The sequence below is a fragment of the Pelagivirga sediminicola genome (genome assembly GCF_003072125.1).
Lineage (GTDB): Bacteria > Pseudomonadota > Alphaproteobacteria > Rhodobacterales > Rhodobacteraceae > Roseovarius > Roseovarius sediminicola.
The window spans coordinates 679,568-735,572 of the sequence record NZ_QCYH01000001.1 but is presented as its reverse complement, the minus strand read 5'-3'; the positions used below and the strand labels follow the sequence as shown (position 1 = coordinate 735,572).

At 66.5% G+C, this 56,005-nt stretch carries 56 protein-coding genes and 1 tRNA gene (2 of these 57 cut by a window edge); 44 read left to right on the top strand and 13 right to left on the bottom strand.

Going from position 1 to position 56,005, the window contains the following annotated elements:
* The 4 genes from DC366_RS03465 to DC366_RS03450 all read left to right on the top strand — a co-directional run.
* Positions 1-1,012: the 3' portion of an NAD(P)/FAD-dependent oxidoreductase gene (locus DC366_RS03465; protein WP_108690735.1), read on the top strand. Its footprint begins 299 nt before the window's first position; only the last 1,012 of its 1,311 coding nucleotides appear in the window; the start codon falls outside the window, past its left edge; the stop codon is at positions 1,010-1,012.
* Positions 1,013-1,196: 184 nt separating this feature from the next.
* Entirely contained in the window at positions 1,197-1,613 is a 417-nt protein-coding gene (locus DC366_RS03460) for a ribbon-helix-helix domain-containing protein (RefSeq protein ID WP_108690734.1), read from the top strand.
* Between the two features lie 111 nt (positions 1,614-1,724).
* Positions 1,725-2,792 carry an extracellular catalytic domain type 1 short-chain-length polyhydroxyalkanoate depolymerase gene (locus DC366_RS03455; protein WP_108690733.1) on the top strand — a complete coding sequence of 356 codons (1,068 nt, stop codon included), beginning with the start codon at positions 1,725-1,727 and terminating at the stop codon, positions 2,790-2,792.
* Position 2,793: 1 nt separating this feature from the next.
* The gene (locus tag DC366_RS03450) at positions 2,794-4,002 is read left to right on the top strand and encodes a C45 family autoproteolytic acyltransferase/hydrolase (protein WP_108690732.1); all 1,209 of its coding nucleotides are present in this window, start codon (positions 2,794-2,796) and stop codon (positions 4,000-4,002) included.
* A 45-nt stretch (positions 4,003-4,047) separates the two neighbouring features.
* On the opposite strand, the gene DC366_RS03445 is transcribed toward DC366_RS03450, so the two are convergent.
* From DC366_RS03445 to DC366_RS03435, 3 genes are read right to left on the bottom strand one after another with little or no spacing between them, the layout of a single operon-like run.
* Positions 4,048-5,022, bottom strand: a complete 975-nt coding sequence (locus DC366_RS03445; RefSeq protein ID WP_108690731.1) for an OmpA family protein — start codon at positions 5,020-5,022, stop codon at positions 4,048-4,050.
* A complete protein-coding gene (locus tag DC366_RS03440; protein ID WP_108690730.1) occupies positions 5,019-5,759 on the bottom strand; it encodes a GNAT family N-acetyltransferase in 741 nt (246 codons plus the stop codon). Before DC366_RS03440 ends, DC366_RS03445 begins: the two co-directional genes overlap by 4 nt.
* Positions 5,756-6,475, bottom strand: coding sequence for a competence/damage-inducible protein A (locus DC366_RS03435; protein ID WP_108690729.1), 720 nt, complete (start codon positions 6,473-6,475; stop codon positions 5,756-5,758). Before DC366_RS03435 ends, DC366_RS03440 begins: the two co-directional genes overlap by 4 nt.
* Positions 6,476-6,521: 46 nt before the next feature.
* On the opposite strand from DC366_RS03435, the gene sfsA reads away from it, so the two are divergent.
* Positions 6,522-7,223 carry a DNA/RNA nuclease SfsA gene (gene sfsA / locus DC366_RS03430; RefSeq protein ID WP_108690728.1) on the top strand — a complete coding sequence of 234 codons (702 nt, stop codon included), beginning with the start codon at positions 6,522-6,524 and terminating at the stop codon, positions 7,221-7,223.
* Between the two features lie 129 nt (positions 7,224-7,352).
* Positions 7,353-8,207, top strand: a complete 855-nt coding sequence (gene map / locus DC366_RS03425) for a type I methionyl aminopeptidase (protein WP_108690727.1) — start codon at positions 7,353-7,355, stop codon at positions 8,205-8,207.
* An 80-nt stretch (positions 8,208-8,287) separates the two neighbouring features.
* On the opposite strand, the gene DC366_RS03420 is transcribed toward map, so the two are convergent.
* The gene (locus tag DC366_RS03420; protein ID WP_108690860.1) at positions 8,288-9,487 is read right to left on the bottom strand and encodes a BaiN/RdsA family NAD(P)/FAD-dependent oxidoreductase; all 1,200 of its coding nucleotides are present in this window, start codon (positions 9,485-9,487) and stop codon (positions 8,288-8,290) included.
* 145 nt (positions 9,488-9,632) lie between these two features.
* Between DC366_RS03420 and ftsW the strand changes: the two genes are divergently transcribed.
* The 14 genes from ftsW to DC366_RS03350 all read left to right on the top strand — a co-directional run bounded on the left by ftsW (position 9,633) and on the right by DC366_RS03350 (position 24,174).
* Entirely contained in the window at positions 9,633-10,799 is a 1,167-nt protein-coding gene (gene ftsW / locus DC366_RS03415) for a putative lipid II flippase FtsW (RefSeq protein ID WP_108690726.1), read from the top strand.
* A complete protein-coding gene (murG, locus tag DC366_RS03410) occupies positions 10,796-11,911 on the top strand; it encodes an undecaprenyldiphospho-muramoylpentapeptide beta-N-acetylglucosaminyltransferase (RefSeq protein ID WP_108690725.1) in 1,116 nt (371 codons plus the stop codon). Before ftsW ends, murG begins: the two co-directional genes overlap by 4 nt.
* Positions 11,912-13,330, top strand: coding sequence for a UDP-N-acetylmuramate--L-alanine ligase (murC, locus tag DC366_RS03405; protein WP_108690724.1), 1,419 nt, complete (start codon positions 11,912-11,914; stop codon positions 13,328-13,330).
* Positions 13,331-13,333: 3 nt separating this feature from the next.
* Positions 13,334-13,594: a DUF2484 family protein gene (locus DC366_RS03400; RefSeq protein WP_108690723.1), complete on the top strand. Its 261-nt coding sequence runs from the start codon at positions 13,334-13,336 to the stop codon at positions 13,592-13,594.
* 10 nt (positions 13,595-13,604) lie between these two features.
* Positions 13,605-13,883 (top strand): hypothetical protein, encoded by a 279-nt coding sequence (locus DC366_RS03395; protein ID WP_108690722.1) that lies wholly within the window; start codon positions 13,605-13,607, stop codon positions 13,881-13,883.
* A complete protein-coding gene (gene murB, locus DC366_RS03390) occupies positions 13,880-14,845 on the top strand; it encodes a UDP-N-acetylmuramate dehydrogenase (RefSeq protein ID WP_108690721.1) in 966 nt (321 codons plus the stop codon). The genes DC366_RS03395 and murB overlap by 4 nt, the downstream gene beginning before the upstream one ends.
* A gap of 40 nt (positions 14,846-14,885) precedes the next feature.
* Positions 14,886-15,806: a D-alanine--D-alanine ligase gene (locus DC366_RS03385; RefSeq protein WP_108690720.1), complete on the top strand. Its 921-nt coding sequence runs from the start codon at positions 14,886-14,888 to the stop codon at positions 15,804-15,806.
* Complete coding sequence (locus DC366_RS03380; protein WP_108690719.1) at positions 15,794-16,669, top strand: cell division protein FtsQ/DivIB; 876 nt, start codon at positions 15,794-15,796, stop codon at positions 16,667-16,669. The genes DC366_RS03385 and DC366_RS03380 overlap by 13 nt, the downstream gene beginning before the upstream one ends.
* Complete coding sequence (ftsA, locus tag DC366_RS03375) at positions 16,666-18,000, top strand: cell division protein FtsA (RefSeq protein ID WP_108690718.1); 1,335 nt, start codon at positions 16,666-16,668, stop codon at positions 17,998-18,000. The genes DC366_RS03380 and ftsA overlap by 4 nt, the downstream gene beginning before the upstream one ends.
* Positions 18,001-18,173: 173 nt before the next feature.
* Positions 18,174-19,877 (top strand): cell division protein FtsZ, encoded by a 1,704-nt coding sequence (ftsZ, locus tag DC366_RS03370; protein WP_108690717.1) that lies wholly within the window; start codon positions 18,174-18,176, stop codon positions 19,875-19,877.
* A 286-nt stretch (positions 19,878-20,163) separates the two neighbouring features.
* On the top strand, positions 20,164-21,084 hold the full coding sequence (gene lpxC, locus DC366_RS03365) for a UDP-3-O-acyl-N-acetylglucosamine deacetylase (protein ID WP_108690716.1): 921 nt from the start codon (positions 20,164-20,166) through the stop codon (positions 21,082-21,084).
* A 154-nt stretch (positions 21,085-21,238) separates the two neighbouring features.
* Positions 21,239-22,123 (top strand): outer membrane protein assembly factor BamD, encoded by an 885-nt coding sequence (locus tag DC366_RS03360; RefSeq protein ID WP_108690859.1) that lies wholly within the window; start codon positions 21,239-21,241, stop codon positions 22,121-22,123.
* A gap of 45 nt (positions 22,124-22,168) precedes the next feature.
* Positions 22,169-23,818 (top strand): DNA repair protein RecN, encoded by a 1,650-nt coding sequence (gene recN / locus DC366_RS03355; protein ID WP_108690715.1) that lies wholly within the window; start codon positions 22,169-22,171, stop codon positions 23,816-23,818.
* A gap of 59 nt (positions 23,819-23,877) precedes the next feature.
* A complete protein-coding gene (locus tag DC366_RS03350; protein ID WP_108690714.1) occupies positions 23,878-24,174 on the top strand; it encodes an SH3 domain-containing protein in 297 nt (98 codons plus the stop codon).
* A gap of 97 nt (positions 24,175-24,271) precedes the next feature.
* On the opposite strand, the gene pyrG is transcribed toward DC366_RS03350, so the two are convergent.
* Together pyrG and secG are read right to left on the bottom strand one after the other, a co-directional pair.
* A complete protein-coding gene (gene pyrG, locus DC366_RS03345; RefSeq protein WP_108690713.1) occupies positions 24,272-25,915 on the bottom strand; it encodes a CTP synthase in 1,644 nt (547 codons plus the stop codon).
* A 179-nt stretch (positions 25,916-26,094) separates the two neighbouring features.
* Complete coding sequence (gene secG, locus DC366_RS03340) at positions 26,095-26,466, bottom strand: preprotein translocase subunit SecG (protein ID WP_108690712.1); 372 nt, start codon at positions 26,464-26,466, stop codon at positions 26,095-26,097.
* A gap of 233 nt (positions 26,467-26,699) precedes the next feature.
* Between secG and DC366_RS03335 the strand changes: the two genes are divergently transcribed.
* The 17 genes from DC366_RS03335 (at position 26,700) to DC366_RS03255 (ending at position 42,836) form a co-directional block, all read left to right on the top strand.
* Positions 26,700-27,995 carry an adenylosuccinate synthase gene (locus tag DC366_RS03335; protein ID WP_108690711.1) on the top strand — a complete coding sequence of 432 codons (1,296 nt, stop codon included), beginning with the start codon at positions 26,700-26,702 and terminating at the stop codon, positions 27,993-27,995.
* A gap of 43 nt (positions 27,996-28,038) precedes the next feature.
* Positions 28,039-28,281: a DUF2842 domain-containing protein gene (locus DC366_RS03330; protein ID WP_108690710.1), complete on the top strand. Its 243-nt coding sequence runs from the start codon at positions 28,039-28,041 to the stop codon at positions 28,279-28,281.
* A gap of 160 nt (positions 28,282-28,441) precedes the next feature.
* Complete coding sequence (locus DC366_RS03325; protein WP_243405020.1) at positions 28,442-28,951, top strand: DinB family protein; 510 nt, start codon at positions 28,442-28,444, stop codon at positions 28,949-28,951.
* A 666-nt stretch (positions 28,952-29,617) separates the two neighbouring features.
* Positions 29,618-30,121, top strand: a complete 504-nt coding sequence (gene mraZ / locus DC366_RS03320; protein WP_108690708.1) for a division/cell wall cluster transcriptional repressor MraZ — start codon at positions 29,618-29,620, stop codon at positions 30,119-30,121.
* 3 nt (positions 30,122-30,124) lie between these two features.
* Entirely contained in the window at positions 30,125-31,114 is a 990-nt protein-coding gene (gene rsmH, locus DC366_RS03315; protein WP_108690707.1) for a 16S rRNA (cytosine(1402)-N(4))-methyltransferase RsmH, read from the top strand.
* On the top strand, positions 31,114-31,470 hold the full coding sequence (ftsL, locus tag DC366_RS03310) for a cell division protein FtsL (RefSeq protein WP_108690706.1): 357 nt from the start codon (positions 31,114-31,116) through the stop codon (positions 31,468-31,470). The genes rsmH and ftsL overlap by 1 nt, the downstream gene beginning before the upstream one ends.
* Entirely contained in the window at positions 31,467-33,266 is a 1,800-nt protein-coding gene (locus DC366_RS03305) for a peptidoglycan D,D-transpeptidase FtsI family protein (protein WP_108690705.1), read from the top strand. Before ftsL ends, DC366_RS03305 begins: the two co-directional genes overlap by 4 nt.
* Before the next feature lie 12 nt (positions 33,267-33,278).
* Positions 33,279-34,778 (top strand): UDP-N-acetylmuramoyl-L-alanyl-D-glutamate--2,6-diaminopimelate ligase, encoded by a 1,500-nt coding sequence (locus DC366_RS03300; protein ID WP_108690704.1) that lies wholly within the window; start codon positions 33,279-33,281, stop codon positions 34,776-34,778.
* Positions 34,775-36,214, top strand: coding sequence for a UDP-N-acetylmuramoyl-tripeptide--D-alanyl-D-alanine ligase (locus DC366_RS03295; RefSeq protein ID WP_108690703.1), 1,440 nt, complete (start codon positions 34,775-34,777; stop codon positions 36,212-36,214). Before DC366_RS03300 ends, DC366_RS03295 begins: the two co-directional genes overlap by 4 nt.
* Entirely contained in the window at positions 36,215-37,297 is a 1,083-nt protein-coding gene (gene mraY, locus DC366_RS03290) for a phospho-N-acetylmuramoyl-pentapeptide-transferase (RefSeq protein WP_108690702.1), read from the top strand.
* Positions 37,298-37,416: 119 nt separating this feature from the next.
* Positions 37,417-37,914 (top strand): DUF2165 family protein, encoded by a 498-nt coding sequence (locus DC366_RS03285; RefSeq protein WP_243405019.1) that lies wholly within the window; start codon positions 37,417-37,419, stop codon positions 37,912-37,914.
* A 22-nt stretch (positions 37,915-37,936) separates the two neighbouring features.
* Positions 37,937-39,346: a UDP-N-acetylmuramoyl-L-alanine--D-glutamate ligase gene (gene murD, locus DC366_RS03280; RefSeq protein ID WP_108690701.1), complete on the top strand. Its 1,410-nt coding sequence runs from the start codon at positions 37,937-37,939 to the stop codon at positions 39,344-39,346.
* 46 nt (positions 39,347-39,392) lie between these two features.
* Positions 39,393-40,526, top strand: coding sequence for a 3,4-dihydroxy-2-butanone-4-phosphate synthase (gene ribB, locus DC366_RS03275; RefSeq protein ID WP_108690700.1), 1,134 nt, complete (start codon positions 39,393-39,395; stop codon positions 40,524-40,526).
* A gap of 3 nt (positions 40,527-40,529) precedes the next feature.
* The gene (locus tag DC366_RS03270) at positions 40,530-41,087 is read left to right on the top strand and encodes a 6,7-dimethyl-8-ribityllumazine synthase (RefSeq protein ID WP_108690699.1); all 558 of its coding nucleotides are present in this window, start codon (positions 40,530-40,532) and stop codon (positions 41,085-41,087) included.
* Complete coding sequence (nusB, locus tag DC366_RS03265) at positions 41,084-41,569, top strand: transcription antitermination factor NusB (RefSeq protein ID WP_108690698.1); 486 nt, start codon at positions 41,084-41,086, stop codon at positions 41,567-41,569. The genes DC366_RS03270 and nusB overlap by 4 nt, the downstream gene beginning before the upstream one ends.
* An 87-nt stretch (positions 41,570-41,656) precedes the next feature.
* Positions 41,657-41,992, top strand: coding sequence for a hypothetical protein (locus DC366_RS03260; RefSeq protein ID WP_108690697.1), 336 nt, complete (start codon positions 41,657-41,659; stop codon positions 41,990-41,992).
* A gap of 379 nt (positions 41,993-42,371) precedes the next feature.
* Positions 42,372-42,836, top strand: a complete 465-nt coding sequence (locus tag DC366_RS03255; protein ID WP_108690696.1) for an MmcB family DNA repair protein — start codon at positions 42,372-42,374, stop codon at positions 42,834-42,836.
* A 3-nt stretch (positions 42,837-42,839) separates the two neighbouring features.
* On the opposite strand, the gene DC366_RS03250 is transcribed toward DC366_RS03255, so the two are convergent.
* Positions 42,840-43,025, bottom strand: coding sequence for a DUF6324 family protein (locus tag DC366_RS03250; RefSeq protein ID WP_108690695.1), 186 nt, complete (start codon positions 43,023-43,025; stop codon positions 42,840-42,842).
* Between the two features lie 160 nt (positions 43,026-43,185).
* Between DC366_RS03250 and DC366_RS03245 the strand changes: the two genes are divergently transcribed.
* A tRNA-His gene (locus DC366_RS03245) sits at positions 43,186-43,262 on the top strand.
* 2 nt (positions 43,263-43,264) lie between these two features.
* On the opposite strand, the gene DC366_RS03240 is transcribed toward DC366_RS03245, so the two are convergent.
* Positions 43,265-43,585, bottom strand: a complete 321-nt coding sequence (locus DC366_RS03240) for a DUF6476 family protein (protein ID WP_165802834.1) — start codon at positions 43,583-43,585, stop codon at positions 43,265-43,267.
* On the opposite strand from DC366_RS03240, the gene DC366_RS03235 reads away from it, so the two are divergent.
* The 3 genes from DC366_RS03235 (at position 43,584) to DC366_RS03225 (ending at position 46,793) form a co-directional block, all read left to right on the top strand.
* Complete coding sequence (locus DC366_RS03235; protein WP_108690694.1) at positions 43,584-44,633, top strand: RluA family pseudouridine synthase; 1,050 nt, start codon at positions 43,584-43,586, stop codon at positions 44,631-44,633. The genes DC366_RS03240 and DC366_RS03235 overlap by 2 nt on opposite strands.
* Before the next feature lie 145 nt (positions 44,634-44,778).
* Positions 44,779-45,675: an RNA polymerase sigma factor RpoH gene (rpoH, locus tag DC366_RS03230; protein WP_108690693.1), complete on the top strand. Its 897-nt coding sequence runs from the start codon at positions 44,779-44,781 to the stop codon at positions 45,673-45,675.
* 71 nt (positions 45,676-45,746) lie between these two features.
* Complete coding sequence (locus DC366_RS03225) at positions 45,747-46,793, top strand: alpha/beta hydrolase (RefSeq protein WP_108690692.1); 1,047 nt, start codon at positions 45,747-45,749, stop codon at positions 46,791-46,793.
* A gap of 8 nt (positions 46,794-46,801) precedes the next feature.
* Here the strand turns inward: DC366_RS03225 and DC366_RS03220 are convergent, their stop codons facing one another.
* The 3 genes from DC366_RS03220 to DC366_RS03210 form a co-directional block, all read right to left on the bottom strand.
* Positions 46,802-48,622, bottom strand: coding sequence for a M3 family oligoendopeptidase (locus DC366_RS03220; protein WP_108690691.1), 1,821 nt, complete (start codon positions 48,620-48,622; stop codon positions 46,802-46,804).
* A 71-nt stretch (positions 48,623-48,693) separates the two neighbouring features.
* Positions 48,694-50,286 (bottom strand): ATP-dependent DNA ligase, encoded by a 1,593-nt coding sequence (locus DC366_RS03215; protein ID WP_108690690.1) that lies wholly within the window; start codon positions 50,284-50,286, stop codon positions 48,694-48,696.
* Positions 50,283-51,284 carry a ligase-associated DNA damage response exonuclease gene (locus DC366_RS03210; RefSeq protein ID WP_108690689.1) on the bottom strand — a complete coding sequence of 334 codons (1,002 nt, stop codon included), beginning with the start codon at positions 51,282-51,284 and terminating at the stop codon, positions 50,283-50,285. Before DC366_RS03210 ends, DC366_RS03215 begins: the two co-directional genes overlap by 4 nt.
* Before the next feature lie 93 nt (positions 51,285-51,377).
* Here DC366_RS03210 and DC366_RS03205 point away from each other — a divergent pair, with 93 nt between their 5' ends.
* Positions 51,378-52,208 carry a fumarylacetoacetate hydrolase family protein gene (locus DC366_RS03205; protein ID WP_108690688.1) on the top strand — a complete coding sequence of 277 codons (831 nt, stop codon included), beginning with the start codon at positions 51,378-51,380 and terminating at the stop codon, positions 52,206-52,208.
* A gap of 4 nt (positions 52,209-52,212) precedes the next feature.
* Here the strand turns inward: DC366_RS03205 and DC366_RS03200 are convergent, their stop codons facing one another.
* The gene (locus tag DC366_RS03200; RefSeq protein ID WP_108690687.1) at positions 52,213-53,145 is read right to left on the bottom strand and encodes an alpha/beta fold hydrolase; all 933 of its coding nucleotides are present in this window, start codon (positions 53,143-53,145) and stop codon (positions 52,213-52,215) included.
* Positions 53,142-53,435, bottom strand: a complete 294-nt coding sequence (locus tag DC366_RS03195) for an SCP2 sterol-binding domain-containing protein (protein WP_108690686.1) — start codon at positions 53,433-53,435, stop codon at positions 53,142-53,144. Before DC366_RS03195 ends, DC366_RS03200 begins: the two co-directional genes overlap by 4 nt.
* A 143-nt stretch (positions 53,436-53,578) precedes the next feature.
* On the opposite strand from DC366_RS03195, the gene DC366_RS03190 reads away from it, so the two are divergent.
* Together DC366_RS03190 and DC366_RS03185 are read left to right on the top strand one after the other, a co-directional pair.
* Positions 53,579-54,067 (top strand): tetratricopeptide repeat protein, encoded by a 489-nt coding sequence (locus DC366_RS03190; protein WP_243405018.1) that lies wholly within the window; start codon positions 53,579-53,581, stop codon positions 54,065-54,067.
* 33 nt (positions 54,068-54,100) lie between these two features.
* A protein-coding gene (locus DC366_RS03185; RefSeq protein WP_108690685.1) for a helicase-related protein crosses the window boundary here: on the top strand, positions 54,101-56,005 show its 5' portion. 966 nt of this gene lie beyond the right edge of the window; only the first 1,905 of its 2,871 coding nucleotides appear in the window; the start codon lies at positions 54,101-54,103; its stop codon lies beyond the right edge, outside the window.

The following is a 56,005-nucleotide window of genomic DNA, read 5'->3' as shown; positions in this document are numbered from 1 at the left end:
GGATACCGCCACCTTCGTCGCGGGTCTCGTGCAGGAGGGCGGCGAGATCATCCGCGAGCGCATCAAGACCTATGACATCCAGTGCGATCTGAAGGATGGCAACGTCTTTGCCGGCCTCACCAGCGCCCATATGCGCGAGCTGGAAGAGCGGATGCAGCTTTGGGCGAGCTACGGCATCACGAACCAGCAGATGCTGACCAAGGCCGAGCTGCGCGAGCACGTCAATTCCGACCTTTATTCAGGCGGCCTGATCGACCATTCGGGCGGGCACATGCACCCGCTGAACCTCGCCCTTGGCGAGGCGGCGGCGTTCGAACAGAACGGCGGCACCATCTACGAGATGTCGCCGGTCACAAGCGTTGATCACAAGGCCGCGCGCCCCGTCGTGCACACGGCGAACGGCTCGATAACCTGCAAGACGCTGGTGCTGTGTGGCAACGCCTATCTGGGCCATGTCGTGCCGGCACTGGCCGCGCGGGTGATGCCCGTCTCGACGCAGGTGATGGCGACCGAGCCCTTGGGCGAGGCGCGCGCGCGGGATCTGATCCCGACCGATGTCTGCGTCGAGGATATCCGCTATATCCTGGATTATTACCGCCTGTCCGGCGACAACCGGATGCTGTTCGGCGGCGGCACCGTCTATGGCGGCGCCGATCCCAGCGACATCAAGGCCAAGCTGCAGCGCAACATGGACAAGGTGTTCCCGCAACTGAAGGGCGTGAAGATCGACTATGCCTGGAGCGGCAACTTCGCCCTGTCGTTCAGCCGCGTGCCGCAGATGGGCCGGATCGGCGACAACACCTATTTCGCGCATGGCTACAGCGGCCACGGCGTCACCGGATCGCACACCTTCGGGCGGATCCTGTCCGAGGCGATAGACGGCGATCTGACCCGCTTTGACGTGTTCGAGAACGTGCCATGGTTCCCGTTCCCCGGCGGCCGCACGTTCCGCGTGCCCTATTCGGTCATGGGATCCTGGTGGTACGGCCTGCGCGACAGGCTGGGCGTCTAGCGCCCCCGCGCATTCCTGTTCACCGCTTCACATACTGAAACTCTGTCGTCAGGCAGGCGGCATGGCTGGCCCATGCCCGCCCTGCGCGTGCGCTTGACGTAACGTCGCGCAGGTAAAACGGCGCATTTGTCTTGCGCCGCGCTGTGTGGACTCCATATACCATCCACATGGATGGAGAAACAGCATGAGCAATGTCAGACAATTGCGCGACAAGGCGCCCGATAGCGAAAAGATAACAATCAACCTGGGATATGTGGACCTCGGCCGTATCGATCTGCTGGTGCAGGAGGGGTTCTATTCGAACCGCAGCGATTTCATTCGCACCGCGATCCGCAGCCAGTTGAACGGCCATGTCGATCATGTCGCGCGCACGATCGAGCGGCACACGATGGAACTGGGGCTGCGCGACTATACCAGCGCCGATCTGGAGGCGCTGCGCGCGGCCGGTGAGGTGCTGCATGTCAAGGTGGTGGGCCTTGCGCGGATCGCGTCGGACGTCATGCCGGAACTGGCGCGCGAGACCATCGGCTCCATCACCGTGCTGGGCGCATTGCAGGCCAGCGCCGAGATCAAGGCGGCACTCGCCGACCGTATCCACTGAAGCGTTTCGCCTTTGACCTGAGACATCAGATCAGGGCGACCCGCTTTAGGACACACGACTTAGGACCCACGGCGCTCGAATGTCTTGAGCGTTTCACAAGGATTGAAAACAATGATGAACTTCAACGTCGGCGCACCGCGCCGGGCGAATGATGACGCACGCCAATCGCGCATCGACGCCGCAAACGATCTGGTCCAGCGCACGCTGGCGCAGCACGGGCTGACCGCGCCCGCAATGGACAGGCTGCCGGGGGGGATGCCCAGCGGTCTGCCCAGCGGTCTGCCGGGCGGCTTGACCGCGCCGCCGCGTCGGCCTGCTGCCAACGTGCCGGTCCCGAAAGGGGCGCAGTTTCTGCAAGGCACGCACAGCTCCGCCGCGGGCGCGCGCAGCTTTCGCACCTATGTGCCGGCCTCGGCCGCGCAGGGCGTGCAGGGCGCGGTGACGATGCTGCATGGCTGCACCCAGACGGCCGAGGATTTCGCCATCGGCACCGGCATGAACGCGCTGGCCGAGGCGCATCGCCTGATCGTGATCTACCCGCAGCAATCGCGCGGCGACAACGCGCAATCGTGCTGGAACTGGTTCAGCGCGGGCGATCAGCGACGCGGACGCGGCGAGCCTGAAATCCTTGCCGGTCTGACCCAAAGCGTTCTGGACGAGCATGCCATCGCTCCAGAGTGCAGCTTCGTGGCCGGGCTGTCGGCGGGTGCGGCGATGGCGGTGATCCTTGGCGCGGCCTATGGCGACACCTTCGCCGCCGTGGGCGCCCATTCGGGCCTGCCGCTGGGCGCCGCGCGCGATGTGCCCTCGGCCTTTGCCGCGATGGCCGGAAACGGGCCCGAGCCGGGCAGCGCAGGCGCGGCCGCGCGCACCATTATCTTTCACGGCGCCGCCGACAGCACCGTGCATCCGATGAACGGCGTGCGCATCGCGCAGCAGGCGCTGGCATCCGGCGCGCGCCAGACCATCGACGAAGAGGCGCGCGGCACCCGTGCCGGGCGCGGCTATACCCGCCGGATCGTCACCGCGGGCGGCGCGCCGCAGCTGGAACACTGGACCATCGATGGCCTTGGCCACGCGTGGTCGGGCGGCCAGCCCGGCGGCAGCTATACCGATGCGCGCGGCCCCGATGCCAGCGCCGAGATGATCCGCTTTTTCCTCAATCACAAGGACCTGTGACATGACCAATCTGACACTCACCTTCGACGCCGTGAACGAGGCCGCGCCCGGCCCGAAATGGGCGGCGCGCTGGCGCCGCTGCTGGCCCGATTACGAGGCGTGGTTCATCGCCAATGGCGGCGATGCCGGTCCCTCCCTGGCCGAATGCAAGGCGGCGCTGCGCCGTTACATGCCGGAACTCGCGCCGGTCCATGCCCGCCTGAGCGTGCTGGCCGGCGGATCGGACCGCGCGGCGCGCTTTCTCAGCACATGGTGCCCGCCGACCTATCTGGGCGGCTGCTCGCTGGCCGCGGCGGCGCAGGGCGGCGATGTGCGGCTGGTGCGCAACTATGATCTTGCGCCGGAGCTGAACGAGGGGCTGCTGCTGCGCAGCGAATGGTCCGGGCGCGCGGTGATGGGCATGTCCGAATTCCTTTGGGGCCTGTCGGACGGCATCAATGACGCAGGGCTAGCCGTCGCGCTGGCCTATGGCGGGCGCGCCGAGACGGGCCAGGGCTTTGGCATCACCACCGTCCTGCGTTACGTGCTGGAGACCTGCGAGACCGTGGACGAGGCGCTGAAAGCGCTGCACCGCGTGCCGTCGCACATGGCCTATAACCTGGTGCTGGCCGACGCGTCAGGCCGCACCGAAGGGGTCGAGATCCTGCCCGGCGGCGGCGCCCGCGTAACGCCGCGCGCCATCGCCACCAATCATCAAAGCGGCCCCGAGAAGGCGGCACTTCCCGCCTTCACCCGCACCCACGAGCGGCACGCGCACCTGTCGCGGCTGAAGGTCGCGCCGGATGCGCTGAACGCGCAATTCCTCAAGGCGCCGCTGCTGCAGGACCGCTATGCGCAGGGCTTCGGCACGCTCTTCACGGCCGAATACGATCCTGTCGCGCTGACGCTTGGCCTCACGATCAACGGCGCGCGCTGGGATCAGACGCTGCATGACTTCGCCGAAGGGCAAAGGGTTGCCGATTACGCCGGTGCGCAGACCGTGCAGATCGCGGCGCAGCCCTGGGCGGCCGGTGCAGACGCCGTGCCTGCCGCGGAGGTTCACTGGGCCGCCTGGGCCGCGGTGGATTGGGCCGCCGTCGGGCGCGACTATGCTGCCGGGCGGGGCCGCGCAATCCACAGCTACCTTCCCGGGCCGGGGGCGCAGGACGCCATCCCGGCGTGGCAGATAGCGGCCACATCGGCACGTCAATGCGGCTGCCCCCGCAGGTAATGCACCCGCCCGCCCGGAATATGCTGGGCGGGCGCCCCCGCGCGCTCAGCCGCCGCTCAGCAACACCGCCTCGACCCGGCGGTTCGTCTCGCGGCCCGGCTCGGTCGTGTTGGGCGCGATGGGCGACAGGTAGGCGATGCCGTCCGCCTCAAGCTGCGCCGCGGGCACGCCATGCGCGCCCATCAGGCGCTGCATCACCGCCTCGGCCCGGCGCCGCGACAGCGCCAGGTTGGCATCCAGCCCGCCCACCGTATCGGTATGTCCGACCAGCGCGATCCGGCGCGTCTTGTCCGCCTTCAGGAACGCCGCCAGCGCGGTGAGCGACGCATAGGGGCCGGGGCCGAGCGTATCGGCGGCGGTGGCGAAATCCAGATCGCGCAGCACCGCATGGCCCCGCTGCGTCAGCGATTGCACGATCGGCGCGCCGGACGGGGCCGGCGCGCCGGCCACACCGCCCGGCGCCGCGTTTGCGCCGGTCGCAAGAGGCGGCGCCGCCGCGCGGCTTGCGGGCGTGATGCGCGTGATCTGGACATAGGCATCGCGGCCCGACCGGCTGACCAGAAGGGAGATGTAGTCATCGCCGCTCTGCGCGCCCTCTGCCGGTCGGTGCGCGGACAGGAAGCGGTAGTCGAAGAGGTCGACGAACATCTCCGGCGGCGGCAGCACCTTCAGCGCAAAGCGGAAATCGAAGCCGCCGCACGCCTCTGACGCGCAGCGAAAGAGCGGGGCAAAGCCCGCCGATTCCAGCTGCGTCTCCAGCATGTCCATGATCTGAAGCGTGGATTGCGATGCGCTGTCGATGCGCCATGCCTGCCGGGTGATGCGTCCCTCGACATCGCGGGCATCCAGACTGCCGCCCGACCACGGGCCGACGGGCAGGGCATGGCTGGCGGCCTCCTCAACCGTCTCGCGCGACATCACGGCGTTGCCGGGCAGCGCCAGATCCGCCGCCGTGACGGGGCCCGCCAGCAGCGCGGCCACCAGCGCCAGCGCGCGGCGCAGGGCGTGCGCGCCGCTCATGGCGTGGCCGCGCCGGAGGGGTGCTGGCGGTAATGATAGCGCCCGGCGGTCTGCAGCCCCAGCGAGGCGTAAAGGCCGCGCGCGCCGATATTGCCCTCGGTGCAGACCACCGCAAGATGCCGTGCGCCGCGCCCCATGGCCCAGCGGGCGGCCTCCAGCATCAGCGCGCGGGCGACGCCCTGACGGCGGAAATCCGGCCTTACCTCCAGCGCGTGCACCATCGCGGTATTTCCCTCGATCGCGGCAAACCCGGCGGCAGCAGCGCGTCCCGCCTTGCGACCGAAAAGCGCGGTCTTGTCGCCCTGCACCCGCTCCATGACCGCGACGCGTGCGGGTCCGATGCCGCCCTCGGCCCAGATCTCGCGCTGGATCGCCAGCGGCTCCCAGATGTGAAAGCTCGCCGTGGGCGAGGGGGCGTCCATTGCCAGCGCCTGCAAGGGAGCGGCATAGATCACGACCGGGTCGATCACCTCATATCCCGCGCCCGCCAGAAGCGCATCCAGCGCCTCCGCCCCCTCGTGGATCATGAAAAGGGGCGCTGCGCCGCCTGTGCGCATCGCGGCCTCGGCGTCCGGCAGATCGGCCGCGCAGACCGGCGCGGCCGCCGTCGCCGCCGAGGCCCGCTTGCCGCCGCCGCGCCCGTCGCGCAGCGTCCACGGGCCCTGCCTGCGCCGCGCGTGGGCAGGCCATGTCGCCTCCAGCACGGCCAAAAGCGTGGACGCGTCCGGCGCTGTCATTCGAACCGCTCCGCCAGATCGGCCATCGCGGCGTCCAGCGCCTCGGCGTCATGGCCGCGCGCGACGACGTTGGCGCCATGCAGGCCGCCCCGCTGAAACGGGTAGGAGCCGAAGCTCAGCTGCGGATACCGCTCCGCCAGCTCGGCCAGGGGGCCGGCGATGTCGCCCTCGCCGCGGTGCACGTCCATGCTGCGCGACAAAAGCGGCGCGCCGCCCGTCAGCGTCGGCAGGACCGAGGCGACCATCGCCTCGAAGATCGCGGGCACGCCGGCCATCACATGCACGTTGCCAAGGATGAACCCGGGCGCGGCGCTGACGGGGTTTTCGATCAGCGCGGCGCCTTCGGGAATGCGCGCCATGCGCAGCCGCGCGGCGTTCAGATCCGTGCCCGACCGCTCGTAATGCGCCGCCAGAACGGCGCGCGCATCCTCGCGCACGTCGATCGCCGCGCCCATCGCCTCCGCCACGGCATCGGCGGTGATGTCGTCATGCGTCGGCCCGATCCCGCCGCTGGTGAAGACATAGTCATAGGCCACGCTCAGCGCCTTGACCGCCCCGGCAATCGCGCCTGCATCGTCGCGCACGATGCGCACCTCGGCCAGCCCGATCCCGGCGGCGGTCAGCGCTGTGGCCAGATGGTTCGTGTTGCTGTCGCGCGTGCGCCCTGACAGGATCTCGTCGCCGATCACCAGCATGGCGGCGGTTGGGTTCGGCATGGGTGTCTCCTTGATCGGGCCTCTGCTTGGGTATAGGGCGCGTCCCATGCGGTTTCAAACCCCTCTTGAGCGCGGCGAGCTGATCTGCCGCTACAAACGCTTTCTTGCCGATATCCGCCTGCCGGACGGGCGCGAGGTGACGGCCCATTGCGCCAATCCCGGCCGCATGACCGGCCTTGCCGAGCCGGGCATGTCCGTCTGGGTCGAGCCGAACGACGATCCGCGCCGAAAGCTGGACCATGCGTGGCGCCTGGTGGAGCTGCCGGGCGGGAATCTGACCTGCGTCGATACCTCTGCTGCCAACCGCGTGGTGGGCGCGGCGTTGCGCGCCGGAAAGGTGCCGCAGCTTGCGGGATATGACACCGTCCTGGCCGAGCAGAAATACGGCGAGCGCAGCCGCGTTGATTTCCTGTTGCGCGCGCAGGATCGCCCGGAGGCCTATGTCGAGGTGAAATCGGTCACGCTCAGCCGCCGCGCCGGGCTGGCCGAATTTCCGGACACAAGGACCGAGCGCGGCGCGCGCCACCTTGCGGATCTGGCCGATATCGCGCGCAGCGGTCGACGCGCGGTTCTTTTCTATCTGGTCCAGCGCAGCGATTGCGATCGCGTCACCACCGCAGCCGATATCGACCCGGCCTATGCCGCCGCCCTTGCGGCGGCGCGGGCTGCCGGGGTCGAGGTGCTGGCACATGCGGCCGCGATCAGCACGGCGCAGATCACGCTCGGCCCCGCGCTGCCATATGAGTGATGCCGCCATTCGCTCCTTTGTCATTTTGTGCGATCCCAAAATCGCGCCCGCCGCACTGCGCGCGCCCTCTGGCCCTTTGCGCCCGTGCGCCCTAAGTAGGCCCCGAATACACCAGACAAGAGGCCACACGTGACACAAGAGCATCGCGGACGCACCACACGGGACGGAATTCGGATCCACGAGGCCGCCGATTTCGCAGGCATGCACAAGGCCGGCGCGCTGGCGGCGAAGATCCTGGACGAAATCGCGCCGCATGTGACCGTGGGCCAGACGACCGCCGCGCTCGACGCGATGATCGAAGGCATGGTGCGCGATGCGGGCGCGACCTCGGCCACGATCGGCTACAAGGGCTACCAGCACGCCAGTTGCATCAGCGTCAACCATGTCGTCTGTCACGGCATCCCCGGCGGCAAGATCCCGAAATGGAAGAACGACAGCAACGCGCGCCCCGATGACAGCCTCAAGGATGGCGATATCCTGAACGTGGATGTCACCGTCATCGTCGATGGCTGGTTCGGCGACACCAGCCGCATGTATGTCGCGGGCAAGCCCAAGGCCTATGCCGAGCGGCTGATCCAGGTCACGCATGACGCGCTGATGGTGGGGATCGAGGCGGTGCGTCCGGGCAACACTTTTGGCGATATCGGCCATGCGATTCAGGCCTATGCGGAGGCGCATCAGACCTCCGTCGTGCGCGATTTCTGCGGCCACGGCCTTGGCCGGGTGTTTCATGCGCCGCCCAATGTGCTGCATTTCGGGCGCGCGGGCTCGGGCGCGGTGCTGGAGGAGGGGATGTTCTTTACCATCGAGCCGATGATCAACCTCGGCCGCCCGGAGACCAAGGTTCTGTCCGATGACTGGACCGCCGTGACGCGCGACAAGTCCCTGTCGGCGCAGTTCGAGCATTCCATCGGCGTGACGGCGACCGGCGCCGAGATCTTCACCCTGTCACCCGGCGGGCTGTTTCACCCCACATACGGCTGACAGCGCGCGGGTTTCGATTTTTCGCGGAAAAATCTTCTGTGGAATGGGTATTTGGGCCAAGAAAAAACCATGGGCCGTGGTCAGGTGGCGGGGGCCGTTTTTTCCCGGATCGCGCGGCCTGCGGCAGCGCCCGACGCCCAGGCCCACTGGAAGTTGTAGCCGCCCAGCCAGCCGGTGACGTCCAGCGCCTCGCCGATGACGTAAAGGCCGGGCAGGGCGCGCGCCTCCATCGTCCTGGAGCTGACGCCGTCCGTGTCGATGCCGCCCAGCGTGACCTCTGCCGTGCGGTAGCCTTCGGTGCCGCCGGGGGTCAGTTGCCAGTTGGCCAGCGTATCGCAAAGCCGCGTGAGCGCGGCGTCGCCCTGATCGGCGAGGTTGCCCGTCAGGGCCAGCCCGGTCTGGGCGGACAGGGCCGCGACCAGACGGGCGGGCAGGTGGCGCGCAAGCTCGGTCGTCAGTTTGTGGCGCCCCGATTGGGCGCGCTGCGCGCGCAGGCTGTCCAGCAGGGTGCCGGCCGGATCGAGATTGACGCTGATCGGCGCGCCCTCCTGCCAATAGGAGGAGATCTGCAGCATTGCCGGACCGGACAGGCCCCGATGCGTGAACAGCATCGCCTCGTCGAAACGGGCGCCGCCCGCGCCCGCCCGTACCGGCAACGCGACGCCGGCCAGATCGGCAAAGCGGCCTTCGGGAAAGGTGAAGGGCACCAGCCCCGCGCGCGTGTCCGTGACCGCCAGCCCGAACCGGCGCGCGATGTCATAGGCAAGGCCCGTCGCGCCCATCTTGGGGATGGATTTGCCCCCCGTGGCCAGCACCACGTTTCGGGCGGTGACGGTCCGGCGCGCGCCTTCGACCTCCAGCACGGCGTGGAAGGCGCCGCCGTCATGGCCGAGCTCCGCCAGCCGGGTCTGCAACCACAGATCGGCGCCCGCGCGCGCCATTTCGCTGCGCAGCATGGCGACGACATCCTTGGCGGAATGGTCGCAAAAGAGCTGTCCCAGCGTCTTTTCATGCCAGGCGATGCCATGCGCCTCGACCAGGGCGATGAAATCCCACTGGGTATAGCGTCCCAGCGCGGACTTGCAGAAATGCGGGTTGGCCGAGATGAAGTTCTCCGGCGCCGTGTAGAGGTTGGTGAAGTTGCAGCGCCCGCCGCCCGATATGCGGATTTTCTCGCCGGGCGCGCGGGCGTGATCGATCACCAGCGTACGGCCCGCGCAATGGGCCGCGCACATCATGCCGGCGGCCCCGGCGCCAAGGATCAGCGTGTCGATCTGCATGATGCGTGCCCTGCCTGATGCGCGGCGCAGGGTCAAGCGGGCATGCCGGTGCGTCAGAACGCTTTCCTCGCGGCGCATCTGCTGCTAGAGTGGGCGGATAGACCCCGAAAAGGGGCGATGTTCGAGGCGGAAATCGGCGGATAGAATGACAGAAATGGTCTATGGATCGGCTCCCATCCGGGATGTCGAGCCGGTCCTTCCCAAATGGTGGCGGACGATCGACAAATGGTCGATCTCTTGCGTGCTGATCCTCTTCGGGATCGGGCTGCTTCTGGGCTTTGCGGCGTCGCCGCCCCTGGCCGAGAAGAACGGGTTTGCACCCTTCCACTATGTTCAGCGGCAAACATTCTTTGGCGGGATGGCGATGATCGCCATGTTCGCCACATCGATGATGGGGCCGATGCTGGTGCGGCGCCTCGCCGTGATCGGGTTCCTGATCGCGCTGGTCGCGCTGATGCTGCTGCCATTCCTTGGCACCGATTTCGGCAAGGGCGCGGTGCGCTGGTACAGCCTTGGCTTTGCCTCGGTGCAGCCCAGCGAATTTCTCAAGCCCGGCTTTGTCGTCGCCGCCGCCTGGATGATGGCCGCCAGCCGCGAGATCGGCGGGCCGCCGGGCCTCAGCTGGTCCTTCATCCTGACGATGATCATCGTCGCGTTCCTCGCGCTTCAGCCCGATTTCGGGCAGGCCGCGCTGATCATGTTTGCCTGGGGCGTGATGTATTTCGTCGCCGGTGCGCCCATCCTGCTGCTGGCCGCGATGGCCGCGCTGGTGGTGCTGGGCGGCTCCTTCGCCTATTCCAATTCGCAGCATTTCGCGCGCCGCATCGACGGGTTCCTGTCGCCGGACGTGGACCCCACGACGCAGCTTGGCTTTGCCACCAACGCCATTCAGGAGGGCGGTTTTTTCGGTGTCGGCGTGGGCGAGGGGACGGTCAAGTGGTCGCTGCCTGACGCGCATACCGATTTCATCATCGCCGTGGCGGCCGAGGAATACGGGCTGGTTCTGGTGCTGATCGTGATCGCGCTTTACGCCACCGTTGTCGTGCGCTCGCTGATGCGGCTGATGCGCGAGCGTGATCCCTTCATCCGGCTGGCCGGCACGGGGCTGGCCTGCATCTTTGGCGTGCAGGCGATGATCAACATGGGCGTCGCGGTGCGCCTGCTGCCCGCCAAGGGCATGACGCTGCCCTTTGTCAGCTATGGCGGCTCGTCTCTGATCGCGGGGGGAATCGCGGTGGGGATGCTGTTTGCCTTCACCCGCTCGCGCCCGCAGGGCGAGATCGGCGATATCCTGCGCGGGAGGGCAAGATGAGCCGCCGCGCGCCCCTTTTGCTGATGGCCGCGGGCGGCACCGGCGGGCATATGTTCCCCGCGCAGGCCCTGGCCGAGCAGATGCTGGCGCAAGGCTGGCGCGTGCAACTGAGCACCGATGCGCGCGGCGCGCGATACACTGGCGGCTTTCCCGAGGGGGTGCAGATCCGCCAGATCTCCAGCGCGACCTTTGCGCGGGGCGGCGCGGCGGCCAAGGCGATGGCGCCGCTGCGCATCGCCGCGGGCACAGTGGCCGCAACATGGCGCATGCTGCGCGAGAAGCCCGATGTCGTGATCGGCTTTGGCGGCTATCCCAGCATTCCGGCGCTGTCGGCCGCGTGGCTCTTGCGGCGCCCGCGCATGGTGCATGAACAGAACGGCGTTCTGGGCCGGGTCAACCGCCTCTTTGCGAAGCGCGTCGATGCCATCGCCTGCGGCACCTGGCCCACCGACCTGCCCGAGGGCGTTCAGGGCTATCACATCGGCAATCCGGTGCGCGCGGCGGTGCGCGAGCGGGCGGGCGCGGGCTATATCCCGCCCGGCGATTACCCGATGTCGATCCTCGTCATCGGCGGCAGCCAGGGCGCGCGCATCCTCAGCGACGTGGTGCCGCCCGCGATTGCCAGCCTGCCGATGGACCTGCTGCGCAACATCCGCGTGGCCCATCAGGCGCGCGGCGAGGATCTGCAGCGCGTGGCCGAGTATTACGCCGAGCAGGGCATCGATGCCGAGGTCGAGGAATTCTTTGCCGATGTGCCGCGCCGGATGAGCGAGGCGCAGCTGGTGATCAGCCGCGCCGGCGCGTCCTCGGTCGCCGATATCGCCGTCATCGGACGCCCTTCCATCGTGATCCCCTACGCCGCCGCGACCGGCGATCACCAGACCTCCAATGCGCAGGCCCTCAAGGTGGCGGGCGCGACCATCCTCGTGCCCGAAAGCCGCCTGAACCACGAGGCGCTGGCCGAGCAGATCGAGACGATTATCGGCAATCCCAAGGGCGCCGCGCAGATGTCGCAGGCCGCGTTGCGCAGCGCGGTCCCCGACGCCGCCGAACGGCTGGCCGAGATGGTGGAGTGGCTGGCGCAGAAATCCGAGCACAAAGGAACGACATAGATGAATTCAGCGGCCACCAAACTGCCCGGCGATGTCGGACCCATCCATTTTGTCGGGATCGGCGGCATCGGCATGTCGGGCATCGCGGAGGTTTTGCTGAACCATGGTTATGTCGTTCAGGGCTCGGATCTGAAGCGCTCGCCGCTGACCGACCGGCTGGAGGAAAAGGGCGCGCTGATCTTCGAGGGCCAGCGGGCGGACAATCTTGAGGCGGCCGAGGTCGTGGTGATCTCCTCCGCGATCAAGCCCGGCAACCCCGAACTGGACGAGGCACGCCGCCGCGGCCTGCCGGTGGTGCGCCGCGCCGAGATGCTGGCCGAGCTGATGCGCCTGAAGTCCAACATCGCCGTCGCCGGCACGCATGGCAAGACGACGACGACGACGATGGTCGCGGCGCTTCTCGATCATGGCAAGTTCGATCCCACGGTCGTCAATGGCGGCATCATCCACGCTTATGGCAGCAACGCGCGCGTCGGCGGCGGCGAATGGATGGTGGTGGAGGCCGACGAGAGCGACGGCACCTTCAACCGCCTGCCCGCGACCATCGCCATCGTCACCAATATCGACCCCGAGCATATGGAGCATTGGGGCACCGTTGCAGCGCTGCACAAGGGGTTCGAGGATTTCGTCAGCAACATTCCCTTCTACGGGCTGGCGATCTGCTGCACCGACGATGCCGATGTGCAGACGCTGCTGGCCAAGATCACCGACCGGCGCGTTGTCACCTATGGCTTCAACGCGCAGGCCGATGTGCGGGCGGTCAACCTGCGCTATGCGCAAGGCGTCGCGCATTTCGACATCGAGCTGCAGGCCGAGGGCAGGATGATCGAGGGCTGCACGCTGCCCATGCCCGGCGATCACAATGTCAGCAATGCGCTGAGCGCGGTCGCCGTCGCGCTTCATCTTGGCATGAAGACCGGCGAGATCCGCGAGGCGCTGGCCAGCTTCCGGGGCGTCAACCGCCGCTTTACCCGTGTGGGCGAGGTGGACGGCATGACCATCATCGACGATTACGGCCACCACCCGACCGAGATTTCCGCCGTGCTGAAGGCCGCGCGCCACGCAACCGAGGGGCGCGTGATCGCCGTGCATCAGCCGCATCGCTATACCCGCCTGCATCACCATTTCGAGGAATTCTGCGCCTGCTTCAACGAGGCCGACGTCGTGGCCATCGCCCCGGTCTATGCCGCGGGCGAGGACCCGATCGAGGGCGCCAGCCGCGATGATCTGGTCGCCGGGCTGATCGACCGGGGGCACCGCGACGCGCACGCCATCGACGGCGAGGAGGGGCTGGCCGATCTGGTGCGCGCCCACGCCCGTCCGGGCGACATGGTGGTTTGCCTTGGCGCCGGCACGATCAGCGGCTGGGCGAACCGGCTGCCGGAGGCGCTGAAGACACCGCAACTGCAGGAAGGATAGCCCATGCCGACATCCCTCATCCTCGCCTGTCTCTGGGCACTGGCCGCCAACCTGCTGGCGATGACGCCCAGCCGCGACAATCACTGGCGCGCGGCCTATGCGCTGATCGCGGTGGGCATTCCCATCCTCGGCTATGTCACGTGGCAGAACGGTCCCTGGATCGGGCTTTTCTGCCTCGTTGCGGCGGCATCGATGTTGCGCTGGCCGGTGGTCTACCTGTGGCGCTGGCTGCGCGGCGCGCCCGATGGCCTGACCGAGGATTGAGCGGCGCGCGATGTCCGGTCTGACCCTTCTTTTTGCCTTCATGGCGGCGGCGTTCTGCGTCGGCACGGCCGTGTTCTATGGCATTGTCGCGCGTCGCACGCTGCGGGGCGCGGCACGTGGCTGGCTGCTGTGTGCCACGCTCGTCGTGGTGCTGGGCTGGAGCGGCTACATGCTGAACGTCGCGCCGAACGCGGCCATCCTGACCGGGCTCATCCTGCCGCTGTGGCTGATGGGCGGGTTGCTGGGTCTGCTCATCGGCGCGATCCGCAATCGCAGGCGGGGGCCATGAGCGCGCCCATGCCCGCCGTGCGCGGCAAGCTGACGCCGCAGAGGCCGCTTGCGGACCTGACATGGCTGCGCGTGGGCGGGCCTGCCGACTGGCTGTTTCAGCCCGCGGACGAGGCGGATCTGGCGCAGTTCCTTGCCGCGCTGGACCCGCAGGTAAGGGTGTTTCCGATGGGCGTCGGCAGCAACCTGATCGTGCGGGATGGTGGCTTGCGCGCGGTGGTGATCCGCCTTGGGCGCGGCTTCAACGGCATCGAGGTGGCGGGAGGCCGCGTCACCGCAGGCGCCGCCGCGCTGGATGCGCATGTGGCGCGGCGCGCGGCAGAGGCGGGCATCGATCTGACCTTCCTGCGCACCATTCCGGGCGCCATCGGCGGCGCCGTGCGCATGAACGCGGGCTGCTATGGCACCTATACCGCCGATGCGTTCGTCTCGGCCCGCGCGGTGACGCGGGCGGGCGAGGTGGTGACGCTGGACGCGGGCGATCTGAATTTCCATTACCGCCAGACGGATCTGCCGGATGGCTGGGTGCTGACCTCGGCGGTGCTGCAAGGGCCCGAGGGCGATCCCGCCGCGCTGGCCGCGCGGATGGAGGCGCAACTGCAAAAGCGGGACGAGACGCAGCCCACCAAGGAGCGCACCGCCGGCAGCACCTTTCGCAACCCTGCCGGGTTCTCCAGCACGGGGCGCGCCGATGACACGCACGAGTTGAAGGCGTGGAAGGTGATCGACGACGCCGGAATGCGCGGCGCGCGGCGCGGCGGCGCGCAGATGAGCCCGAAACATTCCAACTTTCTGGTCAATACCGGGAGCGCCACGGCCGCCGATCTGGAGGGACTGGGCGAAGAGGTGCGAAAAAAGGTTTTTCAAACCAGCGCAATACAGTTAGAGTGGGAAATCATGAGGGTCGGCGAACCGGCCCCGGCGGGGAATGACCCCGTACAGGACACTTTGAAAGACCAATAAAAACAGGACCGAAAACGGTCCGGGACATTGAGGCAGATCGGTGGTTCGTTCGAGCAGGACAAACCCCAAGGTTGCGGTGATAATGGGCGGCCCGTCGGCAGAGCGCGACGTGTCGCTGTCTTCGGGGCGCGAATGCGCCGCCGCGCTGAGGGATGAAGGCTACAACGTGGTCAAGGTCGATGCAGGCCCGGACCTTGCGCATCAATTGTCGGATATTGCACCTGACGTCGTCTTCAACGCCCTGCACGGGCGCTGGGGCGAGGATGGCTGCGTTCAGGGCATGCTGGAATGGCTGCGCCTCCCCTATACTCATTCGGGCGTCCTGTCCTCGGCACTGGCGATGGACAAGGAGGCCACGAAATCGGTCTACCGCGCCGCCGGGCTGCCGGTGGTGCCCAGCATCCTTGCGCGCAAGGCCGATGTTTGCGCCGCCCACCCGATGCAGCCCCCCTATGTGGTCAAACCCTACAACGAGGGCTCCTCCGTCGGCGTCTATATCGTGCAGGAGGCCGCGAACGGCCCGGCGCAGCTGGGCGATGACATGCCCGACCGCGTGATGGTCGAAGCCTACGCGCCCGGCCGCGAGTTGACCGTGACGGTCGTCGGGGACCGGGCGCTGACCGTCACTGACATCATCACCGAGGGCTGGTACGACTATTCCGCGAAATACGAGGTCGGCGGCTCGCGCCATGTGGTGCCCGCCGACATACCGCAGGACATTTTCGATCTGTGCATGGATTACGCCCTGCGCGCCCATGTCGCGCTGGGCTGCCGCGGCGTCAGCCGCACCGATTTCCGCTGGGACGAGGCGCAGGGGCAGGCCGGTCTGATCCTGCTGGAGACGAATACGCAGCCGGGGATGACGCCCACCTCGCTCAGCCCCGAACAGGCGCGCGCGACCGGGATGAGCTTTGGCGCGCTGTGCCGCTGGATGGTGGAGGATGCATCATGGGGCAGGTAGGCACCAAGAACGATCCGGCGCCGTCGCGCTGGTCCTACCGGATGCAGCGGGTGCTGCTGACGCCGATGTATCGGCGGCTGTTGCGCTTTGGCGTGCCGTTCTGCCTGACCTTCGGCGTGGCCAGCTGGTACCTGTCCGATCCGGCGGTGCAGCAGCGCATGGTGCAGGCCTATATCGACATCCGCGAGCAGATCCAGACGCGCCCCGAATTCATGGTCAAGCTGCTGTCGGTCGAGGGCGCCAGCCCCCGCACCGCCGCCGATGTGCGCGAGGGCTTCAGCTATTCCTTGCCGCTCAGCTCCTTCGATATGGATCTGGAGGCGGTGCGCGCCGCGGTCGAGGATATTCCCGCCGTCGCCAGCGCCGCCGTCCGCGTGCGCCAGGGCGGCGTGCTGGAGGTGCGCGTGCACGAACGCCAGCCCGCGGCGCTGATGCGCGTGCCCAAGGGGCTGATCGTGATCGACGCCGAGGGCGTCGCGCTGGACGTGGTGGCGCACCGCGCCGAGCGCGCGCGCCTGCCGGTTCTGACCGGGGACGGCGCGCAGGACGCGGTGCCCGAGGCGCTGGCGATCCGCGCGGCTGCCGGCCCGCTCGGGCCGCGCCTGCGGGGGCTGGTGCGGATGGGCGCGCGGCGCTGGGACGTGGTTCTGGATCGCGGCCAGCGCATCATGCTGCCCGAGGACGATCCGGTGCGCGCGCTGGAGCGCGTGATCGTGCTGAACGAGGCGCAGAACATGCTGGAGCGCGATATCGCGGCCGTGGACATGCGGCTGGCCGACCGGCCGACGCTGAGAATGAATGAACCCGCCAGCCAGCAATGGTGGCGCGTGCGGAACTTGAGTGCAGGGGCAAGTGCAGAATGATCGAACTTTATGAATCGCAGCGCGCAATGCGCAACATGCGCCGCGCGGCCATGCAGCGGGGTGTGGTGGCTGTTCTGGATGTCGGCACGTCCAAGATCGCGTGCCTCGTGCTGCGTTTCGACGGCACCGAGCGGCGCGAGGGCGAGGGCGGCATCGGCGCGATGGCCGGGCAGGCGGGGTTCCGCGTGATCGGCGCCGCGACCACCCGGTCGCGCGGCGTGCGCTTTGGCGAGATCGAGGCGATGGGCGAGACCGAGCGCGCCATCCGCACCTCCGTTCAGGCCGCGCAGAAGATGGCCAACATGCGCGTCGATCACGTCATCGCCTGTTTCTCGGGCGCCGGGCCGCGCAGCTACGGGCTGGCCGGGCAGGTCGAGCTTGAAGGGCATATGGTGTCCGAGCAGGATGTCAGCCGCGTCCTCTCGGCCTGCGAAGTGCCCGATTTCGGCGACGGGCGCGAGGTGCTGCACGCGCAGCCCGTCAACTTTGCGCTGGATCACCGCTCGGGGCTGATCGATCCGCGCGGGCAGATGGGCAACGCGCTCAGCACCGATCTGCACATGCTGACCGTCGACAGCGCGCCGATCCAGAACCTGGCCCATTGCGTCAAGCGCTGCGATCTGGAACTGGCCGGCATCGCCAGCTCGGCCTATGTGGCGGGCATCTCGTCGCTGGTCGAGGACGAGCAGGAACTGGGCGCGGCCTGCATCGATCTGGGCGGCGGCAGCGCCGGCATCTCGATCTTCATCAAGAAGCACATGATCTATTGCGACAGCGTCCGCATGGGCGGCGAGCATGTGACATCGGACATCTCCATGGGCCTGCAGGTGCCCACCGCCACGGCGGAGCGGATCAAGACATTCTATGGCGGCGTCGTCGCCACCGGGATGGACGACCGCGAGATGATCGAGATCAACAGCGATACCGGCGACTGGGGCCATGACCGCCGCAGCGTCAGCCGGGCCGAGCTGATCGGCATCATGCGCCCCCGCGTCGAGGAAATCCTCGAGGAGGTGCGCGCGCGGCTCGATGCCGCCGGCTTTGACTGCCTGCCCAGCCAGCAGATCGTTCTGACCGGCGGCGGCAGCCAGATCCCCGGCCTTGACGGCCTTGCGACGCGCATCCTGGGCCAGCAGGTGCGCCTTGGCCGGCCTCTGCGCGTGCATGGTCTGCCGCAGGCGGCCACGGGCGCCGGGTTTGCCAGCGCGGTGGGCATGTGCCTCTTTGCGGCGAACCCTCAGGACGAATGGTGGGACTTCGAATTGCCGGTGGATCGCTATCCGGCACGGTCGCTGAAGCGGGCAGTGAAATGGTTCAAGGACAACTGGTAGCCGCTAAATAGGGTGTCGTCGGCGAAATCCCGCGAAAACCTGTCAAAAAGGGTCTATATTTTGTGTTGAACTTGTGTTTTTTAGGTGACGATCCGGGCATATCTCGGTAATAATGCGAATTAAGGCAGAAAAATGGCCCGCGAATGTGGGCGCAAGCACAGGCGGACAGAGCAATGACATTGAACCTCACCATGCCCGGACGCGAAGACCTCAAGCCCCGGATCACCGTTTTCGGTGTTGGCGGCGCCGGCGGTAACGCGGTCAACAACATGATCGAAAAGCAGCTGGATGGGGTCGAGTTCGTCGTTGCGAATACCGACGCGCAGGCGCTGCAGCAGTCGAATTCCGAAAATCGCATTCAGCTGGGCGTGAAAGTGACCGAAGGGCTGGGTGCGGGCGCCCGTGCCTCGGTCGGCGCCGCCGCCGCCGAGGAGTCGATCGAACAGATCGTCGATCATCTGGCCGGCGCGCATATGTGCTTCATCACTGCCGGCATGGGGGGCGGCACCGGAACCGGCGCCGCGCCGATCATCGCGCAGGCCGCGCGCGAGCTGGGCGTTCTGACCGTCGGCGTCGTGACCAAGCCCTTCCAGTTCGAGGGCGGCAAGCGGATGAAGCAGGCCGAGGACGGCGTCGAGGCGCTGCAAAAGGTCGTCGATACGCTGATCATCATTCCTAACCAGAACCTGTTCCGCCTGGCGAATGAGAAGACCACGTTTACCGAAGCCTTCAGCATGGCCGACGACGTTCTCTATCAGGGCGTCAAGGGCGTGACCGATCTGATGGTGCGCCCCGGCCTGATCAACCTCGACTTTGCCGACGTGCGCGCGGTGATGGACGAGATGGGCAAGGCAATGATGGGCACCGGCGAGGCCGAGGGCGAGGATCGCGCGATCCAGGCCGCCGAAAAGGCCATCGCCAACCCGCTGCTGGACGAAATCAGCCTCAAGGGCGCCAAGGGCGTGCTGATCAACATCACCGGCGGCACCGATCTGACCCTGTTCGAGCTGGACGAGGCCGCGAACCGCATCCGCGAGGAAGTGGACGCCGAGGCGAACATTATCGTCGGCTCGACCATGGATCCCGCGATGGAAGGCATGATGCGCGTCAGCGTTGTCGCCACCGGCATCGACGCCGCCCCGGCCACGACCGAAGTGCCGGTGCCGCGCCGCTCGCTGGCCGAGCCGCTGCGCCAGAATGTGTCGAGCGAGCAGCCCGCGCCGCAGGAGGAAGCGCCGCGTCCCGCAGTCGCCGCATCGCAGCCGCAATCGCAGCCCGCGCGCCAGCCCGAGCCGCAGCAGCCTGCCGCCCGCCGCGAAGAGGCGCCCGAGCCGTCGCTGTTCTCGTCCATGGATGACGAGCGCGCCGCCGCCGAGGAGCAGATGGAGGACATTTTCGAGCCGCGCGAAGAGCGCCGCGCCGAGCAGGGCCGCCCCGCCGCGCGCAGCGACAATGACGTGCCGCCCCCCGCCTACGCCCCGCGCCCCACGGCCGCCGAGGAAGAATACGAGGAAGAGCTTCAGGCCTATGTCGCACCGCGCGCCCCGGCGCCCGGCACGCCCTCGCCCGAAACGCTTGCGCGTCTGCAGACCGCTGTCGGCAACGCGGCCTCGCGCCGGCCCGAGGGCGCGCAGACCCCGCAGGTGCGCCAGGCACAACAGCAGGCACGCACGGCCGAGCAGCCTGCCGAGCGTCCGCGCTTTGGCATCAATTCCTTGCTCAACCGGATGACCGGCCACGGTCAGGAAGCCGAAGCGCCGCGCCAGCCCCGCCAGCAGCCCAGCGTCCAGGCCCATCAGCCCGCGCCGGTCGAGCCTGACGAAGAGCGCGACGAGCAGATCGAAATCCCGGCCTTCCTGCGACGTCAGGCCAACTGATCCGCGCCGCGCTGGCGGCGTAGGTAACAATGTATGCAATACAGTGATGAAAGGCCGCCTCAAAGGCGGCCTTTTTTCGTGAACGGGCGTGTAAAGATCGCGGCGGAACCGACTGATTATAAGCGGTTATTTCGAATTCGGCGGGATATTGCCGCTTGGCTGCGCGCCATGTTTCAATCCGTTGCAAAGATTGAGTTGAGCGCACGGCGCACAGGCCTTAAATCCTGTTTAACCAATTCGCGGCACCCGTCCGCGAACCCATGAAAACCGACTTCACGAGGGCATTGTGCAAACCACGGTTATCAGACCCATCACGTTCGACGGTGTCGGCCTGCATTCGGGCAGCGCCGCGCGTCTGGTGATCCGTCCGGCGCCCGTGGATCACGGCATCGTCTTTCGCCGCGTGGATTGTGCGGCCGGAACCGGCGATATTCCGGCGCTGTGGACAAACGTGAACCAGACGCCGCTGTGCACGCGGCTTGAGAATGCCCACGGCGTGCAGATCTCGACGGTCGAGCATGTGATGGCCGCCCTCATGGGCTGCGGCATTCATAACGCGCTGGTCACGGTCGACGGCCCCGAGGTCCCGATCCTCGATGGCAGCTCGGCCGAGTTCGTCGAAGGCATCCTGCGCTGCGGCATGCGTCGCCAGAGCCGCCCCGTCCGTGCGCTGCGCGTCCTGCGCGAGGTTGCGGTGCGCCGCGGCGAGGCATGGGCGCGGCTGACGCCGCACGATACGCTGACGATCGAATTCGACATCGCCTTCGATGATGCCGCGATCGGCGTGCAGAAAAAGACGCTGAACATGGCCAATGGCAGCTTCGTCCGCGAATTGGCCAACAGCCGCACATTCTGCCGCAAGGCGGATGTGGACGCGATGCATGCCAGCGGCCTTGCGCTGGGCGGCACGCTGGAAAACGCGGTCGTGGTCGATGGTGCCAACGTGCTCAGCCCCGGCGGCCTGCGCCACCGCGACGAGGCCGTGCGCCACAAGATGCTGGATGCGCTCGGCGATCTGGCACTGGCCGGTGCGCCGCTTTTGGCGCATTATCAAGGGCATCTGGCAGGGCATGCGCTGACCAATGATCTGCTTCATGCGCTGTTCGACCGGCCCGGCTGTGTCGAATGGGTGACCTGCGATGCGGCCCTCGCGGCGCGTTTGCCCGGTGCGGGCGTGCATTGGGGCGAAGTGCCGCAGGTCGCGTGATCGCGGCGGAGACGAAAACCGTGCGGCCGGGGCGTGAGTGCCGCCCCCGCAGGAATACGCCAACCCCTTGGGCGGCGCCGGATTTCTGTGCTGGCACAGGCCCGATGATTGGGCTACAACCCGATCAACGGGGAATAAGGGCAGAGCAGGCATGATGTTTGGCAGACAGGGCGCAACACGGCGCGCAAAACTGGCGGCAAAACAGGCGGCGAACCTGACCGGCGCGCTTCTTTTGACAGCTGCGCTTGCGTCTTGTGGCGGCATCACCGGCAAGGTGGAGCGCGGCGATGTGGACTATGAGCAGTTCACCGCCCAGCAAATCTTTGAGCGCGGCGAATACGATCTGGCCGCCAACAAGCCGGCCCTCGCCGCCCAGAGCTTTTCCGAGGTCGAGCGGCTTTATCCCTATTCGGACCTGACCAAACGCGCGGTCATCATGCAGGCGTTCTCGTATCATCTCGACGAGAGCTACGAGGAAAGCCGCAGCGCCGCGCAGCGCTATATCGACTTTTACCCGACGGACGAGGATGCCGCCTATGCGCAGTATCTTCTGGCGCTCAGCTATTATGACCAGATCGACGAGGTCGGGCGCGATCAGGGGCTGACATTCCAGGCCCTGCAAGCGCTGCGCAAGGTGATCGAGATCTATCCCGACAGCGAATATGCGCGCTCGGCGATGTTGAAATTCGATCTGGCCTTCGACCATCTGGCGGCCAAGGAGATGGAGGTGGGCCGCTTTTACCTGAAGCGGGATCACTTCACCGCGTCGATCAACCGCTTCCGCGTGGTGGTGGAGGATTTCCAGACCACGTCGCACACCGCCGAGGCATTGCACCGTCTGGTCGAGGCGTATCTGTCGCTGGGCCTCACGGACGAGGCGCAGACCGCCGGCGCGATCCTGGGTCACAACTTCCGTTCAACGCCATGGTATCAGGACAGCTATCGCCTGCTGACGAGCCGCGGCCTCAAGATGGAAGCGCGCGGCGACAACTGGCTGGCGCAGGTCTATCGCCAGATGATCAAGGGCCAGTGGTTGTAACTGGAAGAGGCGGGCAGATGCCCGCCTGTGCAACGGGGCCCGGAAATGCTGCGCAGTCTTGATATACGCGACATGCTGATCATTGACCGGCTGGATCTGACGTTCCAGCCCGGCCTCAATGCCCTGACCGGCGAGACGGGTGCCGGCAAATCCATCCTTCTGGACAGTCTGGGTTTCGTGCTGGGCTGGCGCGGGCGCGCCGAGCTGGTGCGCAGCGGCGCCGATCAGGGCGAGGTGACGGCGGTGTTCGATCTGCCAGCGGGTCACGCGGCCCATGCCGTGCTGGCGGAGGCCGGGATCCCAGCCTCGGACGAGCTGATCCTGCGCCGCATCAATACGGCGGACGGGCGCAAGACGGCGTGGATCAATGACCGGCGCTGCTCGGGCGAGGTATTGCGCAGCCTCAGCGATACGCTTGTGGAGCTGCACGGCCAGCACGATGACCGGGGCCTTCTGAACGCGCGCGGTCACCGCGCGCTGCTGGATGAATACGGCCAGTTGGGCGCGCTGCGCGCCGATGTGCGCGCGGCCTGGGGCGCCCGTCAGGCGGCGGCCAAGGCGCTGGCATCCGCCGAAACGGCGCTGGAGGCGATCCGCAGCGAGGAGGAATTCCTGCGCCATGCGGTGGGTGAAATGCGCGCGCTGGCGCCCGAGCCCGGCGAGGATGCCGAGCTGGACGCCCGCCGCCGCCTGATGCAGGCCGCCGAGCGCGTGCGCAGCGATATCGCCAAGGCCGCCGAGGCGCTGGGCGGGCAGGGCGCCGAGGGCGCGGCCGGCGACGCGCTGCGCTGGCTGGAGGATGCGGCCGCGCAGGTCAAGGGGCAGCTGGACGCGCCGATTGCCGCGCTGGGGCGCGCTCTGGTCGAGCTGGACGAGGCCGCGCGCGGCGTCGACGAATGTGTCGAGGCGCTGGCCTTCAACCCCGCAGAGCTGGAGGACACCGAAGAGCGGCTGTTCGCGATCCGCGCATTGGCGCGCAAACACGGCGTCGGCCCCGATGAGCTAGGGGATTTCGCCACGAATCTGGAGCGCCGCCTTGCCGCGCTCGATGCCGGCGATGCCCAGATCGAAGCGTTGCGCGGCGAGCTGAAGCGCGCGGGCAAAGCCTATGACGATGCCGCCGCCGCCCTCGGCGCCGCCCGCGCAGAAGCGGCCGGGCGCCTTGACGCGGCCGTCATGGCCGAGCTTGCCCCGCTCAAGATGGAGCGCGCTGTGTTCGAAACGACCATGACCGAAACGGCCCCCGGCCCCGACGGCATCGACGAGGTCGCCTTTCGCGTTGCCACCAACCCCGGCGCGCCCTCCGGGCCACTGGCCAAGATCGCCTCGGGCGGCGAGCTCAGCCGCTTCTTGCTGGCGCTCAAGGTCTGCCTGACGGGCGCGCAGCCGGGACTGACCATGATCTTTGACGAGATCGACCGCGGCGTCGGTGGCGCCACCGCGGACGCGGTGGGGCGGCGCCTTGCGGATCTTGCAAGGGGCGGCCAGGTTCTGGTGGTCACGCACAGCCCGCAGGTGGCCGCGTTGGCGGCGCATCACTGGCGCGTGGAAAAGCGGGTGGAAGATGGCATGACCCTGTCGACGGTGACGCCGCTCGGCGCGCCGGACCGCGTGGACGAGATCGCGCGCATGCTGTCGGGCGACACGATCACGCCTGCCGCCCGCGCCGCCGCCGAGGCGTTGATGGCCGGTTGACGCCGCACGCATCGGCCTGCCACGGGCCGGAAAACAAAAGCAGAAGAAGAGAGACAGCCATGCACAAAGCCATTTTCGCCGCCCTTGCCATACTGCCTTTCGCGCTATCGGCCTGCGCGCCGATGGGCGGCCCCATGGGCTATTACGAGGTCTTTGGCGTCGAGGAGGGTGACATGCTGAAGCTGCGCGCGGGGCCCGGCACCGGCTTTGACGTCATTGCCGGGCTGCCGAACGGCACCGTCCTGCGCCTGAACGGATGCGAGCGGACCGGCGGCACCCGCTGGTGCGAGGCGGCGATGAAGGACGGGCCCGCGCTGAACGGCTATGTCTCCTGGGCCTATCTGCGCAAGCGCTGATCCCGCGCCCGGCATAGTCACGGACAGGGTGAATGCGGGGCCGGGCGCCCTGCTTCATCCTGTTGGCATATCCGCCACCCTGCCCATGCGCATCGTCTCAGACGAGGCGCGATGTCTCGACCGCAGCGCGCACGAAATCGTCAAAAAGCGGGTGAGGCGCGAAAGGCTTGGATTTCAGCTCGGGGTGGAACTGCACCCCGATGAACCACGGATGATCGGCCCATTCCACGATCTCGGGCAGGCGACCGTCGGGCGACATGCCCGAAAAGCGCAGCCCGTGCTCCTCCAGCTTTTCGCGGTACTTGGTGTCTACCTCATAACGGTGCCGGTGACGCTCCTCGATGGCGGTGGTGCCATAGATCTCGGCGACGCGGCTGCCCTCGGCGAGGACGGCGTCATAGGCGCCAAGGCGCATCGTGCCGCCCTTGTCGTCCGTCACCTTGCGCTTGACCTTCTCGTTGCCCTGCACCCATTCCTTGAGGTGATAGACCACCGGCTCGAACCGGCGCACGTCCGCCTCATGATCGAATTCCTCCGATCCGGCGGTGGCGATGCCCGCGACGTTGCGCGCGGCCTCGATCACGGCCAGTTGCATGCCCAGGCAGATGCCCATGTAGGGGATCTTGCGTTCGCGGGCGAACTGCGCGGCCTTGATCTTGCCCTCGGTGCCGCGCTCGCCAAAGCCGCCGGGCACGAGGATGGCATGAAACCCTTCAAGGTGGCGCGCGGGGTCTTCGGTGTCGAAAACCTCCGCATCCACCCACTGGACATTCACCTTGACGCGGTTGGCCATGCCGCCATGGGTCAGCGCCTCCTTGATGGATTTATAGGCATCCTCAAGCTGCACGTATTTGCCGACGATGGCGACGTTCACCTCGCCGTCGGTGTTGTGGATCCGGTCGGCCACGTCTTGCCAGACCGCAAGGTCGGGGCGCGGCGCGGGCGAGATCTGGAACGCGTCCAGCACCGCCTGATCCAGCCCCTCGTGGTGATAGGCCAGCGGCGCCTCGTAGATGGATTTCAGATCATAGGCGGCAACGACCGCTTCCTTGCGCACGTTGCAGAAAAGGGCGATCTTCTCGCGCTCCTTTTCGGGGATCGGATGCTCGGACCGGCAGACAAGGATGTCAGGCGCGATGCCGATCGACTGAAGCTCCTTGACGCTGTGCTGGGTGGGCTTGGTCTTCAGCTCGCCCGAGGCGGCCAGATAGGGCAGCAAGGTCAGATGCATGAAGATGCACTGCCCGCGCGGCTGGTCATGGCTGAACTGGCGGATCGCCTCGAAAAACGGCAGCCCTTCGATGTCGCCCACCGTGCCGCCGATCTCGCACAGCATGAAGTCGACCTCATCGGCGCCGACGGCGAGGAACTCCTTGATCTCGTTGGTGACGTGCGGAACCACCTGTATCGTCTTGCCAAGGTAATCGCCGCGGCGTTCCTTCTCCAGCACGTTGGAATAGATGCGCCCCGAACTGACGCTGTCGGTCATGCGGGCCGGAACGCCCGTGAAGCGCTCGTAATGGCCAAGGTCCAGATCGGTTTCGGCGCCGTCATCGGTGACGAAGACCTCGCCATGCTCGAACGGGGACATCGTGCCGGGATCGACGTTGAGGTAGGGATCCAGCTTGCGCAGCCGCACCGAAAAGCCGCGCGCCTGCAAAAGCGCGCCGAGCGCCGCCGAGGCAAGCCCCTTGCCGAGGGAGGAGACGACGCCGCCGGTGATAAAGATATAACGAGCCATTGGCAGGCGGTCCCCCGTGATGATGGGCCTCGAAAACGGGCCTGATTCTGTGCGTTTGCGGCATCAAGAAACCGCAGCATCACGGGACTTGAGCCATAGAGGATTCGGGCGGCGCGCGCAACAGCGCCGCGGGCTTTCAAAAAAGGGCCGCACAAGGGCGGCCCGGATCATGAAATGGATTACTCGGCCGTGGGCAGCAGGGGGGCGTCGGCGTCGTCCTCGCCGGGGGCCTGCAGGGTGCCGCTGGCGGCGTCCGTCTCGTCCGGGGCCTCGGTGCGGGCGGGCGCGTCGACCAGCCGGTCCAGAACCGATCCGCCTGCCGAATTGCTGGCCGCGATGATGGTCAGCGCCATCGAGGTGCAGATGAAGGCAGCGGCCAGCAGCCATGTCAGCTTGCCCATGGCCGTGCCCGCCGAGCGGCCCGCGACGCGGCCGCCGCCACCTCCGCCGCCGCCCATGCCAAGCCCGCCGCCTTCGGAGCGTTGCAGCAGCACCGCGCCGATCAGCGACAGTGCCAGAAGAAGGTGGATGATGAGAACGACGTTTTCCATTGAGCGGCCTGCCGGGTAGGGGAAGTCTGATGACCTGTTGGGGGCTATCTATGGAATTTCGCCGCGCCCCGCAACCCGGCATGCGCGGGCGCGGCGGGGCGTTGCCGGACGGGCACGGGCAATTTGCGCCAAATCGGGCGGCGATGAATCGGGCGCGCTGCTTTAGAGGTTTCGCCCCCCGCCCGGCATCGCTACAAGGGCGCGGGTTTTACCGGAATGATATGAGGTCCGTCATGGCAAACGTCGTCGTCGTGGGCGCCCAGTGGGGCGACGAGGGAAAAGGCAAGATCGTCGATTGGCTCAGCGAGCGGTCCGATGTCATCGCGCGCTTTCAGGGCGGGCATAATGCCGGTCATACGCTGGTTGTGGATGGCGAGGTCTACAAGCTGAACGCGCTGCCCTCGGGCGTGGTGCGCGGCGGCAAGCTGTCGGTGATCGGCAACGGCGTTGTGCTGGATCCATGGCACCTTGTGGCCGAGATCGCCAAGATCCGCGAGCAGGGGGTCGAGATCACGCCCGAGACGCTGATGATCGCCGAGAACACGCCGCTGATCCTGCCCATCCATGGCGAGTTGGACCGCGCCCGCGAAGAGGCCGCCAGCAAGGGCACCAAGATCGGCACCACCGGGCGCGGCATCGGCCCCGCCTACGAGGACAAGGTCGGCCGCCGGTCCGTCCGGGTGGCCGACCTCGGCGATCTGGCCACGCTGGAGGCGCGGGTGGACCGCGCGCTGCAGCATCACGATCCGCTGCGCCGGGGACTGGGGATCGAGCCGGTGGACCGCGACGCGCTGGTTCAGCAGCTGCGCGATATCGCGCCCGAGATCCTGCAATACGCGGCGCCCGTCTGGAAGGTGCTGAACGACAAGCGCAAGGCCGGCAAGCGGATCCTTTTCGAGGGCGCGCAAGGCGCGTTGCTGGACATCGATTTCGGCACCTATCCCTTTGTCACGTCCTCCAACGTGATCGCGGGGCAGGCCGCGACCGGCGTCGGCCTCGGCCCCGGCGCGATCAACTATGTGCTGGGCATCGTCAAGGCCTACACCACCCGCGTGGGCGAGGGGCCGTTCCCGACCGAGCTGGACGACGACAACGGCCAGCGGCTGGGCGAGCGGGGGCGCGAGTTTGGCACCGTGACGGGGCGCCAGCGGCGCTGTGGCTGGTTCGACGCGGCGCTGGTGCGCCAGACCTGCGCGACCTCGGGCGTCAAGGGCATCGCGCTGACCAAACTCGACGTGCTCGACGGGTTCGAGACCTTGCGCATCTGCACCGGCTACGAGCTGGACGGCGAGGTGCTGGAATATCTGCCCACCGCCTCTGACCTGCAATGGCGCTGCAAGCCGATCTACGAGGAGATGCCCGGCTGGAGCGAATCGACCGAGGGCGCGCGCAGCTGGGCCGACCTGCCTGCCGGCGCGATCAAATACGTGCGCCGCGTCGAGGAGTTGATCGAATGCCCCGTCGCGCTATTGTCCACATCGCCGGAACGCGAAGACACGATATTGGTCACGGACCCCTTCGCCGACTGACGCCGGGGCCGCGCAGGCAAGCCCCGCAGCAAAGGAGACGCCCATGCCCCTCAGCTATACCGCGCGGCGGCGCTGGTCGCTGGTGATCCTTCTGATCGGGCTGCCGGCCTATGTCGTGGCCGCGGTCAGCCTGATCGCGGTCCTGCCCGCGCTGCCGGGATGGGCGACGCTTCTGGTCTATGTCTTCGTCGGGTTCGCCTGGATGTTGCCGCTGAAATTCGTCTTTCTCGGCATTGGGCAGGCGGACCCCGATGCGCCCCGCACGCAGGACGATCCGCGCGGATAGGGCCGGGCCTTGGGTATTTGTCCCAAGAAAAGCGCAGCAGGTGTATAGAGCGCGCGTTCCGCCCGAAAAACAGCGTATCAGGGGCGTGCCGAACGCATTGGCATGAACAAGAGAGCGGCTCGCAGGTGGGCGGCCCGCCGATCCCTTGGAGGCTGTTCTGATGAGTGTCTCTCCTTCGTCATGTGCGCTGATGGCGCGCTACAATATGTGGCAAAACGCCGGGCAGGTTGCGGCGGCCGATATGCTGAGCGATGCGGCGCGCAGGCAGGATCGGGCCGCGTTCTTCGGCTCGATCGCGGGAACGCTCAACCATTTGCTATGGGCCGACCTGACATGGATGGCGCGGTTTGACGGCGGGGCGCCGCCCGGTGGCGGGATTCAGGACAGCGCGGATATGATGTCGACATGGGCCGGTTACAAATCGGCGCGGGTGCAGGCCGACCAGCGCATTCTGGAATGGTCGGGGAGGGTGGCGCCCGAGCGGCTGGCCGGTGATCTGTCATGGCACTCGGGCGCGCTGGGGCAGGTCCTGCCGATGGGTCTGTGCGTGCAGCATTTTTTCAACCACCAGACCCATCATCGCGGACAGGTTCACGCGATGCTGACCGCCGCAGGCGCGCGGCCGGGACCGACGGACCTGATTTTCATGCCGAACGATATCGGGATGTAATCCGCGCGCGGTCTCCATGGGAAATCATGGGATGAAGTGCGCGCCGCGACCTGTCCGGAGGCTGCACCAGGCGACTCGGCAGCGCGAAAAGCGTGGGTTTCGCCGGGTTGCTGGCCGAATCGGTGGGCGAATCTGCGATTCGGCGCGTCCAGACGTCGGGAAGATGGCGGGAAACGCACCCTCTCCATATTATTTCGGGAAATTATGGGAAAAATATGGGTCATCTTTGATGCCACTAAATATGGCGAGAGAACGCGTTCTTCACGCTAGGTTATGCGTATCTTCACAAATCCGTGTCACATGATCTTGTTTTGTACTCCTGTGGATAACTATATGCTGTGGTCGGACGGATCATTTTTTAGTTGCGTGCCATGAATTCCCATGGCATCCCTATAAGCGTGATGAGGACGGGACGACAAACAAAGGGACACCAAACGATCCCGAAATAATAACCAAAGTCAGGTTTCATACAGGCATCCGCCTTCATCGCAACAAAGAGATCCGGCGCGCGAGCGAGCAGACATCCCCCCAGGTGGCGCGCGCAGTCGGACACCCCGCTAGACGCGGGACGAGGGCGGCGGATTGGGCAGTGGCAGCAGCTCAATCCGTCGTTTTCGTTTGAGGGCACGAATTCGACCAAACGAGGCAGGGCAAGGGGCCGCATAAGTGGCACGCAGGTTCAGAGGTGAAAGCCACCACAAGGTGGACAGCAAGGGCAGGGTCTCGATCCCGGCCCTTTTTCGCCGTGTGATCGAGGCGTCCGACCCGAACTGGACCGATGGTCTGCCGCCCGAATTGATCATCGTCTATGGCGACCATCGCCGCAATTACCTGGAATGCTACACCGTCGACGCCATCAGCGAGGTCGACGACAAGATCGACGCGCTGCCGCGCGGCTCGATGGAGCGCAAGATGCTGCAGCGCCTCTTTCACGGGCAGTCCTTTCCGACCACCGTGGACGAGACCGGCCGCCTTGTGCTGCCGGCCAAGCTGCGCGCCAAGATCGGGCTGGAGAATGAGGCATTCTTCATCGCCGCGGGCGATACGTTCCAGATCTGGAAGCCCGAAACATACGAATCCGAGGAAGCCGCGCGAACCGAAGAGTGGCTGGACGATCTGCCCGAGGATTTCGATCCGCTGGTTTTCCTGGATGGACCGAAGGGGGAATAGGCGATGTCCGCTGCCGCGCCCTCCGATGATGCTCCGCATATTCCCGTATTGATCGCCCCGCTGATCGAGGCGGCGTCGCCCGTGTCCGGCACGTGGCTTGACGGCACGCTGGGCGCGGGCGGCTATGCGCGCGCGCTGCTGGCCGCGGGGGCGGGCAAGGTGATCGGCGTTGACCGCGATCCCGCAGCGCTGGAGATGGCGGCAGAGTGGGCCGCGCCGTTCGGGGACCGGGTGGAGCTGGTCGAGGGGGTCTTCTCCAGGCTGGATGACTATGCGCAAGGGCTGGACGGTATCGTTCTGGATCTTGGGGTCAGTTCCATGCAGCTCGATCAGGCGCAGCGCGGCTTTTCCTTCATGCGCGACGGCCCGCTCGACATGCGGATGAGCCAGAATGGTCCGACGGCGGCCGATCTGGTCAACACTGCGGACGAAGGCGCGCTGGCCGACATCCTGTATCTTTATGGCGAGGAGCGCGCCAGCCGCCGGATTGCGCGCGCCATCGTGAAAAAACGCGCGGAGGTGCCGATTGTCAGCACGCTTCAGCTGGCCGAGATCGTCGAGAAATGCCTGCCGCGCTCCAAGCCGGGGCAGGCCCATCCGGCGACGCGCAGCTTTCAGGCGATCCGCATCGCCGTGAACGACGAATATGGCGAGCTGATCGGCGGGCTGGAGGCGGCGGAGCGCGCGCTCAAACCCGGCGGTATTCTGGCTGTCGTGACATTTCATTCGATCGAGGACCGCATGGTGAAACGTTTCCTGCAGGATCGCAGCGATGGCGGCGGCGGCGGCAGCCGCCACGCGCCGGCAGAGGCCGCGCAGCCGCGCCAGTTCACGCTGAAAAGCCGCAAGGCGATCACCGCGGATGAGGCCGAGCTGGCCGCGAACCCGCGCAGCCGCAGCGCCAAGCTGCGCGTCGCGGTGCGCACCGCCGAGGCGCCCGGCGTGACGGATCGCAAGGCATTGGGGATGCCGCTGCTGAAAGGGGATAGATAATGCGCAGTTTGTTTTACGTTCTCAGTGCCTTGGCCGTGATCGGGCTGGCCTACTGGGCCTACCATGAAAACTATCGCACGCAGGCCGCCATCAGCCATGCGGAGCGGCTGGAGACGCGGATTTCGACGGCGCGCCAGCGGCTGCGCGTGTTGAACGCCGAATGGGCCTATCTGAACCGGCCCGCGCGGCTGCGCGAGCTGGCCGACATCAACTTTGACCGGCTTGAGCTGATGCCGCTGGAGGCGGGGCAGTTCGGGCGCATCGATCAGGTGGATTTCCCGCCGGAGGTGGATTTGCGCATAGATTTCTCCGCCTCGGTCGAGGTATCGAGCGGCACCGAGGAGGTGGCAGAATGATCCGCACACCGCTGCGCCCGCTGGCGCGTATCCTGCCCGCCCGCGAAAAGGGCGAAAACCCCGACGCGATCGAGCGCGAGAACATCCGCCTGCGCCACGAGGCGATGCGCGACAAGGCGCGCCGCCGCGCCGAGGGGCGGCTTCTGGTGCTGGGCACGATGTTCTTCTGCGCGTTCGGCGTCATCGGCCTGCGCATGGGCATCCTTGCGCAGACCGAACCGGCCGAGCCGCGCACCAGCGCGGCGGGGGCGGGCATCCTCGCGCAGCGCGCCGATATCGTCGATCGCAAGGGGCGGATTCTGGCGACGAATTTCGACACCCACAGCCTTTATGCCCAGCCCCAGCAGATGATCGAGCCGGAAAAGACCGCCCAGAGGCTGGTCAAGATCTTTCCGGATCTGAAAGAGGACCGTCTGGTCCGCGATTTCACCGGCAAGCGCAAGTTCCTGTGGATCAAGAAGAAAATCAGCCCCGAGCAGATGCAGGCCGTGCATGACATCGGCGAGCCGGGGCTGCTGTTCGGCCCGCGCGAGATGCGTCTTTATCCCAACGGCACGCTGGCCGCGCATGTTCTGGGCGGCGCCGGGTTCGGCCGCGAAGGCGTGCATGCTGCCGAGGTGATCGGCGTCGCGGGCATCGAGAAATACTATGACGAGCGGCTGCGCGATCCGGCCCAGAACCACGAGCCCTTGACGCTGTCGCTGGATCTGTCGGTGCAGGCGGCGGTCGAGCGGGTGCTGGCCGGCGGCATGAGCATCATGAACGCCAAGGGTGCCGCGGCGATCCTGATGGATGTGCATACCGGCGAGATCGTCTCGATCGCGTCCCTGCCGGATTTCGACCCCAACGACCGCCCCCGCCCTCTGGTGCAGGGCAAAGCGGCCGACAGCCCGCTGTTCAACCGCGCGGTGCAGGGGGTGTACGAGCTGGGCTCGACCTTCAAGATCTTCGCGGCGGCGCAGGCGATGCAGCTGGGCTTGGTCAATTCCGAAACGATCATCGACACCGCCGGCCCGATGCGCGTGGGCGGTCACCGGATCGGCGAATTCAACGGCAAGAACTTTGGCAAGCTCAGCGTGTCGGATATCATCGTGGAAAGCTCCAACCGGGGCACCGGACGCCTTGCGCTGCAGATCGGGCCCGAGCGACAGCAGGAGTTTCTGAAAACGCTGGGCTTCTTCAAGCCGGTCGATTTCGAGATGATCGAAGCGTCGGGCGGCCAGCCCCTGATGCCCAAGCGTTGGACGGATCTGTCCACTGTCACCATTTCCTACGGGCACGGCCTGTCCTCGACACCGCTGCATCTGGCGGCCGGGTATGCGGCCATTGCCAATGGCGGGCGCTATGTCAAACCGACGCTGCTGAAGCAGGATTTGCCGCAACAGGGCGAGCGGGTGATGACAGCCGCCGTCGCCCGCGCCTCGCGCGACATGCTGCGCCGCGTCGTGACCAGCGGAACCGCCAGCATGGGCGAGGTTCCGGGCTATGCCGTGGGCGGCAAGACGGGCACGGCGGACAAGCCCAAAGAAAACGGCGGCGGCTATTACGAGGACAAGGTAATCGCGACATTCGCCTCCATGTTCCCGGCGGATGATCCCAAATATGTGCTGGTCGTCACCCTGGACGAGCCGGTCGAGACATCGGGCGACAAGCCGCGCCGCACCGCGGGCTGGACGGCGGTGCCGGTCTCGTCCGAGATCGTCGCCCGCGTTGCGCCGCTTTTGGGCCTGCGTCCCGCGATTGAACCTGCCGTGCTGCCTGATATAACGCTGACATCTTTTTCGGACGGCGATTGAGCGGGGCAGGTCATGGCGGCGGGGCAGGAACGGACACTGGCGGATCTGGGCCTTAGCGCCAAGGGCGGCGCGCAGGCGCGCATCACCGGGCTGGCCGTGGACAGCCGCAAGGTGAAGGACGGCACGCTCTTTGCCGCCTTGCCGGGCAGCCGGGTGCATGGCGGCGAGTTCATTCAATACGCGCTGCGCATGGGCGCCAGCGCCATTCTGACGGACGCGCAGGGCGCGCGCATCGCCGCCGATGTGCTGAAGGGCGCGGATGCCGCGCTGGTCGTGACCGAGGATCCGCGCGCCGCGCTCGCCTTTGCCGCCGCGCTCTGGTTCGGCGCGCAGCCCGAGGTGATGGTTGCCGTGACCGGCACCAATGGCAAGACCTCGGTCGCCAGCTTTACCCGGCAGATCTGGCAGGCGCTGGGGCTGGAGGCGATCAACGTCGGCACCACGGGCGTCGAGGGCAGCTATGCCGCGCCGCTGGCCCACACCACGCCCGATCCCATCACCCTGATGCGCGTTCTGGCCGAGGCCGAGGCCGCGGGCGTGACCCATGCCGCGATGGAGGCGTCCAGCCACGGGCTGGAGCAGCGCCGCCTTGACGGGGTGCAGCTGATGGCGGCGGCGTTCACCAATTTCAGCCAGGACCATCTGGATTACCACCACACATTCGATGCCTATTTCGACGCGAAGGCCGCGCTTTTCACCCGCGTTCTGCCCGAAGGCGGCGTCGCCGTCATCAACATGGACGATGCGCGCGGCCCGGCCATGGCCGATCTGGCCGAGGCGCGCGGGCAGGACGTGCTGCGCGTGGGCCGCGGGCCCGGCGCGCATCTGCGGCTGAAGGGCCAGCGGTTCAACCCGACCGGGCAAAGCCTGCGGTTCGAGTGGATGGGCGACGCGCATCAGGTGGATCTGCCGCTGATCGGCGGCTTTCAGGGCGAGAACCTGCTTTTGGCGGCCGGTCTTGCCATCGGGGCCGGGGCGGACGCGGCACGCGTCTTTGCGGTCCTGCCGGAAATGCGCACCGTGCGCGGCCGGATGGAGCTGGCGGCGACGCGCGCCAGCGGCGCGGCGGTGTTCGTGGATTTCGCCCATACGCCCGATGCCGTGGCGACCGCCATTCAGGCGCTGCGCCCGCATGTCATGGGGCGGCTCATCGCCATCATCGGCGCGGGCGGCGACCGTGATCCGGGCAAGCGCCCGCTGATGGGGCAGGCCGCCGCGGCGCATGCCGATCTGGTGATCGTGACCGATGACAACCCGCGCAGCGAGGATCCCGCCAGCATCCGCGCCGCCGTGATGGCCGGCTGCCCGGAGGCGTCCAACGTGGGCGACCGGGCCGAGGCGATTCTGCGCGGCGTCGATGCGCTGGGGCCGGGGGACGCGCTGCTGATCCTTGGCAAGGGGCATGAGACGGGGCAAACCGTGGGCACCGATGTGCTGCCCTTCGATGATGCCGAGCAGGCCAGCGTGGCGGTCATGGCGCTCGATTCCGCCGAGGCGGGGGAGGGCGCATGAGCCTGTGGACCGCCGTCGATGCCGCCGCCGCCACGGGCGGGCGGGCGCAGGGCGATTGGGCGGCGCAGGGCGTGTCGATCGACACCCGCACGATCCGGCCCGGCGATCTTTTCGTCGCACTCAAGGCCGCGCGCGATGGTCATGATTTCGTCGCCGACGCCTTGCAGGCAGGCGCCGCCGCCGCGCTGGTCAGCCGCATACCGAACGGCGTGGCGCCAGATGCGCCGCTGCTGATCGTGCCGGACGTTCTGGCCGCGCTGGAGGCGCTGGGCCGTGCGGGACGCGCGCGAAGCGACGCGCGCGTCGTGGCCGTGACCGGCTCGGTCGGCAAGACCTCGACCAAGGAGATGCTGCGCGAGGTTCTGTCCGCGCAAGGGCGAACCCATGCCGCCGAGGCCAGCTATAACAACCATTGGGGCGTGCCGCTGACGCTGGCACGGATGCCGCAGGATACCGAATTTGCCGTGCTCGAGATCGGGATGAACCATCCCGGCGAAATCGCGCCGCTGTCGCGCATGGCGCGCCCGCATGTGGCGATGATCACCACCGTGGCGGCCGCCCATCTGGAAGCGTTCGAGGATATCGGCGGGATCGCCCGCGAAAAGGCGGCGATCTTCGACGGGCTGGAGCCGGGCGGCACGGCCATCGTCAATGCCGATCTGGAGACGACGCCGATCCTTCTGGAGGCCGCCCGGCGCGTCGGGGCGCGAATTGTCACCTTCGGCGCGCAGAGCGAGATGTACCGCCTGCACAGCGCCGCGATCAGCGATGACCGCACCATCGTGCGCGCCGATCTGGCCGGGCAGGAGGTGCTGTTCAAGCTGCACTGCGCGGGGCGGCATTTTGCGATGAACGGGCTTGCGGTGCTGGCCGCCGCCGATGCGCTGGGCGCCGATGCGGGCCTTGCCGCGCCCGATCTGGCGCGCTGGCAGCCGCCAAGGGGGCGCGGCACGCGCGAGGTGATCGTGCTGGACGGCGCCGCGGCGGAGTGGACGCTGGAGCTGATCGACGATGCGTTCAACGCCAACCCCACCTCCATGGCCGCCGCGCTGGAGGTTCTGGCCGCCAGCACCCCGCGCGACAATGTCGGGCGCGTCGCCAAGGGGCGCCGCATCGCGATCCTCGGGGACATGCTGGAGCTGGGCCCGGATGAGGCGGACATGCACCGCGCGCTGGCCGGTCTGCCGCATATCGCGGCGCTGAGCACGGTGCATTGCGTCGGCCCGCGCATGCGCGTGCTGTGGGAGGCGCTGCCGCGGGCGCAGCGCGGCCAGTGGTTTGAGGGCGCCGATGATCTGGCGCTCAAGGTGCATGACATGATAGACGCGGGCGATGTGCTGCTGGTCAAGGGATCCAAAAGCAGCAATGTCAGCCGGATCGTTGACAGCTTGCGCAGAACGGGGCGGCGCGCCCGCCCGCAGATAAGGGATGATTGAATGTTCTATTGGCTCACCGCCTTGTCCGACGGCGGCGATTTCTTCAATCTTTTCCGCTATATCACGTTTCGCACAGGCGGCGCGTTCCTGACGGCGCTGATCTTCGGCTTCCTCTTCGGGCCGCCCCTGATCAACGTGCTGCGCAAACGCCAGGGCAAGGGTCAGCCCATCCGCACCGACGGCCCCGAGGGCCATTTCGTCAAGGCCGGCACGCCCACGATGGGCGGTCTGCTGATCGTCGGCGCGCTGCTTACGTCGACGCTGCTTTGGGCGCGGCTGGACAATGCCTTTATCTGGATCGTGCTTTTCGTGACCATGGGCTTTGCCGCGATCGGATTTGCCGATGATTATGCGAAGGTCTCCAAGCAGAACCATGCCGGCGTTCCGGGCAAGCTGCGCCTTGCGCTGGGCTTTGCCATCGCGGCCGTCGCGGCCTATTGGTCGGCGGCCTATCACCCGGCCGATCTGCAATATCAGCTGGCGATGCCGGTGTTCAAGAACACGCTGATAAACCTTGGATATTTCTTCATCCCCTTCGCGATGATCGTGATCGTCGGCGCGGCCAATGCGGTCAACCTGACCGACGGGCTGGACGGGCTGGCGATCATGCCGGTGATGATTGCCGCCGCCACGCTGGGCGTGATCGCCTATGTCGTCGGCCGCGTCGATTTCACCGAATATCTGGAGGTCCATTACGTCGACGGCACCGGCGAGATCCTGATCTTTGTCGCGGGCCTTGTCGGCGGGGGCCTGGGGTTCCTGTGGTACAACGCGCCCCCCGCCGCCGTCTTCATGGGCGACACCGGATCACTGGCGCTGGGCGGCGCGCTGGGCGCCATCGCTGTGGCCACCAAGCACGAGATCGTGCTGGCCATCGTCGGCGGCCTCTTCGTGGTCGAGGCGCTGTCGGTCATCATCCAGGTGCTTTATTTCAAGCGCACCGGCAAGCGGGTGTTCCTGATGGCGCCCATCCACCACCATTACGAGAAAAAGGGCTGGGCCGAGCCGCAGATCGTCATCCGCTTCTGGATCATCGCTCTGATCCTGGCGATGATCGGGCTGGCGACGCTGAAGGTAAGGTGATGGGCGCGCTTTGTTGGGCCATTCCTGGCGCACTATGTCATCGCGGCGGCGTTGCCCTGACCGTGCAACTGTACTAGGGCTGCGGACACGTATCCCATCCTGACAAGAGGTTCCGGGCCATGATGATCACCCGCCTGTCCAAAGCTTCGATGGTTCTGGCCATCGCCCTTTTCGCTTCTCTCGTGGCGTTCGGGAACATCACCGATTATGGATCCAATTTTGCCTTTGTGAAGCATGTCTTCATGATGGACACGATTTTTCCCGACGCGACGATCAAGTATCGCGCGATCGAAACACCATGGATCCACCACGCCGGCTACATCTTCATCATCGCGCTTGAGACAGTTACGGCAGCGTTGTGCTGGATTGGCGGATTCCGGCTACTGGCGGCGCGATCGCTGCCTGCGCCCGCATTTCAGACCGCCAAAACCTTGGCCATCGCGGGTCTGACCCTCGGCTTTCTGACATGGCAGGTCAGCTTCATGTCGGTCGGCGGGGAATGGTTCGGCATGTGGATGTCGGAGACGTGGAACGGCGTGCCTGACGCTTTCCGATTCTTCATCACGATCCTCGGCGTGCTGATCTACGTCGTGATGCCGGACACCGACCTAAACTGAACATCAGCCAGCGGGGCCGTCCATGATACCAGCACGCGGATATGAGGGCGCGCGCGTCGCGATTCTGGGGCTTGGCCGCTCGGGCCTGTCGGCGGCGCGCAGCCTTGAGGCGGGCGGAGCCGAGCCGGTGTGCTGGGACGACAACCCCGAAGCGCGCGCACGCGCCGAGGAATACGGCTTCGAGATCGTCGATCTGGCCCGCGAGGGGGCGTTTCACGGCATCGCCTGCCTCGTCGTCAGCCCCGGCATCCCGCATCTCTACCCCGCGCCCAACCGCATCGTGGCTGCCGCGCAGGCAGCGGGGGTGCCGGTGGACAATGACATCGGGCTGTTCTTCCGGTCCTTCGCGGGCGCCGAATGGCAGGATTTCGACCAGCCGCCGCGCGTGATCGCCGTCACCGGATCGAACGGCAAATCGACCACATCGGCGCTGATCCACCACATCCTGACCGAGGCGGGTCGTGCCAGCCAGCTGGCCGGCAATATCGGGCGCGGCGTGCTGGATATCGACGCGCCCGCCGATGGCGGCGCCGTGGTGCTGGAGTTGTCCAGCTACCAGACCGAGCTGGCCCGCGCCCTGACGCCCGACATCGCGGTTTTCACCAATCTCAGCCCCGATCATCTGGACCGCCATGGCGGGCCTGGCGGCTATTTCGCGGCTAAGCGCCGCCTTTTCGCCGAGGGCGGCCCGGACCGCGCCATCATCGGCGTGGACGAGCCGGAGGGGCGGTTCCTGGCCGGACAACTCAGCGAAAGCGCGGGCGATGATCGCGTGATCCGCATTTCCGTCACCGAAAAGCTGACCGGGCCGGGCTGGAACGTCTTTGCGCGCAAGGGGTTCCTGAGCGAGTATCGCAAGGGGCGGCAGGCGGGCAGCATCGATCTGCGCCCCATCAAGGGGCTGCCGGGCGCGCATAACCATCAGAACACCTGCGCCGCCTACGCGGTGTGCCGCAGCATGGGCCTTGCCCCGCGCGTGATCGAGGACGCGATGCAGACCTATCCGGGCCTGCCCCATCGCAGCCAGATTATCGCCGAGGCGGGCGGCGTCACCTATGTCAACGACAGCAAGGCCACCAACGTGGACAGCGCGCTGCAGGCATTGCAGGCGTTCGACAGCGTCCGCTGGATCTGCGGCGGGCTGGAGAAGGAGGGCGGGCTGGCCGCGCTGGCGCCCGCGCTGGACCGCGTTGCGCGCGCCTATGTCATCGGGCGCGAGGCGCCGCAGTTCGCCCTGCAGCTTGAGGGCTGCGAGACCGAGATCTGCACCACCATGGCCGAGGCCGTGCGCCGTGCCCATGCTGATGCGCAGCCGGGCGAGACGGTGCTGCTGGCGCCCGCCGCGGCCAGTTTCGACCAGTATGACAGCTTCGAGCGGCGCGGCGAGGATTTCGCCGCCTGCGTGGCGCGGGCACTCGGCTCTGGTCAATAGGGCCGCCCCGCGCTATCTGGGCGGCAAATGACGTCAAGGGGACACCATGCCTGAAACGACAGCCTACAGCACACCCGGACCGGTCGAAGCCGACCTGAGCGGCGCCATCGCCCCGACCGAGGAGATCATCGCCGAGGCGCGCGCCGGGCGGATATTCATCCTCGTCGATCACGAGGACCGCGAGAACGAGGGCGATCTGGTGATCGCCGCCGAATTCGCCACGCCCGAGGCGATCAACTTCATGGCCACGCACGGGCGCGGCCTGATCTGCCTGCCGATGACCGCCGAACGGGTCGACCGGCTGGGCCTGCCGATGATGGCGGTCAACAATTCCTCGCGCCACGAGACGCCCTTTACCGTGTCGATCGAGGCGCGCGAGGGGGTCAGCACCGGCATCTCCGCCGCCGATCGCGCGCTGACCGTCGCCACCGCCATCAACGAGCAGAACACGATGGCCGCGCTGGCCACCCCCGGCCACATCTTTCCGCTGCGCGCCCGCACGGGCGGGGTTCTGGTCCGCGCAGGCCATACCGAGGCGGCCGTCGATATCGCGCGGCTGGCAGGGCTGAACCCCGCGGGCGTCATCTGCGAGATCATGAACGAGGACGGCACCATGGCGCGCCTGCCCGACATGGTCCCCTTCGCGCAAAAGCATGGGCTGAAGATCGGCACGATCAGCGATCTGATCGCCTACCGGCACAAGCACGACAATCTTGTGCGCGAGGTCCGGCGCGAGGCGGTCACCGCCCATATCGGCGGCGATTGGGACATGCGCATCTTTGCCGACCAGATCAGCGGAACCGAGCATGTCGTGCTGACCAAGGGCGATATCTATGACGGCGCGCCGGTGCTGGCGCGTGCGCACGCGCTGAACGCGCTGGAGGATGTGCTGGGCATCGGCGGCGCCCCTGCGGGCAAGCTGCGCAGCGCGATGCAGATCATCGCGGACGAGGGGCGCGGCGCGATCTTCCTCTTTCGCCAGCCCCGGCCGGAGCTGGCCGAGGAGCTGGACGAGGACGGCCCGCGCACGATCAAGCATACCGGCCTTGGCGCGCAGATCATGTCGACGATGGGCCTGCACGAGCTGATATTGCTGACCGACAATCCCGATACTCGCTATCTGGGCCTTGATGCCTACGGGATCTCGATCACCGGCACGCACCCCTTGAGCAAAGGATAGACCATGGCAGGCACCGAATACACCATGCCGCGCGCCAAGCTGGACAAGCCTGCAAAGCTGCTGATCGCGGTCGCGCCCTTCTATCGCGACATCGCCGACAACCTGATCGCCGGCGCCAGGGCCGAGATCGACGCGACCGGCGCGACCCATGATCTGGTCGAGGTGCCCGGCGCGCTGGAGCTGCCCACCGCCATCGGCATTGCCGAGCGGCTGAGCAATTTCGACGGCTATGTCGCATTGGGCTGCGTCATCCGCGGCGAGACGACCCATTACGAGACGGTCTGCAACGACAGCAGCCGGGGGATCACGCTGCTGGGGCTGCAGGGCATCTGCATCGGCAACGGTATCCTGACGGTCGAGAACCGCGAGCAGGCCGAAGTGCGGGCCGACCCTGCGCGCATGAACAAGGGCGCGGGCGCGGCGGCTGCGGCCTTGCATCTGATTGCGCTGACCCGTAAATGGGGCGCTCCGCGCAAGGGCGTGGGGTTCATTCCCGACGCGGACGAGATCCAGATCGCGGGCGCATCCCCCGACCCATCCAAGGATAAACCGACGGCATGACTGGCACCGCTGCACCCATCTCCGGCAACCGCAAGCGCAAGATGCGCTCGGCCTCGCGGCTCTATGCGGTGCAGGCGCTGTTCCAGATGGAGCATTCCGATCAGGCCGTGAATGCGGTCTATCTGGAATTCCTCGACCATCGCTTTGGCGCGGAATTCGACGAGGACAGCGACATGATCGAGGGGGACGAGGATCTTTTCCGCGTCATCCTGGATCGCGCGGTCGACGATCAGCGCCTGATTGACCAGATGACGGACCGCGCATTGGTGGCCAAATGGCCCATCGCGCGCATCGATCCGACGCTGCGCGCGCTGTTTCGCGCGGCCGGGGCGGAGCTGCTCGACGATCAGACGCCGCCGCGTGTGGTGATCTCCGAATATGTCGATGTCGCCAGCAGCTTTTTCCCCGACGGCCGCGAGCCGAAATTCGTCAACGCGGTGCTTGACCACATTGCGCGCGAGGCCCGGCCCGAGGCGTTCTGAGACATCGGCCATTTTTGGCCGAGCCCCTTGAGATGGGCGAAGTTCAGCATATAGTTAAAGTGCAGCGACATGAAAAGGAGCCGCACCATGCCCGATCTCATCCGCCTTTATATCAAGCATTGTCTGATCGGTTTCGCCATTGCGGCAGGGTTTGTCGCCATGCTGCTTTATTTCGACATCGCCAACATGTGGCATCTGGTCAGTCATTCTGACAAGGGCTGGCTGGCGGTTCTGGTGCTGTGGCTGGCCAATGGCGTGGTCTTTGCCGGGGTGCAGTTCGGCATCGCGGTGATGAACATGAAGGACGATGACGACGACGAGCCGCGCGGCGGCAAGCGTCAGCATGTGCAGCGCCCCACCGGCCAGATGATCCCCGTCCGCGTCGCCGCAGGCGGCCCGGATACGCGTCAACAGCGCCGCTAGGGCGTTTCGCCTTTAACCTGAGACATCAGATAAAGGCGAAACACGCACAACGCTGATATGTCGCGTGCATTTCGCGAAAATCAGGGATTCAGGTTTTTCGCGAAACGCTTTAAGGCGCTGTTTCATTTTTCGGTTTTGGGCAAAGTGGCGGGCCCGCACGCAACCGTTTGGTTATCTCATTCCCGAGGACCTGTATATACAGGTGGGCACCGGGTAACCTGACCAGGGCCAGGACAGAGCCAGCTCCCTCGGAGTTGCTTAAGGCCACCGGAATGCAACCGTTCACGAGAAGGGCAGAACCCGCCACTGCCTTAGGTAGGGCGGCGCGCGCGCCTCTGCAAGGGGTTGCATGCGTTCCCATTTTGTTCAAGATAACCCCATGCAGGATCATTCGCCCCTCGCGCGCTCAACCCACCTCATCCAGCCGGGCCAGCTGCTGGCGCGCGGCGTGTGCCGTCATCTGGCCGAGTTGAACTTTGCCGCGCTGGAGGAATACGTGCCCGAGCGCGGCCGCCGCGTGGATGTGATGGCGCTGGGCCCCAGGGGCGAGCTGTGGGTGATCGAATGCAAATCCAGCCGCGCGGATTTCATGGCCGACAGCAAATGGCAGGGCTATCTGGACTGGGCGGACCGGTTTTTCTGGGCGGTCGATGCGGATTTTCCGGCTGATATCCTGCCGGAGGATACCGGCCTGATCCTGGCCGATGGCTACGGCGCCGAGATTGTGCGCATGGCGCCCGAGACGCGTCTGCCGGGCGCGCGGCGCAGCGCGGTCACGCGCAAATTCGCCCGCGACGCCGCGCGGCGGCTGCTGGGCTGGCGCGATCCGCAGGTGGGCGTCTAGGGATCAGCCGATCTTGGCGGCGCTGCGCGCGGCGGCAACGATCTCCGAGGCGATCTCCTCGGCCTCTTCGGGCGAGAAATCCATCGGGATCTCGACGCCTTGCGATTCGATATAGATGCGCACCATGCCCTGATCGGTCGGGCCGATCTGCATGTTGGCCTCGACGTCGCGCTCGCTGTTGATGCCCATGATGTCGCTCCTTGTGATCAGGGCGATTGGATAGCCCGGCCCGGATGCGATGGCAACCCGGATCGCGCCGCGCCGCCTGTGCGCGGGGCTGCGAAACTGCGCGAAATCGGGGCTGTTATGGGTTGCAATCGCAAACGCGCGGGGCTAAATCGCATCCAGTGCCGCCTTAGCTCAGTTGGTTAGAGCGCTTGATTGTGGATCAAGAGGTCCCCCGTTCGAGCCGGGGAGGTGGTACCACCCTATTCCAGATCAATCCGGATCGTCTGGCGCAATGCGCCGCTGGTCCTGTCGAAGATCAGGATATTGTCATCCCCTGTCACCACCGCATACCAGTCACCGCCCTGGGTAAAGGCAGCGGCGTCGGTGCCGTCCGGCAGCGTGATCGAGACCGGCAAGGTCACGTCCGCGTCCACCGGGCCGGACCCTGCGAAGCGGGTGACAAAGAGCGCGGTGATGATTATGAACCCGATGATCATGGTCGCCGTCAGCGCCGTGACCAGCACGCGCAGATATTTCACCATCGCCGGATCGACCGGCTGCATCTGGGGATCATCATTCATGGGCTCGACCCTTCTTACGGTGCGGATCGGTATGGACCCGCCGCCGCGGCTTGACAAGGCATTGGCGCGCGACGTGCCGCTGGATGCCGCGCTGTCGCGCACGCGGCTTGCGCGCCTGATCGAGGGCGGGCAGGTGGCCGTCAACGGCGCCGCCGTCACCGATGCCAAGGCGCGCGTGACCGAGGGCGACGAGATATCCATCACCGTGCCGGTGGCCGAGGAAAGCCATATCGCGGCCGAGGATATCGCGCTGGACATTGTGCATGAGGACGCAGATCTGATCGTGGTGAACAAGCCTGCCGGCATGGTGGTGCATCCTGCGCCCGGCACGCCGACCGGAACGCTGGTCAACGCGCTCTTGTATCATTTCGGCGGCGATTTGTCGGGCGTGGGCGGCGCAAAGCGCCCCGGTATCGTGCACCGGATCGACAAGGATACCAGCGGCCTCCTGGTGGTTGCCAAATCCGACGCTGCGCATCACGGCCTTGCCGCGCAGTTTGAAAGACACACGGCGCAGCGGCGCTATCTGGCGCTGTGCAACGGTGTGCCGGAGGCGTCGGATCCGCGCCTGCGCGGGCTGCGCGGCATCAGTTTCGAGCCGGGCAACATCCTGCGCATCGCCACCCATCTTGGCCGCCACCGGACCGACCGCCAGAAACAGGCCGTCGGCTGGGCGGGCGGGCGCCACGCCGTCACCCGCGCGCGCGCGATCCAAAGGTTCGGCGCCCCCGCCGCCAGCGCGCTGCTGGAATGCTGGCTGGAGACGGGGCGCACGCACCAGATCCGCGTGCATATGGCCTATGCCGGGCACGGGCTGATCGGGGATCCGGTCTATGGCGGCAAGCGCAAGCTGCCGCACAAGGCGCTGCCGCCCGCCGGGCTGGCCATGGCGCAGGCGTTTCCCCGGCAGGCGCTGCATGCCGCAAGCCTTGGCTTCGTGCACCCGGTCAGCGGCGCCCAGATGGCCTTTGAGGCCCCGCTGCCGGAGGATATGGCGCAGCTGATCGCGGCGCTCACGCCCGCGCCACCGGATAGCACATCCGCGTGATTGCGCCGTCACATGGCTGGCGCAGGGAACAGCGCCGGTTCATGATAGTTTAACTAAGGAATGCTAGACGCATTGAAAACGGGCGTTGGAGCGCCCAAATAGATGTTAAAGCCGTAAACATTGCGGCATTCGAGGGGGCAATACCATGGCAAATTATGCAAATCTGCCGGCACCGACGCCGGAAGGCGGTCTGAACCGCTACATGCAGGAAATTCGCAAATTCCCGCTGCTTGAGCCGGAAGAGGAATACATGCTGGCCAAACGCTGGGTCGAGCAGGAAGACACCGAGGCGGCGCACCGCATGGTGACGTCGCATCTTCGCCTGGCGGCCAAGATCGCGATGGGCTATCGCGGCTATGGCCTGCCGCAGGCCGAGGTGATTTCCGAGGCGAATGTCGGCCTCATGCAGGCGGTCAAACGCTTTGATCCCGAGAGGGGCTTTCGCCTTGCGACCTATGCGATGTGGTGGATCCGCGCCAGCATTCAGGAATACATCCTACGCAGCTGGTCACTGGTCAAGATGGGCACGACATCTGCGCAGAAGAAACTGTTCTTCAACCTGCGCAAGGCCAAGAACAAGATCGGCGCGTTGGAAGAGGGCGATCTGCGCCCCGAAAACGTCAAGACGATCGCAACCCAGCTGGGCGTGACCGAGGACGAGGTCATTTCGATGAACCGGCGCATGTCGGGGGGCGATGCGTCGCTCAACGCCACTGTCGGCTCAGAAGGCGAGGGGACGATGCAATGGCAGGACTGGCTGGAGGATGAGGACGCCGATCAGGCAACCGATTACGAAGAGCTGGACGAGCTGACCGCGCGCCGCGAGATGCTGGCCGAGGCGATGGACGTGCTGAACGAGCGCGAGAGGGATATTCTCAAACAGCGCAGGCTCAGCGATCAGACCGTGACGCTGGAGGAGCTTAGCGGCCAGTATGATGTCAGCCGCGAGCGCATTCGTCAGATCGAGGTGCGCGCGTTCGAAAAGCTGCAGGCGCGGATGCGCGCGCTGGCCGAGCAGAAGGGCATGCTCGAAGACGCTTGAGGACGCTTGGCGGCGGCGGCGGGGCAGGGTATGGAATGACAACCTTGCCCCGTTAGACCGGATGACCCGCCATGCCGTTCCTGCTCCGATCGTCGCGCCATGTCGTCCTTTGCGCGGCGCTCTTGCTGACCGTGTCCTGCGCGCCGCGCCTGGTTGCCAGGAACGCCCTTCCGCACCCCGCCGCCAGTATCGAGCCGGTCTATGTGGCGACCAGCCGCAAGCTGGACCGCACCGGCCCCGATTTCGGCGGCGCGCGCAGTTTCACGCTTCAGCATTTCCGCGCCGACATCTCCATCCCTCCAACGCACGAGACCGGACAGATCGAATGGTCCGAGGGCGCGCCCGACACGGCGCGCGAATTCGCGGTGGTCGGCACGCGTATCTTCGCGAACGCGGAAGAGATGCGGCGCGCGGTCCGCGCGCAGCATGCAAATTCCGAGGCGACGGTGTTCGTGCATGGCTATAACAACACCCTGTCCGAGGCGATGTATCGCTTTGCCCAGATGCGCGCGGATTTCCGGTTTCCCGGTCCGGGGGTGCTGTTCTCGTGGCAGTCGGCGGGCGATCCGCGCGGTTATATCTACGACCGCGACAGCGTTCTGTTCGCGCGCGACGATCTGGTGCGCACGCTGCGCCTTTTGACGCAAGGGCGGGGCGACACGGTGCTGCTGGTGGGGCACTCCATGGGCGCGCAACTGACGATGGAGGCGCTGCGCCAGATCGCCATCGGCGAGGACCGGCATCTGCTGGACCGCGTTTCGGGCGTCGTGCTGATCAGCCCCGACATTGGTCCGGACCTTTTTCGCAGGCAGGTGCAGACGATCGGCAAGCTGCGCGATCCCATCGTCGTGGTGGTGTCGCAGCAAGATCGCGTGCTGGGCCTCGCGTCACTGCTTTTCGGCTCGAAAAAGCGGCTGGGCGTGATCGATTCGCCTGATCAGGTCGAGGGGCTGGACGTGCGCGTTGTCGACGTGACGGCGCTGGATGACGGCAACGGACCGAGCCATTTCACCCCCGTAACATCCGCCAAGGCGGTGGATGCAATTCGCGAACTGGCGGCCTCCGGCGGCCGGCAGCAATCGCTTTTGCCCTGGACGACGCTCGGCGCGCCGGGCTGAGCCGCCGCTCAGCCTTCCATCGCTTCCAATTCGTCAATCATGCCCGAGATCATGGTCAGCCCCTTGTCCCAGAATTTGGGGTCCGTCGCGTCAAGACCGAAGGGCTTCAGAAGCTCCGAGTGATGCTTGGACCCGCCCGCCTTCAGCATGTCGAAATACTTGTCCTGAAACCCCTCCGGCTGCTCCTGGTAGACGGCATAAAGCGCGTTCACCAGCCCGTCACCGAACGCATAGGCATAGACGTAGAAGGGCGAATGCACGAAGTGCGGGATATAGGCCCAGAAGGTTTCATATCCGTCCATGAAATCAAACGCCGGTCCCAGCGATTCACCCTGAACGGACATCCACAGCGCGTTGATGTCGTCCGGCGTCAGCTCGCCCTTGCGGCGCGCCGCGTGCAGCTTGCACTCGAAATCGTAAAAGGCGATCTGGCGCACGACGGTGTTGATCATGTCCTCCACCTTGCCCGCCAGCAGGATCTTGCGCTCGGCATCCGATTGGGCACCGTCCAGCATGCGCCGGAACGTCAGCATCTCGCCAAAGACCGACGCGGTTTCGGCCAGCGTCAGCGGCGTCGATGACAAAAGCTCGCCCTGACCCGCGGCCAGCACCTGGTGCACGCCGTGGCCCAGCTCATGCGCCAGCGTCATCACGTCGCGCGGTTTGCCAAGGTAGTTGAGCATCACGTAAGGATGCACGTTCGTCACCGTCGGATGGGCAAACGCGCCGGGCGCCTTGCCCTGTTTCACGCCCGCGTCGATCCAGCCACGCTCGAAGAACGGCTCGGCGATCTCGCCCATGCGCGGATCGAAGGCGTTGTAGGCGTTCATCACCGTCTGGCGCGCATCGTCCCAGCCGACGATCTTGGTGTCCTCCATCGGCAGCGGCGCGTTGCGGTCCCAGACCTGCATCCGGTCCAGCCCCAGCCATTTGCGCTTGAGCTCATAATACCGGTGGCTGAGCTTGGGGTAGGCGGCCACGACGGCATCGCGCAGCGCCTCGACCACCTCCGGCTCCACATCGTTCGACAGGTGCCGCCCGGTCTGCGCCGTGGGCATCCCGCGCCAGCGGTCGATGACCTCCTTCTCCTTTGCGGCCGTGTTGTGCACGCGGGAAAAGGTGCGGATATTGGCGCCGAAGACGCGCGCCAACTCGCGGCTGGCCGCCTCGCGCTTGGCGCGGTCCTGTTCGGTCAGCAGGTTGAGCGTGCCCTCGATGTTCAGCTCTTCGCCGTCCACGGTAAAGGTCAGGCCCGCGATCGTCTCGTCAAACAGCCGCTCCCACGCGTCGCCCACGACGCCGAGATCGTGGAGGAATTTCTCCATCTCGTCCGAGAGCTGATAGGGCTTCATCTTGCGGATGCGGTCGAGGACCGGCTTGTAACGGGCCAGATCCTTGTTGTCCTTCAGCAGCTTGGCAAGGTGGTCATCCTCCAGCCGGTTCAGCTCCAGAGTGAAAAACACCAGCGGCGTTGTGAAATTGGTAATCTTTTCCTGGCAGTCTGACAGAAACTTCGTGCGCGCGGGGTCCGTCGTCAGCTGCTGATACCGCAGGCCCGCATAGGACATGATGCGCCCGGCGATGTTGCTGATCGCCTCGTCGCGGTTGATGCAGTCCAGCATCCCGGCCGCATCAAGGCTGGCCAGCTTGCCCTCGTAATCGGCGGCGAAGGCGGCGCATTCCCGCTCCAGCCAGTCCAGATCGCGTGCCAGTTCCGGTGCATCGGGCGCGGTATAAAGATCGCTCAGATCCCATTCCGGAAGCTGGCCCAGATCCTTTCCCTTGGCATCGGCATTGGCGTCACGAACGGGTTGGGGCAGGTGGATCATGGGATATTTCCTTTGTGGCTTTGCCCCAGACATAGGCGGCGTGCAGCGAACGCTCAAGGGCGGCGCGCAGATCAGCCGAATTGGCGCAGCATTTCGTGCAGATCGTCGAGGCTGGCCGCCTCCTGCAGCGGCTTGTCATGGCGCCAGCGTTTCATGCGCGGAAAGCGCAGCGCGACGCCGGATTTGTGGCGGGGCGAGGGGGCGATCCCCTCGAACGCGATCTCGAAGACATGCTCGGGCTTGACCTGCCGGACCGGGCCGAACCGCTCCTGCGTGTTGCGGCGCACCCATGCGGTGATCTGGCGGAATTCAGCGTCGGTCAGGCCGGAATAGGCCTTGGCGAAGGGGACCAGATAGTTCCCGTTCCAGACGGCAAAGGTGAAATCGGTAAAGAGGTTCGCACGCCGTCCCGACCCCTGCTGCGCATAGATCATCACCGCATCGATCGTCAGCGGATCCAGCTTCCATTTCCACCAATCGCCCTTTTTGCGGCCCGCATGATAGGGGCTGGCGGCGGATTTCAGCATGACACCCTCGGCGCGCATATCCCGCGCCGTGCTGCGGATCTCGGCCAGCGCCTCCCACTCGTCAAAGCCAATCAGCGGCGAGGGGCGAATAGGCGCGTCCTTGGGCAGCGCGCCCATCAGCGCATCCATGCGCGCGCGCCGCTCGGCGAAGGGCAGCGCGCGCAGATCCTCGCCGTTTTCCTCAAGCAGATCATAGGCCAGCAGGATGACCGGCGCGCTTTTCAGCAGCGTTTTCGGCACGCTCTTGCGTCCGATCCGCTTTTGCAGATCGTTGAAGGGCAGGGGCGCGGCGCCGTCCCATGCGACGATCTCGCCGTCCAGAACGGTGCCGCCGGGCAGGAAATCCGCCGCGTGGGCGAATTCTGGGAAGCGATCGGTCATCAGCTCCTCGCCGCGCGACCAGACGAAATGCGCGCCGCCACGGGCGATGACCTGCGCGCGGATGCCGTCCCATTTCCACTCCGCCCGCCAGTTTTCGGGCGCGCCCAGCGTCGCCGGACCCTCCTCAATTCCGTAGGCGAGGCAAAAGGGATAGGGCCGCGACTGCGCCGCCTCGGCATCGGGCGCCTCGATCAGTTGACGGTAGGTGGTGCTGTCCGGCGTCCAGTCACCCATCAGGCGATGGGCCAGCGCCGCCTCGTCCTGCCCGGTGGCGAGGCCGAGGGCACGGGTCATCAGCTTGCGGCTGATCCCGACGCGAAAGCCGCCTGTGAGCAGCTTGTTGAAGACCAGCCTTTCGGCCGCGTCCATCTGGTCCCATGCGTCCAGAACGGCGGCGCGGCGCGCCTCCTCCTCGGCGCCATCGAGGGCGCGCAAGTAGGCGATCCAGCCCGTCAGGCTGCGCTCGTGGCTGCGGCCGGGCGGGGGCAGAACCAGCGCGATGGTTTCGGCCAGATCGCCGACGATGGGATAGCTTTCCTCGAAAAGCCACAGAGGGATGCCCGCGCGCTCGGCCGCCCAGACGCGCAGCTTGGTCGTGGTGATCGCGCGGCGCGGGCGGCGGCCGGAAAACAGCGCGATGGTCCACAGGCGGTCCGCCTCGGGCGCGGCCTCGAAATAGGCGGCGAGGGCGGCGACCTTGGCGCTGGTCTTGGTGGTCTGGTCAATCGCCGCATAAAGCGCGGTAAAGCGTTTCATTCCGCGCCCTCCGCGTCCAGCGCCTCGCCCGTGAATTCGGTTTTCAGCGCCTCGGCATTATAGCCCTCACTCCTGAGCCATCGCGCGAAGATATCGGTGTAACCATGCGTGGCATATATGTTTTCCGCGCCAGTCGCCTTGATCGCGACGTTCAGCCCGGCCCAGTCCGCATGGTCCGACACGACAAACCCGCGATCCACGCTGCGCCGTCTGCGCACGCCCCGCATCCGCATCCAGCCGCTGGCAAATCCCGTCGAGGCGGGGCGAAACCGGCGCGCCCATTCGCTCCCCAGCGCGCCGGGCGGGGCGATGACCATGGCGCCGGGATGGTCCTTGGGCTTCAGATCGGGGGTGACGTGCAGCGTTCGGGGCAGATCGAACCCTTGGGCGCGCAGGATGTCATTGGTGTTCTCGACCGCGCCATGCGTCAGGATCGGCGCAATATCCGCGTCGAGCAGCGACATCACCCGCTGCGCCTTGCCCAGCGAATAGGCGCCAAGCAGGCTGAAGCGTCCGGCGGCGGCATTGGCCGCCCACCACGCGTTGATCTCGCGCGCCGCATCCGTTTCGGACGGCCAGGTGAAGACCGGCAGGCCAAAGGTGCATTCGGTGATGAAGGAATGGCACTTCACGGGCTCGAACGGCGTCGAGAGCGCGTCGGGCACCGTTTTGTAATCGCCGGACACCACCCAGATTTCGCCCCCCACCTCGACCCGGACCTGCGCCGAGCCCGGAATGTGTCCGGCGGGATGAAACGACACCGTGGCGCCGCCGATCCGGCGTTCTTCACCATATCTTATCGAATCGAGGTCAATCTCGCCCAGGCGGTGGCGCATGACCGGCCCCGCGATATCGGTGGCAAGGTAGCGCCGGTGGCCGGGCCGCGCGTGATCGGCATGGCCGTGGGTGATCAGCGCGCGGTCCACCGGGCGCCACGGATCGATATGGAAATCGCCTGCGGGGCAATAAATGCCCTGGGGTTTGAACTGGAGGACCATGATGCAAGGATAGATCGCGAGTGATGCTTGACCAGCCTCTTGCGCGAGGGGCCGATGTGGATAGTCTGCGGGCGATGTCAAAAGGAGCGTGCGATGCGGTTTGTAAGATATGGCGAGGCCGGAGCGGAAAAACCCGGCGTTCTGGACGGCGACGGGCGGCTGCGCGATCTGTCGGGCGAAGTGGCTGATATTGCGGGCGATGTGCTGACGGCGCTGCCGCAGGTGGATCCCGCAACCTTGCCCGAGGTGCCGGGCGCGCCGCGGCTCGGCCCGCCGGTGGGCCGCGTGGGCAAGCTGATCGGGATCGGGCTGAATTATTCCGACCATGCCGCCGAGGCGGGGCTGACCCCGCCGCCCGAACCCATCGTCTTCATGAAGGCGACATCGTCCATCATCGGGCCGAACGATCCGGTCTATCTGCCGCGCGGGTCCGAGAAATCCGATTGGGAGGTCGAGCTGGGCGTCGTCATCGGACGCCCCGCGAAATACGTGACCGAGGCCGAGGCGCTGGATCACGTGGCGGGCTATACCATCGTCAACGACGTGTCCGAGCGCCATTTGCAGACCGAGCGCAAGGGCCAGTGGACCAAGGGCAAGAGCTGCGACAGTTTCGGTCCCATCGGTCCCTGGCTGGTCACGCCGGACGAGACGGGCGATCCGCAGACGCTGGACCTTGTGCTGGATCTGAATGGCAAGCCCGCGCAGCGCGGCAATACCGCCTCGATGGTGTTCAGCGCGGCGTTCATCATCTCCTATCTCAGCCAGATGATGACGCTGCATCCGGGCGACGTCATCGCCACCGGCACGCCGCCGGGCGTGGGCATGGGGATGAAACCGCCGCGCTTCCTGCGCGAGGGCGATGTGATGTCGCTGGCAATCAGCGGTCTGGGCACCCAGCGGCAGGAGGTGCGGCGCGACGCCTGAACGCTCAGGCCCCGTTCCAGAACGCGGCCAGCATGTCGGTGACATCCTGCCGCGTCTGCGGGGTGTCCATCAACACCTCGTGCCGGGCGCCCTCCAACACCTTCAGCCGGGCGCCCGGCCAGCGCGCGATGCGGTCCTCGATCTGCGCGATGCTGACGATATCCTCGTCGCTGCCGACGATCGTCAGGCAAGGCAGTTCCGGCGACGGCGCGCGGGCAAGGGCGCGGCATTCCCGCAACGCCTCGAACAGCCAGCGCAGGCTGGGCCCGCCAATGGCCAGTTCGGGATGTGCGCGAAGCTGGGCGATCATATGCGCGTGCATGTCCGCGTCGCGCGTCAGCGCATTGGTCTCGAACGGCTCGGACAGCAGGTAGTTGCCGCGCACGGTGCCGGGTGCATAGACGTGGCCCAGCCCGACATGACGGCTCGCCCAGCTGAGCGACCAGGCGACGGGGCGCAGCAACGCCTTCATCTCGATGCCCCACATCGGCGCGGTAAAGGCGCAACTGGCCACCGGCAGCCCCTCCATCGCGCCGCGCAGCCCGATGCATCCGCCCATGGAATGGGCCAGAAGATGCCAGGGACGCGGCAGATCGAGCGCCTGCGCCGCGGCCATCAACGCCGCCAGATCGTCCTGATAATCGCCAAAACGGTCCACATGGCCCGACATCGCGTCATCCGACATGCGATCAGACAGGCCCTGACCGCGCCAGTCGATGGTCAGCGTCCCATAGGCGCGCGCGCCAAGATCGGCGGCCGTATGGCCGTATTTCTCGATGAATTCTGTCCGTCCGGGCAGCAGGATCACCGTGCCCTTCGCGCCCTTCAGCGGCCAGTGCCCGATCCTGACGCGCAGATCGTCGCCGGCCTGCCGCCAGTAGGCGCGCCCGCCGGGCGGGCCGCGCGCAATGTCCGAGAAAAACGGCGCGTCCATCATCCGCCGAGCGCACCGGCCAGTTCGATCGCAAGCGCCATGTCGCCGTCGATCTCCAGCTTGCCGGACATGAAGGCGGCCGACGGGTCCATGGAGCCGTCGACGAGCGCTTGGAACGTCTCGGCGCTGGCGGTCAGCACGACATCGGCCGAATCGTCGCCGGGCCGCGCGCCGGTGCTGTCGACCATCACCGCGCCCTCGCCGGGGACCACGAATTTCGCCGTCCCGCCCAAAACCGCGCCCTTCAACCGCGCGGTCAGGGCTGAGGCGGCCTCGTTCAATTTGTCGCTCATGGGCGGGCCTTTCAAATTTGATCCCGGCTGGGGCTGTGCTTTCCTGCGCGGGGCGCTAGACTTGGTCTGTTATGGGCGCTCAACGATCCAATCTCAATCCATTGCTTGTGGCCTGCGCGGCGGCGTTGGCGTGGGCTGCGCCCGTGTTTGCGCAGGATGCAAAGCTCGACGAGATGTTCGAGGCGCTGCGCAATGCCCCCGCGCCCGATGCGACGCGGCTGGGCGAGGATATCATGCTGCGCCTGTCCAATTCCGGCTCGCCCGCGATGAACCTGCTGCTCAAGCGCGGCCGCGATGCCATGATGCAGGGCGACACGGCGCTGGCGCTGGAGCTGTTGGGCGCGCTGACCGATCATGCGCCGGACTTTGCCGAAGGCTGGCACGCGCGGTCGGTCGCCTATGCGCGCGCCGGGCTGATGGGCCCCGCGATGGACGATCTGGAGCGCAGTCTGGCGCTGGATCCGCGCAATTTCGCCGCGATCTACAGCCTCGGCGCGCTGCTGGAGGAAGTCGGCCAGCCTGATCTGGCGGCCGAAGCCTATGCGCAGGTTGCCGCTATCCATCCGCATTTTGATGACGTGACCCTTGCGCTGGAGCGTCTGAAGGCCGAGGTCCGCGGAACGGATCTCTGACGCGCAACCAACCGATTTCAGGAGACTTGGCTTATGGCCGATCAGCCACGGATCCTTGGGGTTCTGGGCCCTACCAACACCGGCAAGACGCATTTTGCGATCGAGAGGATGCTGGGCTACCGGACCGGAATCATCGGCCTTCCGCTGCGTCTGCTGGCGCGCGAGGTCTATGACAAGATCGTGCGCGCGCGCGGCCCGTCGGTGGTGGCGCTGGTCACGGGCGAGGAGCGCATCGTGCCGCCGCGCGTCAAATACTGGGTCTGCACCGTCGAGGCGATGCCCGAAGGCATCGGCGCCGATTTCGTGGCCATTGATGAGATTCAGCTTTGCGCCGATCCCGAGCGCGGTCATGTCTTTACCGACCGTCTTTTGCGGATGCGTGGCCTGCGCGAGACGCAGTTTCTGGGCGCGGCGACAATGAAGGGCCCGATCGCGGCGCTGGTGCCGGGCGTGGAGTTCGTTCCGCGGCAAAGAATGTCTCAGCTTATCTATTCAGGTCCGAAAAAGATAAGCAAGATGCCCGCGCGCAGCGCCATTGTCGGGTTTTCGGTTGATAATGTATATGCCATCGCCGAGGTGCTCCGGCGGCAGAAGGGCGGCGCGGCGGTCGTCATGGGTGCGCTTTCCCCGCGCACCCGCAATGCGCAGGTCGATCTCTATCAGAACGGCGACGTGGATTACCTGGTGGCGACGGACGCCATCGGCATGGGGCTCAACCTCGATATCGACCATGTCGCGTTCTCGTCGCTGACCAAGTTCGACGGCCGCCGCATGCGCCAGTTGATGCCCAACGAGCTGGCCCAGATCGCCGGGCGCGCGGGGCGGGGGATGAGCCACGGCACGTTCGGCGTCACCGGCGAGGCGCCCGAGCTGTCGCCCGACGTGGCCGAGGCGATCATGGAGCATCGCTTTGCCCCCATCCGCAAGTTGGAATGGCGCAATCCCGCGCTTCAGATGGGCACGACGGGCGCCTTGATCGCATCATTGGAGCAAAAACCGACCCATGATTTGCTGGTCCGCGCCGGGGATGCCGACGATCTGACGGCCCTGCGCACGCTTGCCGCGGCGCCCGACGTGCGCGCCCGCGCCACCGGCGGCGCGGCGGTCAAACTGCTCTGGGATGTGTGCCGCATCCCCGATTTTCGCGGGATCAGCCATGCCGAGCACGCGAACCTTCTCGAGACGATATTTTGCGACCTGCACGAGCTGGGCCGCATCCCCGACGATTGGCTGGCGCGACAAATCAAGCGCATCGATCGAACCGATGGCGACATTGATACGTTGTCCAAACGTCTGGCGTTTATCCGCACATGGACATATGTCGCCCAGCGAAATGGCTGGGTGGATGACGAAACGCATTGGCGCGGGGCGACGCGCGCTGTAGAAGACCGGTTGTCGGACGCGCTGCATGGGGCGCTGACGCAGAGATTTGTGGATCGGCGCACATCCGTGCTCCTGCGCCGGCTCAAGCAGAAGGAAGCCATCGTGGCAGAGGTTAACGACACAGGTGAAGTGACGGTAGACGGCGAATTCGTCGGCCGTCTTGACGGGTTCCGCTTTGTTCAGGACAAGGCCGCGAGCGGGCAGGAGGCCAAGACGCTGTCACAGGCCAGCGTGTCGGCCCTGGCTCCGCATTTCAACCTGCGCGCGGACCGTTTCTACAACGCGCCCGACACCGAGATCGATTTTACCGAACAAGGCGGCCTCATGTGGGGCAAGGACGCGGTGGGCAAGCTGGTGGCGGGCTCCGATCCGCTCAAGCCCGGCGTCAAGGCCTTCGTCGATGACGAGGCGGGCGCCGATGTGGCCCAGAAGGTCGAGCGGCGTTTGCAGCATTTCATCGACCGCAAGATCGCGACCCTGTTCGAGCCGCTGCTCAACATCGGCCGGGACGAAACGCTGACCGGCCTTGCGCGCGGCTTCGGTTTTCGTCTGGTC

Coding starts and splice junctions, on each gene's coding strand:
- DC366_RS03460 (WP_108690734.1), top strand. CDS start 1,197: ATGAGCAATGTCAGACAATTGCGCGACAAGGCGCCCGATAGCGAAAAG.
- DC366_RS03455 (WP_108690733.1), top strand. CDS start 1,725: ATGATGAACTTCAACGTCGGCGCACCGCGCCGGGCGAATGATGACGCA.
- DC366_RS03450 (WP_108690732.1), top strand. CDS start 2,794: ATGACCAATCTGACACTCACCTTCGACGCCGTGAACGAGGCCGCGCCC.
- DC366_RS03445 (WP_108690731.1), bottom strand. CDS start 5,022: ATGAGCGGCGCGCACGCCCTGCGCCGCGCGCTGGCGCTGGTGGCCGCG.
- DC366_RS03440 (WP_108690730.1), bottom strand. CDS start 5,759: ATGACAGCGCCGGACGCGTCCACGCTTTTGGCCGTGCTGGAGGCGACA.
- DC366_RS03435 (WP_108690729.1), bottom strand. CDS start 6,475: ATGCCGAACCCAACCGCCGCCATGCTGGTGATCGGCGACGAGATCCTG.
- sfsA (WP_108690728.1), top strand. CDS start 6,522: ATGCGGTTTCAAACCCCTCTTGAGCGCGGCGAGCTGATCTGCCGCTAC.
- DC366_RS03420 (WP_108690860.1), bottom strand. CDS start 9,487: ATGCAGATCGACACGCTGATCCTTGGCGCCGGGGCCGCCGGCATGATG.
- ftsW (WP_108690726.1), top strand. CDS start 9,633: ATGACAGAAATGGTCTATGGATCGGCTCCCATCCGGGATGTCGAGCCG.
- murG (WP_108690725.1), top strand. CDS start 10,796: ATGAGCCGCCGCGCGCCCCTTTTGCTGATGGCCGCGGGCGGCACCGGC.
- murC (WP_108690724.1), top strand. CDS start 11,912: ATGAATTCAGCGGCCACCAAACTGCCCGGCGATGTCGGACCCATCCAT.
- DC366_RS03400 (WP_108690723.1), top strand. CDS start 13,334: ATGCCGACATCCCTCATCCTCGCCTGTCTCTGGGCACTGGCCGCCAAC.
- DC366_RS03395 (WP_108690722.1), top strand. CDS start 13,605: ATGTCCGGTCTGACCCTTCTTTTTGCCTTCATGGCGGCGGCGTTCTGC.
- murB (WP_108690721.1), top strand. CDS start 13,880: ATGAGCGCGCCCATGCCCGCCGTGCGCGGCAAGCTGACGCCGCAGAGG.
- DC366_RS03380 (WP_108690719.1), top strand. CDS start 15,794: ATGGGGCAGGTAGGCACCAAGAACGATCCGGCGCCGTCGCGCTGGTCC.
- ftsA (WP_108690718.1), top strand. CDS start 16,666: ATGATCGAACTTTATGAATCGCAGCGCGCAATGCGCAACATGCGCCGC.
- ftsZ (WP_108690717.1), top strand. CDS start 18,174: ATGACATTGAACCTCACCATGCCCGGACGCGAAGACCTCAAGCCCCGG.
- DC366_RS03360 (WP_108690859.1), top strand. CDS start 21,239: ATGTTTGGCAGACAGGGCGCAACACGGCGCGCAAAACTGGCGGCAAAA.
- recN (WP_108690715.1), top strand. CDS start 22,169: ATGCTGCGCAGTCTTGATATACGCGACATGCTGATCATTGACCGGCTG.
- DC366_RS03350 (WP_108690714.1), top strand. CDS start 23,878: ATGCACAAAGCCATTTTCGCCGCCCTTGCCATACTGCCTTTCGCGCTA.
- pyrG (WP_108690713.1), bottom strand. CDS start 25,915: ATGGCTCGTTATATCTTTATCACCGGCGGCGTCGTCTCCTCCCTCGGC.
- secG (WP_108690712.1), bottom strand. CDS start 26,466: ATGGAAAACGTCGTTCTCATCATCCACCTTCTTCTGGCACTGTCGCTG.
- DC366_RS03335 (WP_108690711.1), top strand. CDS start 26,700: ATGGCAAACGTCGTCGTCGTGGGCGCCCAGTGGGGCGACGAGGGAAAA.
- DC366_RS03330 (WP_108690710.1), top strand. CDS start 28,039: ATGCCCCTCAGCTATACCGCGCGGCGGCGCTGGTCGCTGGTGATCCTT.
- DC366_RS03325 (WP_243405020.1), top strand. CDS start 28,442: ATGAGTGTCTCTCCTTCGTCATGTGCGCTGATGGCGCGCTACAATATG.
- rsmH (WP_108690707.1), top strand. CDS start 30,125: ATGTCCGCTGCCGCGCCCTCCGATGATGCTCCGCATATTCCCGTATTG.
- ftsL (WP_108690706.1), top strand. CDS start 31,114: ATGCGCAGTTTGTTTTACGTTCTCAGTGCCTTGGCCGTGATCGGGCTG.
- DC366_RS03305 (WP_108690705.1), top strand. CDS start 31,467: ATGATCCGCACACCGCTGCGCCCGCTGGCGCGTATCCTGCCCGCCCGC.
- DC366_RS03300 (WP_108690704.1), top strand. CDS start 33,279: ATGGCGGCGGGGCAGGAACGGACACTGGCGGATCTGGGCCTTAGCGCC.
- DC366_RS03295 (WP_108690703.1), top strand. CDS start 34,775: ATGAGCCTGTGGACCGCCGTCGATGCCGCCGCCGCCACGGGCGGGCGG.
- mraY (WP_108690702.1), top strand. CDS start 36,215: ATGTTCTATTGGCTCACCGCCTTGTCCGACGGCGGCGATTTCTTCAAT.
- DC366_RS03285 (WP_243405019.1), top strand. CDS start 37,417: ATGATGATCACCCGCCTGTCCAAAGCTTCGATGGTTCTGGCCATCGCC.
- murD (WP_108690701.1), top strand. CDS start 37,937: ATGATACCAGCACGCGGATATGAGGGCGCGCGCGTCGCGATTCTGGGG.
- ribB (WP_108690700.1), top strand. CDS start 39,393: ATGCCTGAAACGACAGCCTACAGCACACCCGGACCGGTCGAAGCCGAC.
- DC366_RS03270 (WP_108690699.1), top strand. CDS start 40,530: ATGGCAGGCACCGAATACACCATGCCGCGCGCCAAGCTGGACAAGCCT.
- nusB (WP_108690698.1), top strand. CDS start 41,084: ATGACTGGCACCGCTGCACCCATCTCCGGCAACCGCAAGCGCAAGATG.
- DC366_RS03260 (WP_108690697.1), top strand. CDS start 41,657: ATGCCCGATCTCATCCGCCTTTATATCAAGCATTGTCTGATCGGTTTC.
- DC366_RS03255 (WP_108690696.1), top strand. CDS start 42,372: ATGCAGGATCATTCGCCCCTCGCGCGCTCAACCCACCTCATCCAGCCG.
- DC366_RS03250 (WP_108690695.1), bottom strand. CDS start 43,025: ATGGGCATCAACAGCGAGCGCGACGTCGAGGCCAACATGCAGATCGGC.
- DC366_RS03235 (WP_108690694.1), top strand. CDS start 43,584: ATGGGCTCGACCCTTCTTACGGTGCGGATCGGTATGGACCCGCCGCCG.
- DC366_RS03240 (WP_165802834.1), bottom strand. CDS start 43,585: ATGAATGATGATCCCCAGATGCAGCCGGTCGATCCGGCGATGGTGAAA.
- rpoH (WP_108690693.1), top strand. CDS start 44,779: ATGGCAAATTATGCAAATCTGCCGGCACCGACGCCGGAAGGCGGTCTG.
- DC366_RS03225 (WP_108690692.1), top strand. CDS start 45,747: ATGCCGTTCCTGCTCCGATCGTCGCGCCATGTCGTCCTTTGCGCGGCG.
- DC366_RS03220 (WP_108690691.1), bottom strand. CDS start 48,622: ATGATCCACCTGCCCCAACCCGTTCGTGACGCCAATGCCGATGCCAAG.
- DC366_RS03215 (WP_108690690.1), bottom strand. CDS start 50,286: ATGAAACGCTTTACCGCGCTTTATGCGGCGATTGACCAGACCACCAAG.
- DC366_RS03210 (WP_108690689.1), bottom strand. CDS start 51,284: ATGGTCCTCCAGTTCAAACCCCAGGGCATTTATTGCCCCGCAGGCGAT.
- DC366_RS03205 (WP_108690688.1), top strand. CDS start 51,378: ATGCGGTTTGTAAGATATGGCGAGGCCGGAGCGGAAAAACCCGGCGTT.
- DC366_RS03200 (WP_108690687.1), bottom strand. CDS start 53,145: ATGATGGACGCGCCGTTTTTCTCGGACATTGCGCGCGGCCCGCCCGGC.
- DC366_RS03195 (WP_108690686.1), bottom strand. CDS start 53,435: ATGAGCGACAAATTGAACGAGGCCGCCTCAGCCCTGACCGCGCGGTTG.